This window comes from Bacteroidia bacterium, assembly GCA_037045145.1.
In the GTDB taxonomy this organism is placed as follows: domain Bacteria; phylum Bacteroidota; class Bacteroidia; order AKYH767-A; family OLB10; genus OLB10.
In genome coordinates this window covers 1-51,286 of record JBAOIA010000014.1, presented here as the reverse complement: position 1 = coordinate 51,286, position 51,286 = coordinate 1, and the positions used below count along the sequence as shown (strand labels likewise).

The window sequence follows — 51,286 nt, the reverse complement described above, 5'->3', positions numbered from 1 at the left end:
ATGCACAACCTGCACAGCAACCTGCTACACAGCCAGCAAAATAATCTTGTCAGTTAATAACTTTTAAAGGTGCCATAATGCTGAAATTATGACACCTTTATTATTTAAGCCGAGGGCATAAATTGCAAATCTGTCAGTAAAATAGTCATGGCACAGAAACTGATAATGGGCAAATTGAAATTAATTATAAAGTATAAAAGTCAAACAATTTAAATCACATTATTACTATGAGTAAAATTAATTTAACACCACTGGCAGATCGCGTTATTGTAGAAGTGGCTGCTGCAGAAGAAAAAACAGCAAGTGGAATTATTATTCCTGACACGGCAAAAGAAAAACCACAAAAAGGTAAAGTAGTAGCTGTTGGTGGCGGCAAGAAAGATGAGCCAATGACAGTAAAAGTTGGCGACAGCGTATTGTATGGAAAATATGCAGGAACAGAAATATCTGTTGAAGGCAAAGAATACCTTATCATGCGTGAATCAGACATCTTCGCAATTGTTTAAAAGCTTAAGAAAACAAAAAAATAAATAAACAACTTAAATAAAATACGTAAAATGGCAAAAGAAATCACATTTAACCTTGATGCACGCGATGCCCTGAAAAAAGGTGTTGATGCATTGGCAAATGCAGTAAAAGTAACTTTAGGACCAAAAGGCCGAAATGTTATTATTGATAAAAAATTCGGTTCACCAACAATTACCAAAGATGGTGTTACCGTGGCAAAAGAAATTGAGCTTACCAACAGTATTGAGAACATGGGTGCTCAGATGTTGAAAGAAGTAGCGTCAAAAACTGCTGACATTGCAGGTGACGGTACAACAACAGCTACAGTGCTTGCCCAATCAATTGTAAACACAGGTTTAAAAAACGTTACTGCCGGTGCAAATCCAATGGATTTAAAACGCGGTATTGATAAAGCTGTTGAAGCTGTAATTGCATCATTAAAGAAAATGAGCAAAGAAGTTGGTGACGACAATAAGAAGATTGAGCAGGTTGCTACAATTTCTGCAAACAACGACAGCGAAATCGGAAAGCTAATTGCTGAAGCAATGGCGAAAGTAAAAAGAGAAGGTGTTATTACTGTTGAAGAAGCAAAAGGAACAGAAACTACAGTTGAGATTGTTGAAGGTATGCAGTTTGACAGAGGATATATCTCTCCATATTTTGTTACCAATGCCGATAAAATGCAGGCAGTTTTAGAAAGCCCATACATTTTATTGTACGACAAAAAAGTATCTAACATGAAAGAATTACTTCCTATTTTAGAGAAAGTAGTTCAGACAGGAAAGCCATTATTGATTATTGCAGAAGATGTAGATGGCGAAGCTTTGGCTACATTGGTAGTAAATAAAATCCGTGGCTCTTTGAAAATTGTTGCTGTGAAATCTCCTGGTTTTGGCGATCGCAGAAAAGCAATGATGGAAGATATTGCAATCCTTACTGGCGGTACATTAATAGCTGAAGAGCAAGGATTCAAGTTAGAAAATGCTGACCTTTCATATTTAGGTACCTGCGAAAAAATCACAATTGACAAAGACAACACAACAATCGTTGGCGGTGCAGGAAAAAAAGCTGACATCACTGCGCGTGTTAATCAGATTAAAGCACAGATAGAAACAACTACCTCTGACTATGACAAAGAAAAACTTCAGGAGCGTTTAGCAAAATTAGCAGGTGGTGTTGCCGTTCTGTATGTTGGTGCAGCTACTGAAGTTGAAATGAAAGAAAAGAAAGACCGTGTTGACGATGCATTGCATGCCACACGTGCAGCAGTTGAAGAAGGTATTGTTGCCGGTGGTGGTGTAGCATACATTCGTGCTATTACAGCCTTAGATAAACTTAAAGGTGATAACGATGATGAAACAACTGGAATTGCCATTATCAAACGTGCGCTTGAAGAGCCATTACGTCAGATTGTGAGCAATGCCGGAATTGAAGGAAGTATTGTAGTACAAAAGGTAAAAGAAGGCAAAGACGACTTTGGTTACAATGCACGCTCAGACAAATATGAAAACATGCATACTGCCGGTGTAATAGATCCTACTAAAGTAACACGTGTTGCTCTGGAAAATGCAGCTTCTGTTGCCGGAATGTTACTCACAACAGAGTGTGTACTTGCCGACATTAAAGAAGACAAACCTGCTATGCCTGCTATGCCGGGCGGAATGGGCGGAATGGATTATTAATATCAAAATGAACTTTGAAAATTAAGAATTCAAACATTCTCTAAAAACAAAAATCCCGGTGCATGTCTGTACCGGGATTTTTGCTTTTTTATCTTATATTTGTTTCAAATTTATAAATTATGAAAAAAAGTTTACTCGGACTCCTCTCATGTTTATTTGTAAATGCAAATATTCATGCACAAAGCAACACCACCAACATTGATGAAATAAATGCTAATCTAAAAAGCACTGAAATTGTTTATACCCAAAAAAATCAGGCAATTGTTAATCAGTCAAAAATTACAAGTGCTTTACCGGGATGTGATTCTATAACAACTACCTATTCCTCTAATAATGGTCTTGCCGGAGCCATGTTTGATGTTATTGCAGACAGTAATTTAGTAATCAATGGAATCTACACCAACCTGTCTGTAGCATCGGGTGTTTTTGAAATATATTACAAATATGGTTCAAGGGTTTTCTACCTGCAAGACCCTACAGCCTGGACACTTTTAGGAAGCGCCAGTGTAGTTAGCGCAGGTATAGACATGCCTACCTTTATTCCGATTGCTATGAATATTACCATGAATGCTGGTGACACTGTTGCATTTTATGTAACCAACACCAACGGTGGTTCAAGCGGATTAAAATACACTAATGGTGTTGGCTCCGGAACCTTGTATATTGATAATGGTGCATTGAAAATATTTGAGGGTAATGGCATCACCTATCCATTCAACAGCCTGTTTGCTGACCGTGTATGGAATGGAACAATAAACTATTGTACAAACACTACAGGAATAAATAATCTGAAGAATAACAACATTACTATTTATCCAAACCCGGCAAGCGATTATTTAAAGTTTACTTTCGAGAACAATAATCTAAAAACATTAATCATTAAATCTTTGGATGGCAAAAAAATGTTTGACGCCATTAATATCAATACTTCAGATTATATTTTTAAAAGAAACGGACTTGCTAAAGGCATTTATTTTTATCAGATATATTCAAATGACATTGAGGTTGCAAAAGGCAAATTCATACTCAACTAAGATTGCCATTTAATAAGCCGGCAGAAAAAACAGTTCATTATTAACGCTGGTAATTGTTTCTTTAATATACTTTTATGAAAGTGCGCTCTAATATGGAAGGTGCAAGTAGTTCAACACTGCTAGTTTGATTTATTATTCTTTTTAGAATATCAACACGGTAGAGCTAAGCACTGAGTGCTGTAGAGCCGAATTTAGATAATTGTTGAATGATTTTTTCCTGTTGTATTGTTATTTCGTTAAAAGCAGTAAAAGCATTTTCTTGCTAGGTGATTATTTTAACAAATGGTGCCAAATCTTTGTTGAGTTGAGCAATTGTTTGTTTAATAATTTGGCATCGTTGAAAGGTTTGTTTTGAAAGTTTACATTCTCCAAAAATTATATCCGTTGACAGCTTCCGAACTTTCAAACCATCCAACATGATTTATACTTTAAGATGAAAACTTTACCTACAGGTTTTATGACAGCCATACTTTTCATACAACATAAACAAACGGTAATTCATTAATAAAAAAGTCCTGACTTTGATGGCCAGGACTTTTATCAAAATGATTCTTTATTTTGTTATTCGGCAGATACTTTCAATATTTTCTTTCCTTCAAACACATAAATGCTTTTTCCGTCTAAGGAAACGATTGATTTTGAATTTTTACGTGAGTCGAAAAATTTTGCTTTACCGGAATTGGCATCTATAGAAAAATAATCTCCTTTCTCTGTATCAAAGAAAATATTTTCTCCGAAAATTCCAGAAAACTCTCCTTTTTTAGTTTTTACGGCCCACACCTTTGCACCCGTGGCAATGTTATGAGAAGAAACTCCCTTCTCCCCTAATACAATCACATTGTCTTTACTTACATTGTCACCTAACTCTGCAGGATTAACAATTTTTTCTGCCAACCCAATATCATCATCGCCTAATGCAATTTCATAGGCCTCTTTGCCTGTTTTATAATCTAAAGAGTACAATGCCTTACCGCTTGAAACAACAATATTTTTACCGCTTGGGAAAATATTTGTAATTCCTTTTCTAAAGCGTTCAGAGTCCCATGATTTTGTACCATCATTAGTACTAAAAGCCTGCACTTCGTAAGGTTTAACATTTTGATATTTTATCGTTCTGAAATATTGTGTCCATTGTACATAGCCATTACCATAAGTTTGCTTTGATATTGCTTGCACTTCAACTGCACCTCCAATTTGTAAAATAATTTTATCATCAATTTTATATAAACCCGGAATAACTCTGGCATCTTTTATTTCGGGTGATGTCCAAATGAGTTTGCCTGAGTTGACTTCATACTTTTTTAAATATTGACTTTTTCTGCTTTTTACATCTAAAATGTAAACATACTCACCGTCATATAATGGCTGTGCAATGGCTTCATATACACCAAATCTTACAACTTGTCCATAAACTTTAGGCCTTACTAATTCTCTTGCAAAAGTTACATCGTAAGCTGCTGCCCAAATTGGACTTCCTGTTTTATATTCATAAACCTGCAAGCCATTCAATTGTAAAAACAACTTATCGCCTCTTAAAAATATTTTGGCAACCGATTCGCGGGTAACGATTTTTCTCTCTACGATTCCAACAAAAGTTTGCTCCCATAAAACATCACCGTTTTTGGCATTGATTTTTAAAATCTGATTTCTGAATCCTTTAAACATTGCCTGCCATGCGTTTCTGGGCATGCTAATGATAACAATTGCATTTTCCTGCTCATCATAAAAGTATTTTCCAACAGGTGTGCTAAATTTAACAGTTGACCATAGTTCTTCTCCGGTTCTGGCCTTTACCATCGTTAAATTTGTTTTGGTTACAATGGCATATGCATTCAATTCTGCAATGTAAATAACCTCATCCGGGTCGTCAATACCTTGATATTTATTGGTGCTCCAAAGCTTTGTTCCTGTTTCCATATCAACCACTACCATTTGGTCTTTACCTGCTTTTTTGTCAAATAAAAACACTGCGTTTGATTCGTACATTGGAATTTGCAAATCTACTTTTCCAATTTGCTCATCAATTTCTTTAAACTTTTTACTCCATTTTACTTTACCGTCAACAGTAGAGACCATGGTAAACATTTTTTCATTACTACCATGTACAATTGCCTTTTCTTCGCTTAAGCCGGTTTCAGTAAAAGGATGTGTGGCTTCTATTTCCCACGTGGTTTTCATTTCATCGTATTTTTGAGCATAGCTCATCACACTTGCTAAACCTATTGTAAGGCCAGTTAAAATTAGATTTTTCATTTTTTATTGTTTGTTTGAATTATTTAATTGGTTATATGTTATTTTCAATATTAAAGGTGTATCTGAATTTTAACCGCTGATTTGGTGAAACAACAATGTCTTTAAATTTATATTTCAACAACAAATCCTTTAGAGCATTTTGTTTTGGGATATCGGTTTTGTCATCCGATTCTGCAAAAATGGTAACTATCTGCCCTTTTTTCTGCACGGTTAAATCAAATAAGTATATTCCGGTTATGTTTAGTTTTATTATGTTTTTCGCTAAATCACTCCCCGGATTTTCTAAATCCGTATTCAACTGATTAATTGCTAATGATTGCAAGGAGTCGTTATCTTGCCCTTCAATATAATCAGTATATTCTTTTAGGGTTTCATAATTCCATTCTATAAGCTTTGTGCCATTTGATAAGTAGGCTACGGGTTTTGTTTTATTAAAAGAAAAATATATCGGAAATAGATTTGAACTTCCTCTTCGGCCTTGGTAACGGTATTGTCCAACTTTGTTTTTATGGTTGCTATTGTCTATTAATACAAGTTTACGTTTCCACCCAATAAACCCATCATTATCAGAATATCCGAAAACATTATCGTAAGTGCCAAACTTATAATCTGCATCAGGCTCTGCTGTTGCATGATAAATTTCCTTAACCAGAGAACCATTACCGGCATCTAAAACCTGTATGTTTGTTTGTCTTCGATTATCAGCAGCAGCCATTGATATGCCATTTAAAGCACCCGTTCCAATTCGTTCAGCAACCACATTGTGCGATAGTAAGTAGGTCTGTTTATCATCTTTGCTGAATTTTATGGAATAAACAACATCTATTTCTTCTTTTGAATTATAGAGTTTCTTTAAATCCGGATAGCTGTAAAAACTAATTAGTCTTTTGTTCTTTCTGGCTGTTTTTAGTTCACTTTTATTCTTTCCAATAGATTCAACTTCTTTAAAAGCAGCTTTATCGGGGTCAAAAGAAAGTGCAATTAATTTGCTATCATGGCTAATGGCAGCCATTTCACAATCTTCAACTTTTAGCTGAGCAATCACTTTGTTTGCTAAAAAATCTTTAACCACTATACCATCATTTGATGAAAGTAAAATTTGTGTGCTATTGTTTAAAAACTGCACAGAGTTTACATTGTCCCCTTCAGAAATCACTTTCCCATCTGTGCTATTCAAAATATAATATTTAACATCCTTTACTTTTCTGGATGTAATTGCTGTTTTAAGTGCAGAAGATTCTTGCAATAAAATATACTTATCGTCTTCGCTAAATTGTGGCTTACCGCCATTTTTTAATCCATTAAGATTTAAATTTTTCCAAACAGGGCTAACACTTGTTTTCGTTTCTACATCGCTTACATTAATTAAAAAAACACGTCCCTGTGATGCGGTTAATACTATTTTATCAGAGGCATGATTGGTCGCAACTCCTAAAATAGGATAATTACAATCGTTGATTGTTATAGCTCGTGTGCCGGCAGGTTGTGCAAAGGCTGTTGTTACAAAAAATAGACTTAAGAATACGTATTGTAAAGATTTCATAAGTTAAAAAATAATACTAATTTCCTTTTTGTATTGTATATAGTTGACCTCAATTTTGTCATTCACTATTACGACAAATCCTAAATTATGTTTCATAACAAAAACAAAAAACCCACGGCTCAAACACATCTGTAAGAGGTCGGATTTCAATCTTTTCACAAAAAAAATCTACACGTTATTTTGGGTCGTTGAGAAAGAATAACCTTTTAACATTAAGGCCTTCAAACTTGCCGATAGTTATTTCTGAACATAATTTTTATAAACGTCCTTTCAAGTATGGCTTGCGCAAGTGCTTGCTGATTATCCTGTTTATTTAAAACTTTCTTTAATGTCTTTTCAGGGATATCAACTCTATAAAGCCACGCATTTAAATTTGAAGACCCCGTTTTTGCCAACTGAAAAATGATTGCTTCTAACTGCATCACAATTTCCTGATAAGCAGAAAAGGTATCACCACTCCATTCTACAACTAAACCACAAGGCAATAAATCTTTGTTTAATTGCAAAACTGTTTGTTTAATTAAGTCACGTTGCTGAAAATTCTGATTTGAAAGTTGCTCCCTTTCCATCCTACTCTCCTTAAGTCAGGAGTTTAATAATGCAATCAATGCAAGACGGTAAGAATTCATTCCAAAGCCCGTAATTACACCTTGGCAATTTGCAGCAAGAAGGCTTTTATGTCTGTGCTCTTCGCGTGAATAAATATTTGAAATATGCACTTCAACCACCGGTGACGGTATTGCCGCAATTGCATCTGCAATGGCTACACTGGTATGCGTATATCCTCCGGCATTTATAATAATGCCATCAGATTTGAAACCTTCGTTATGCAAAAGGTTAATAATTTCTCCTTCAACATTGCTCTGAAATATCTCAATACTATGTTGTGGGTATTCTAGTTTCAACTTCAATACAAAGTCATCAAAGGTCTGATGTCCATAAATTTCAGGCTCACGCCTGCCAAGGAGATTCAGATTCGGGCCGTTGATGATTACAATTCTTTTTGCCATAAAATGTCTGTTAGGGTATGTTCAGATATTTATGAGTCTGCAAAGAAATTGACCATTGCGGGTTTCTTTTAACATAATCAATTATACCCGGCATCACTCTGTCGAATCTACTGTATTCAGGCTGCAAGAAGAGTTTTGCTGTATCTGAAACCTTACTTGCATTTTCTTCTGCCCATTCAAAATCGGACTCATTAAAAACCACCACCTTCAGTTCACTTGCTTTTTGCAAAACAGAATCCATCGGGGGTTTAAATTTTTTGGGTGAAACACATATCCAGTCAAAGTTCCCATATAAAGGATATGCTCCGGAAGTTTCAAGCCACACTTTGTAGCCTTTCGCAGATAATGCGTTGGTTAGCGTGGTTAAATTATATGCAGCAGGTTCTCCACCTGTAATTACAACATTTGGAGTTTTACTCTCTGCCACATCTTTCAACAGGTCATTAACAGCAATAAGATTTGATGCTGATGCCTCCCACGAATCTTTAACATCGCACCAAACACAACCAAGATCACAACCGGCAAGTCTGATAAAAAAAGCAGGCTTTCCTGTATGATATCCTTCGCCCTGAATGGTATAAAATTTTTCCATTAAAGGATAATACCCTTCCGGTATTTTGGTGAGAATATTTTTTTTAAAATTAGCAGTCACGGGTGTTTGCATTGAAAATTATCAATGATTAATTTGATTGACCACACGCTGCAAAATCTCAAAAGCATTTTCAGCCATCAGATTTTCTTTATCAAGTGTTGGATTGACTTCGCAAATTTCGAAGCAACAAACTTTTTCATTTTGCACCAACCTTACACAAAGCTTTCCTGCATCACGTTCAGAAATTCCATTGCGTACCGGAGTACCTGTGCCTTTAGAAATAGAACTATCCATGCTATCCACATCAAATGAAACATAAATATGTGTACAATGTGACAGATGCGCCAATGCATTACGCACTATTTTCTCCACTGCAATACGCTTTACTTCAGCAGCAGAAATCATCTTTACATTGTGCTTCTTCAAAAGATAAGCTTCCTGAGGTTCAATATCTCTTACAGCAATATAGACTATATCTTTATAGGTAATCTTAGGCGACATTCCTCCTATCTTCTTCATCTTTGTCCAAAGGTCAACAGTCTCTTTATCGGGTTTGTTGATTTTGTGTGCAAGATTATCTTCACCTAGATTTGCGGCCATAGGCATGCCATGAACATTTCCTGTGGGCGTTGTATAAGGAGAGTGAATATCGGCATGAGCATCAATCCAGATTACCCCCAACTTGGACTTTGGATAAGTCATTTTTATCCCGGCAACTGTGCCACCTGCAGTACTATGATCACCGGCCAAAACAATAGGAAAATCTTTATTTTTTAATGTTTCTGAAACGGCCTTTGCCACACGCTCATAAATGGCCACAATACCTTTTATTCGTTTAGCATAAGGTGTAGCTGCTGTTTCGAAAAGCATCTGGTTTTCTGTCTTGATTTCTACACTTTCTATCCTGTTGAAAAGTGAGCTGCCATAGTCTAAGGCTGCTATTTTTATTGCATCAACCCCAAGGCTTGCGCCTCTGGTACCGGCTCCAATTTCTGACTTTACTTCAATAAATTTTATTTTGCTTGCCATAATTTTTTTAACATCGTTATTTTTTATTCAGGTAATATATAAATTCGCAAGGCACAAAAATAAGCCTTTGGCATTGCTAAATGAAGAACCGATACATTGACCTGATTCAACAAAGCTACGACTTTCCACAAGAAGGTTTTGAAGTTATTGACAACTCACTCCATTTTAATGGTATAAACCTGATGGATGTGATAAAACAATATGGTACACCTTTAAAAATAACCTACCTGCCAAAAATAAGCTCACAGATACAAAAAGCCAAAAGGCTTTTTAAAGTAGCTATGGCTAAGGTTGACTATAAAGGAAGCTATTACTACTGTTATTGCACCAAAAGTTCGCATTTTCAGTTTGTGATGGAAGAAGCTTTAAAGAATGACATCCATATTGAAACCAGTTCAGCATTCGATATTCCAATTATCAGGTCACTCTACGAGTCGCAGAAAATAAACAAAGACATCTATATTCTTTGCAATGGATTTAAACGCGAAGGTTACATTCAGGGTATAGTTGATTTGATTAAAGACGGTTTTACCAATGTGATTCCGATTTTGGACAATGTAAATGAATTGCAGGAATATGAGAAGGCTATGCCGGGTAAAAAATTTAAAATAGGTATCCGTATAGCTTCAGAAGAAGAGCCCAATGCAGAGTTTTATACTTCCAGATTGGGAATCAGATCACGCGACATTATGGATTTTTACAAAAACACCATTCGTAAAAACCCCAATGTAGAGTTGAAATTACTCCATTTCTTTATCAATACAGGAATACGTGATACAGCATATTATTGGAACGAATTGCAACGAAACATCAGTTTTTATGCAGACCTAAAAAAAATATGTCCGGATTTGACGGCATTAGACATTGGTGGTGGATTTCCGATTAAAACAAAATTAGAGTTCAACTTCGACTATCAATATATGGCTGATGAGATAGTGATGCAGATAAAGTCTGCATGTGATCAACGCAAAGTTCCGGTGCCACATTTGTTTACAGAGTTTGGCAGTTTTACCGTTGGTGAGAGTGGTGCCATATTGTATTCGGTTACAGGTGTAAAACAACAGAACGATAAAGAATTGTGGTATATGATAGACAGCAGCTTTATCACCACCCTACCCGACACCTGGGGTATCAAACAAAAGTTTATCATGCTTGCCATCAATCACTGGGACAAAGAACAACAGCGTGTAAACCTGGGAGGCATTACTTGTGACGGTGAAGATTACTACATTATGGAGTCTGTCAAGAACAGGGTTTTTATGCCACAATCAACAGCTGATGACCCATTGTATCTGGGCTTTTTTCATACCGGTGCCTATCAGGATTCACTTGGTGGTTATGGTGGAATACAGCATTGCCTGTTGCCTGCACCCAAGCATGTGCTGATTGATAAAACAGAAGAAGGCGAACTGAGTATGTGGCTTTTTGCCAAAGAGCAAAGCTCCAAGTCAATGATGAAAATATTAGGGTACTAAACTCTTAACGGTAAACCTCACAAAGGTTAAATTATATTTTATTTAAACTATTTTTCTTTCTTTCGTAGTTTCACCTTGACACAGGCACGAAAAAAATAGTTGATAAATATTTTTTGTTTTTTAATTTTATTGCCTATACCTTTACCGTCAGGTAAAAAGCATTAGCCATGAAAAACAACCTTGTTACCAATTTACGAAACAGACTCATAGCAGTTTTGTTTCTTTGTTTTTACGGCACGTTATTGCATGGCCAAAACTGTAATTTTCCTGCGCCTGTTATTACCACAGACTTTACCTCGCAGTGCATATTGTATGATGATAAACACGACCCCATCCCCGACCCAAACCTTTGTTGGAAGGTTTGCGAAAATGGCCAAGTGGGTTATCATATCCAGCCTGTTACCGGTCACACCTACGTTTGGACTGTGGGGGGGGGGGGCATCCTTAGTGGGCAAGGCACAACCGATATTGAAGTACAATGGAATGTTGCCGGCAGTGGAGTAGTTCAGGTTACACAGACCGATGCTACAGGATGCAGTATCAGTGTTGAACATTGTATCACTATTATTCCTACGCCAGAAGCATTTTTTACTACTCAACCATTTAACGACAGTCAAACCAATCAGGTATTACAGGTTTGCAGTGGAACAACAGTTCATTTTTTAGGTCATGTCAAACAAGCATCAGTACAATCGCCAATAGCCAGTTGGTATTGGGATTTTGGCGACCCTGCCAGTGGAAATGATAACACCTCTACCGACCAAGACGATAATCACATTTTTACATTACCTGGGTCTTATCAGGTACAATTGACCATTACCAATCAATGTGGTTGTACGGCTACTGCTTACATGATAATAGAAGTAACACCGGATGAGGCAGTAGAAATACAATGTCCTACTCCAGTATGCGAAGGTGCTTCTGACACCTACAGTGTAAATGTACAATGCCCTCCACAGCAGGGTGGTCAGTATTTATGGACAATTTCACCACCGAGTGCCGGTGTTATTACCAGCAATACACCCTACGGCAATACTATTACCGTTCATTGGTTGGATGGCAGCAATGGTCCGGGAATCGTATCTTTTACAGGAGTAAATTGCCTCACTAATTGCAATGCAGTTGCCAGTATGATTGTACCAATTATCAGTAGCAATGCCAATATACAAGGCTCATCGCTTATATGTACTGATAATTTAGTTGCACAGTATAGTGTGCCTGCAATGCCGGGCAGTCTTTTCAGTTGGTCAATAACAGGAGGCACTTTTGTTTCGGGTCAAAACACCAATAGTGTTATTGTTAAGTGGGCCGATTGCACTACTCCGCCATGTGCAGGTAGTATTGGGGTAACCTATGTAAACTCTTTCTTCGAATGTCCGGATGGCAACAGTATCATGAATATAACTATTAAACCACCCGTGACAGTGACAGGAGATCAAACCATTTGCTCCGGTGCAGTGGCTACATACAGTATTAATGCAACTCAGCAATTTGAATGGACACTGCTTGATAATACAGGCAGTGTAATCTACGGTCCTTTAGTACAATCTGCTCCTTTTATTATTCCGGCTAATATTACCGGCACCCTATCACCCGGCAGTTATACAGTACAGGTAAATGATTTTTCAGGAAATTATTGCACGCCAACAGTAAATTATTCCATAACCGTTAACCCTACACCACCATCACCCACAGCCCTCTCTGGCGAAATGAAACCTTGTGCCGGTGCCTCCTACCTTTATACCTGCACACCATTTAACCCCACCAATGTCCTTAACTGGACGGTGACAGGCGGCACACCTGCCACCGGCAATGGTAGCACGTTATCCATATCATGGGGTACCACAATGCCCTATACAATCTCCGTTACAGAGTATGACCCCAATACCGGTTGTGTTTCGTTACCCATAAATTTATCGCCTGTAAAAAAAGTTTTTATCATGCCCGATGTCTGTGCTTTAACAGAAGATATTGCAGGAACAGCCGTACCACTGTCGCTGGACTGTACCTCCCCTACACCCGTGGGCAAATCCTGCCTCAACACCCACAAAACCTATAAAATTGCCAATTGGAGCAGTTATAACATTGACCTGTACGAAATAAGTATCCTCCCTTCGGATATTGGTTCTGTGGTGAGTGCTACAGTAAATGCTAATGATGAAATGGTTTTAGAAATACAGTGGAACAACACCCTGCAATTGAATACCATCATTAAGTTTGACACCTATACTTGTGGCGGTATTAACCCCTATTTTACCTTTAGATTAGATGTAAAAGGAGGGGCGCCATTCACTATCACAGGGCCCAACCCTGCCTGCGACAATGTGCCGGCCACTTTTAACATTACCCCACAGCCCGCAGCAGGAACCTATAACTATGCCAACTATACCTGGAACTGGGGTGATTTTGTTGGCAGTTCCGGTCAAAATTTTCCATACGACCCAGCAGGCATCATTCACGTTTACAGCATTGATGGCTCCGGCATCAGCACCTTCCCAATCACCGTAACACTCGATGTGGATGGCTGCCTTTCTTCGGCAAGTAGTGCCGTTACGGTAAACCCCGGGCCGGGAGCTTATATTGGATCTTCGTTGTTTTGCTTGAGTACGGTACCCATCACCTTAACGGCACTGCCTGCAGGGCAAAACAGCTACCAATGGTCAACAGGGGCTACTACGCCAAGCATCACTATCAATGCTGCGGCAAACTATACTGTTACCATTACCGGTGCCAATGGCTGCGTGGACATGGCATCAATAGCAGTACCCGATTGCCCTGTTGCTTGTCCTGATTTGATTGGCTACACCATACAATTTAATACTCCGGTGTTTAATACAGCCTGTGGGTCGGTTACCATTGGTGGCACTATTAGCGGAGGCCCCATTACCGGTTATGTTATAGATTGGGGCGACAACACTACACCACTTATTGTTACCACCACCAATACATCCTTCAGTAATATAACGCATACCTACGAATACCAAGGCAATTACAATATCTGTGTAACAGTGTATAATACTATCAATGGTGTGGTGCATTGCTACAGTGATTGTGTATCGTTAAACATACCGGTTAAGGCATATATTTATTCCCATATATCTTGCCCTTCGGCAGCAACACCCGGTGCCTATAATTTTACTTTCAATGCCAGTGTCTTCAGTACAAACCCCATAAACAGCTACCAATGGTTGTTTGATGGTGGCAACATAGGCAACGGCCCCATCAGCAATACTATTCCGGTAAGCCCCACCGGCAATCATACCGTTAGTGTTACCGTAACTACTTCCTCGGGCTACACCTGCACCCAAAATAACACCCTCAACCAGTTGTTGATACCCACACCTCCCGGTGCTGCCTTTACCATTGCCCCCAATCCGCCTTTTTGCGAAAAACAAACAGTGGTTAATTTTAATTTCACCGGCTCTGTTACTCAGGTACATCATGCCCTGTGGGATTTTGGTGACGGTGCCTCCTATGCTCCGCTTTTCCCGACTAGCGTGCAACACATTGATGCGCAAAGGGTGTATGATGCTTTTTCAATTCCTACATATCATGTAGAACTAAAAGTCTATGATAACTACGGTTGTTATTATACCGATGATGATTATGTTTCTGTTTATGAGAATAGATTAAATGGCTTTCCAATACCACCATTAAACAGTTTTTGTCCGGGTGCTTCTAAAACTTTAGGATATTATCCTGATGTATTGCAGGGTGGAGGTAATTCTATTATTCCTACTGATTATTTATGGAGTACCGGTGCTGTTACACCTACGCTACCGGTGCATTCTACAGGGCAGTATTACATTACCGTTTTTGATGCTGCCAGCGGCTGCAAATATGTATCACCCAGATTTGCCGATGTGTCGGTATATAATGTGCCCAACCTGATAGTCAGAGGCAAGAGTGACTATTGCCAGGGCGAAGCGGTGTTTTTTGACGGCTACAGCGGCAATGGCAGCTATGAATGGCAGCCACTGCCCGGTGGATTAATGCTTGCCCCACCCAGCACCAACCTTCAGGCCTCAGCCATTCACATAGCACCTCCGGCCACAGGCACCTACACCGTTACCCTGATGCTGACTACGGCTGACGGCTGCAGCACCTTGGTGTCTAAAACATTTAACGTACTTGACCCTCCGACTGTGCCTTTAGTAGCGGTGCAGCCCACACCCGGCTGCGAAAACAATGCCGTAACCCTTACGGCAACTAACTGGGCTGCAACCTTAGTACTGAACTGGAGTCAGGGCGGCAATACCAACCCCATAACGGTGCCTAACACCGGCAATTACAATGCAATATTTACCGACCCTGCATCTGGCTGCACCAGCCAAAGCGCCATTGTTAGGGTTAATGCCAACCCTGATATAAGCTGGCTCGTCAGCGGATGTCTGGATCGCTGCGACAATGACCAAAACCACATTGTCATACCCGGTAGCTATGGCATATCCTACGCCCGCTGGACATGGATAATTAACTCGCAATACCTGAATGCTCCTTATTCCGGTTATGCAAGCCCTGTGGGCGATCTGGACATTAACAATGCGCTGGCCGGTGGTGGCACCTTAGCACCGGGCTCCTACATTGTGCAGTTGGAATTGGTGAGCGACATGGGGTGCAAAATAACTACCGACCCTATTTATGTTACTGTTCGTACCTGCCCATGTAAGATAACCGAGGTGCGCGAAGACTGGTACCAATGCTTAGGCACAGACTTAAACGGGCAGTCGTTTTACCACTTTCAGTTTACCGTGCATTTCAACAACCTGATACCTACGGGCACTTTTACGCTGGCACCCAACCCACCGGGAGGCAATACCAACATCACCCCATGGACCTACCAGGTAAATGGCAACGATGTGATGATTGAGGGTATTTTGGGCTTTTATCAAATAGACGATATATTACCTTGCTTTACCCTTACCTACACCGACCCTGACCCATCATTGAGCTGCACCTACACCTTTTGTGTGAAGCCTCCGGACTGCCCTACCCCAAAATGCGGATGGGAGATGGAAATGGACGAAATCTACTGCATCAACCTTGATGCCAATGGCAATCAGACCTATGCCGTTAACCTTAATGTGAGTCTGCCACCGGGCAACTGGAGTGCCATGTACAGCCTTAGCAGCGGCACCCTCACAGGCTTTCCTGCAAGCATCACCGGAGGCGGCATCACTGCCTTGCAAGGAATCTTTACCGATTTGCCACCCACCAATGGACAGATGTGCCTGTATGTTAATTTCTATGATGTGATGACCGGTGACTATTGCTTTGTTTATAAATGCTTTAATTTACCTGATTGCAATGGTGGTGGCACCGGCAACACGCGCCTGACAGCAGCACTCAAGGAGCAACATGCTGATGAGCCGCAGCTTACCATCATGCCCAATCCGGCAAGTAGCCAAGCCTTGGTGCAGTTTGTTTTGCCTGCTGCATCAGGCAAAGACCTAAACAGTGTATTGACATTGACCAATGCCCGTGGTGCAGTCATCAACATCAGGCACATAATGGCAAACACCGGCTTTGTCAGGTACAATACGTCCATGCTTCCGGAAGGAATGTATTACCTTACAATAAGCACTGACGGCAAAACCGTACTGACACAAAAGTTCAGTGTTATTAAATAGTAGCTTAACTCCTTATGCCGCTGCATTAGGGCAGCGGCTAAAAGGAGTACACCAACCAATAGTGTAAAAAAAATATAATGGTCATTTTAAAAAACAATTTATCATGAAAAAAGCAATTTTATTACTCAGTATATATTTTTTTGCTACAGGGCTGCTGAATGTATCGCAGGCACAAAGTTTTCAATGGCTGACACGCATGGGCGGGCCAGACTCTGACCTCAACTTTGACCCCGATGAATGGGTACGTGATATTGAGGTAGATGCCGATGGCAACGTTTATGCCTGCGGACGCATACGCTCCATAGCCAATTTTGGCGGTGTGCCTGTTACTACTTATGGAGGCTATGATATGTTTTTATGCAAGTATGATTGTCATGGTAACCTTGTGTGGGTTAAAACTGCTGGAGGTTTAGACGAAGATGATGCTGGCGATCTAGTATTAGATAATATAGGGCATATTTACTTAACAGGAAGAATTTCATCTACACCTAACCGGCCCTGCACTTTTTTTGATACTACCTTTACTGATGTTCATATAGATATGTTTCTTGCTAAATTTGATACAAGTGGCAATTACTTATGGATTAAAGCAGCAGGTACGGCTGCCATTAGCGGTGGGTCAAGAGGTTTCAAGGTATTATTAGATAGCAATGGGCAACCGGTAGTTTCATTTGGTTCAAGCCCTGGATTATTATTCCCCGGCTGGAACACCACTGAGCCCAATACAGCACCCTATATTTCAAGGTTTGATACATCAGGCATTATGCAATCAATATTTACCTTTAGTACTAATTATTCTGTGGGCGCATATTGTGTTACTATGGATTCGCAGGACAATTATATACTCAACAGTTATTTTACCGAAGATTCGGTTTTGGTAGGTAACCAAACTATTTATAATCCCAAACCGGGCAGCTATCAAGCCCTTGTGTTTAAATTTTCAAATTCCGGTATTTTTGATTGGTCGTATATGTTTACCGATACAACCATAGGTCTTAACGGCTCACTTGCATTTGATTGTAGAATAGACGCAAACGATAATATTTTTGTAACCGGACTTGCTTACATAGGCCTTAAGTGTGGCAATTTTGTATTCACAGATCCTATTGCCCCTTCTGGTGCAAGCCCTTTCCTAATTAAACTGTCGCCCTTGGGACAACCTGTATGGGCAACACAAGTGTATGTTGGTTACTCAGGCAAAATTGATAGCGCCATGCCCGACAATTTAACCATAGCAAAAGAATATAGGGGTCTTGCTATAGTGGGAAATGATACGTTGCAGGATTCGTGGGTTGGAGCTGGTAACGATGATGCATTTATAGCCCGTTTTGATAGTAACGGAAATGCTTTAAATGCTGTGAGATTAACCAACGCAGGTGCCACCGAAATAAACGCAGCAACAAAAGATAATTTAAACAATATTTACATTGCAGGTTCATTTAGTAACATATTAACTGCAGGAACACACAGTGTGCAAAGTGCAGGAGGCCATTCCGATGGTTTTATTGCCAAGTATGGCTACAACTGCACAACGGGCATGAGTCCGGATTTAACTGCAGCAACGGTAGCAGGCATCAGTGTGTGGCCAAACCCTGTTGCCAAAGGTGAGGCAGTAACCTTTGCTACGGCAATAACCAATGGCAGTTATTCTGTCATCAATATGATGGGCTTGGAGGTAGCCATAGGTACGTTTCAAAAAGGTAAAGGCACCATAAGCACTCAAGCGCTGGCAGCAGGTGTCTATACCGTAGTGATACAAGGCCAGTCAAACACGGGCACAGCACGGTTAGTGGTGGTGGAGTAACAAAGTAAAAAAGTAATTAAAAAAAACAATTTATCATGAAAAAAGTAATCTTACTTTTACTTCTTATTTCTTCCTACGTAAGTTTATTCAATGTAACGCAGGCACAAAGTTTTCAATGGCTGGCACGCATGGGCGGGTTATGCAAATAGACACATTTAAGCAATTTATAAACGTTGGTGCTGGCAGATAGATTTTGGTTTCAAAAGCCTACCCACGGCAATGGCTGTAAACACTGCATAACCCGAACACTTATTGTTTAACGAACAGACTTTTCCTATTAAATCATTGACAGACCGCTATTAAATTGTATCTTTGCGACATGGTTTATAGCCTAACATTTACAACAAACATTTTAGAATCTCTTGGGGTTCTTTCAAGTTTCAATATCGCTGAAACTATTTGGGAGAAATATGAGAAGTTTGCCATTCCGAAGATTAAAGATTCTACAATCAAATTGCGTGGCTCTTTGTATTATCTCAAAGACTTGTCGCCAAACGAAGCATCTAAGGAGTTAAACTCAATTAGTCCCATAATTCCAGTGTTATCAAAACTCAGAACTGTCATTGAACCAATTGACAACAGAGAGTTCCGCGACTTCAAGATTGCAGCTTTGGATTTTTTTGAAACCGTTGACTTTTTATATTTTAATCTCCAAGACATAGCCGATGTTCATAGCTCTTATAACTTATCCAAGCCAGTATTAGCAACTGATTGGGGCAGCAACGAAGATGAACATTGGAACAACTATTAACAGCTATGGAATATAACCAAGGCGACATCATATTACTTCCGTATCCTTATACCGACCTTTCAATTACCAAGCAACGACCAGCGGTTATTATTTCAAAGGATTCCATTAATAAACAGAATTACATCGTTGCAAAAATCACTTCTGTAATCAGAGGAGATAAGTTTTCTTTTGCTATTGCACCAACAGACATTGACCGAGAACTGAAATATGAAAGTGAAGTTCGGACAAATGAAGTGTTTACTGTAAGCCCAACAATCATTATCAAAAAATTTGCTTCCTTCAAAAAGGAGCCCCTTAAACGCCTCACAGAGTGTGTGAAGGACAATATTTCTGTTGAGTAGCAATCTGAAAACATGATGGCAGTTATTCTGTCATCAATATGATGGGCTTGGAGGTAGCCTCGGGTAGGTTTCAAAAAGGTAAAGGCACACTAAGCACTCAAGCGCTGGCAGCAGGTGTCTATACTGTAGTGATTAGGGGCCTGTCAAACATGGGCACAGCACGGTTGGTGGTGGTGGAGTAACAAATTTGTTTAAATTAAAGTGACTTGCCGGCAAGACGCTAAAAATATTTCAAGATTACTACTTCGTAAACTCCTCAAACGTTTTTGTTTTGTAGGCATCTTTGGCAAAGTAATGCAAAAGAGGCATTAAAGTTTCAACAGACATATATCCTTGCTGTACTTTGATGGAAGCAAATTTCTCGTCCAGAAAAACATAAGACGGATAGCCCATTTGCCGGTTCAGTAAAGATATGGCCAGTTCATGGCTTTTATATTCCGGAACAAAAACAAATACCTGATCAAAGAAACGGATGGTGTCTTTACTTTCTGCATTAAACTTTACCGGATAAAAATTAGCATTGATATAGGCTGCAACAGAGTCGTCCATAAAAGTTGATGCATCCATTTTTTTGCACCACCCACACCAGTCGGTATAAACGTCAATAAAAAGTTTTTTTGGATTTTTTTGTGATGCAGCAACAGCGCTTTCAAAATCCATCCATTTAATTTTAGGTTCAATCTTTTCTTTTGAAGGCTGTGAGCAAGAAATATATCCTGTCAGTATAAATAAACTAAATACAACCCCTAATAATTTCTTTTTCATCTTAAATTGATTTAAAACTAATTATTCAATGTCTTTTTTTTCGGGTTTAATTGCAATTCGGTAAAGCACAATGGCCATAGCAATAAAAAAGACAGTTCCAAGCAATTGATAGCCGTTTTCGCCAATAACATTGGCAATATTGTGATGCATGTTTATTTTTTCGAGAGCTGCAAATATACCTTCATCAACTGAAAGAAGTGCTACTACTACTCCTGCCAAGGCTCCACCTGCAACCAAACCTGTTGCAAACAAATTTCCTTTGCCTAATTCATCATCACCTTCGGCTTTTTTATGTTTACGTTTTGCTCTCCAGTCAACAATACCTTTTACAACGCCACCTGCGTAAATGGGCAACGTGGTGCTTAAAGGAAGATAGGCGCCAACGGCAAAGGATAATGCATTGACTCCACAAAGCTCCATAGTGATAGCCACAAAAACGCCAACCAAAACAAACTGCCAGTCGAGGTTGTGGCTCAACAAACCTTTAATTAAAGTTGCCATTAAGGTAGCCTGAGGTGCAGCATACTTTTCGCCAATGGCATGTTGTATTCCCTGTGCTGTTAAATCGGCAGTAGGTGTGTCGAGATATTTTACGGTAAAGCCGATAACTACAGATGATACTATTGCCCCGATAAAAAGTGCCATTTGTTGATTGCGTGGTGTGGCACCCACAATATAACCGGTTTTTAAATCTTGCGAAGTTGCACCGGCATTGGCAGCGGCAATACAAACCAGCCCACCAACAACAAGAGCCATCGGTTCAAAAACCTTACCTGTCCAGCCGATAGCAATAAAAACTAAAGCAGTACCCATGATGGTGGCAATGGTCATTCCTGAGATAGGATTATTACTGCTACCAATGATACCGACAATGCGGCTTGAAACTGTTACAAAGAAAAAGCCAAACACAACTATTAGTAATCCGATGAGTAATTTATTGATAAAAGATTCACCGGGCACCTGTGGTAATAATGCCATAAGAATGATTAAAACAACTGAACCTACAATAACTGTTTTGAATGATAAATCATTTTCAGTCCTTGAAACTGTTTTGGCACCTTGTCCTTCTTTGAGAGAGCTCACACTTTCTTTAAAAGATGAAATAATGGTAGGTATTGTTTTGAGTAAGGTAATAAATCCACCGGCAGCCACAGCACCTGCACCTATCTGTCTTACATAGGCTCGATAAATGGCATCGGCCATATCGGTGAAAGTGTGAGTTTCAGGATTCCAACCACCGGGTCCACCTGCAGTAAGAACATCCTTTAAGTATCCTAATTTTACCAGTTGTGCAGCAATCAAATCAGTAGGAACTAAAGTTGCTAACAAAGGAATTAATCCAAGCCATGCCAACACACCACCAGCTACTAACATCCCTCCTATTCTGGGTCCGATGATATAGCCTACACCAAGATATTCCGGAGTGATTTCTCCACTTACAGTAGCAGAGGGTAAATACTTATTGGTTTGTTTGGTCACAAAGGCCGGCACTTCAGCTATGACATGAAACACCTTTTGAAAGATGGCATACAGCATGGCAAAACCTAACCCTAAATAAGCTGTTCGCGCAAAGTCTCCACCTTTCTCACCTGCTATCAAAACCTGTGCACAGGCAGTGCCTTCAGGATAAGGTAATGTGGCATGTTCTTTTACGATGAGGCTTCTTCGTAGCGGAATCATCATTAGCGTACCCAACATTCCACCTAAAACAGCTAAAGTAAAGATGGTCCAATATTCAAAATATTGCATGCCATTGCTGATTCCACTTTCGTTTACTGATAAAAACAAGAATGCAGGCAATGTAAAAACCACACCTGAGGCAATAGATTCACCGGCAGAGCCTGTGGTCTGAATAATATTATTCTCAAGAATGGTTGTCTTAAAAAACTTACGACCAATACTTATAGCGAGTACAGCAATTGGAATAGATGCAGAGACAGTCAACCCTGCTTTTAAAGCCAGATAAACTGTTGATGCACCGAATATAATTCCAAACATGGCGCCAAGAAGAATTGATTTGAGTGTAAACTCAGCCATTGAATCTGTAGCTGAGATATATGGCTTAAACTCTTTTTGTGGTTGCATAAATAAAAAGTGAGATGGCTAATGTAAAGGATATTTTAATTAGCCAAAATAAAAAAATGTTAAGGTCTTTATTGATTGGTATGAAATCCTTGTTTTTGTAAAATGGTTTCAACCTTTATGGCAAACCAAGCTAAGTATGCAAAGCAAAATACAGTAATCCAGTAGCTGGAGTGAATATCAGTTACATCAGCTAAATAACCTTGTAAAGGAGGAATTAATGCCCCTCCAAGAATCATCATAATCAGAAAAGCAGAGCCCTGTCCGGTAAACTTTCCTAGCCCTGTTATGCTTAAAGCGAAAATACAAGGCCATCCAATGCTACAACACAAACCACCACTGATGAAAGCAAACATGGCAACCTGTCCTTCGGTAAAAAGTCCGACTAACATAGCTAAAATACCTCCGGCAGAAAAAATAAACAACATGCGTGCAGGCTTTTCCTGAGCTAAGAAACTTCCGGCAATTAAAGCAGCAACACAAAGACTATAGGGCAACAGATTGGTAATTTCGTTGCCACGAAGGTAATTTGCCAAAAGAACAATGATATAAGCAACTATCGGTAAAACAATCATAAGTAGCTTTTTTGTTGATGGCTTAAAATTAAAAGCGCTTATGGCACCCGTCCAGCGACCAATCATGAGGCTGCCCCAATATAGAGAAATATAAGGCGATATTTGTGCCGTAGAAAGTCCACCGAACTGCGGCAATGCCAGAAGGGCACCCATATTACTTTGAATGGTTACTTCTACTCCAACATAAACAAATATTGCAAGCATGCCCCATCGCAGTTGAGAAAATTTTAATGCCCCTAGTCCGGGTTCAAACTTTTCTGTGCTGTGTACTTTAGGAAGTTTAGCAACAGCAAGCAACAATGCAGCCAGTAAAAAAACACCTGTCAGAATATAATAAACTGTGTCAACAGATTCTACCGTGGCGCTGGAAGCAGCTTCGGGACTAAGGTTGCCAAACAAGACTAAACTAACTAAGATTGGACCTAAAAGTGTTCCGAAAGAATTAATACCACCACCAAGGTTTAGTCTATGCGCACCGGTTTCGGCAGTGCCTAATGCTGTAACAAAAGGCTGTGCTGCGGTTTGCTGAAGAGAGAATCCTAAGGCAATGACAAAAAATGCTGATAAGATAAAACTAAAAGACCCCGAACCTACAGCAGGAATCATTAGCAAAGATCCTGCAACAGAAATCAACAATCCTGCTATGACTGCTTGTTTATATCCTAACTTGTTGAGAATATCAACCCGGAATAACTGTGAGCTAAACCACAATAATAGTGAGCCGATAAAATATGCTGCATAGAATGCTGTGTCTATTAACTGAGATTGAAATTGCGACAGGTTAAAGTGCGACTTACAAAATGGAATAAAAATACCATTTGACGCTGCCACAAAACCCCAAAAGAAAAATACTGTTATGATTGTTGCTAATGCACCTGCATTGGAAGATGATTTCATTTGATGTAGATTATTGAACCAAACATCAGCATAAAAAATTATTGCAATTTATAACAACCAGGAAGTTTTCCGCTAAAGCATGTTAACAAATGCCTCACTCCTCTTCATTGTCGTGAAGTTCAATGAGGGGTTCGCTTATTATTTCTTTGCGGCTTACCCATTTGTTGATTGAGAGTAAGAGCGAAGGCAATAAAATCAAATTAGTGATCATGGCAACTAACAAGGTGATTGAAATAAGCAATCCTAAGGCAGCAGTGCCTCCAAAATCGGAAGCAGCAAAAATACTAAACCCAAAAAACAGAATCACAGCAGTATAAATCATTGAAAAGCCTGTATCCATAATTGTAACAGAAATTGCATCACTAATGGATCTTTTATTTTGCTTTAATTCTTGCCTGTATTTTGACAGAAAATAAATGGTACCATCGCTGGATATACCAAAAGCTATACTAAAGATAAGGATTGTTGAAGGCTTAAAACGAATGTCAAAAAAGCCCATAATGCCGGCTGTAATAACCAAAGGAATCAAGCACGGCAACTTGCTGAGTAAAATAATTCCGATAGAACGAAACAATGCCATTCCAACAATAGTAATCAGCAGGATTTCAATTATCAGACTTTCATAAAGGTTGTAAAGCAGGTAGTCATTTCCTTTTAAAAACATCAGACTATGTCCCGTTAGTTTTACATGATATTGTGAACTATCAAAAATAGAATCAACCTTTGGTTGAATGTCGGCCAACAATGTTTTAATTTTCTTTGAACCTACATCTGCCATTTGCATACTGATGCGTGTGTACTGATGTGTTGAGTCAATAAATGACTTTAGTCTGTTCTCGTTTCCCTTAACTGTAGAAGTATAATCATTTAAACTTTTTAGTTCACTGATGCCGGGTAAAACATAATACTTAGGTTCTCCACCACGATAAGCCTGATAGCTGAATTTCAACGCTTCGGTTATTGATAATGCCTTGCTCAACTCAGGATAGTTTTCCAATTGCTTTTGCAAAGCTTTCATCTTATAAAGCACACGGCCATTATTATCAAAAACTCCATTTGGCTTTTTTGTGTCAATAAAAATCTCAAATGGCAATACTCCTTTAAAATTCTTTTCGAAAAAATGCATGTCGGTGTAAACAGGATTTTTTCGAGGTAAATCATCTACCACATATCCGGTGACATCAATTTTTGTCATACCGTAAATTGCTAATAGTGTTAACGATACTATTGCAACATAAATCTGTTTTCTTTTATGATGAACAATAAAATCAACCCATTCAAGAATTTTACGCATTCTTTTTCCTTCAAGATGTCGCATTTGCCTTACAGAAGGCGGTGGCAGAAAGCTCAGGATTATCGGAATAAAAATCAATGTTATAAAATAGGTTACCATAACATTGAGTGCTGCAATAGCACCAAACTGTGTAAGGAAAGAGCTATTTGTAAAAACCAACACTCCAAATCCAATAGCTGTGGTTATGTTGGCTAAAAAAAGCGAGATTCCCACAGTTGAAATCATTCGTGCTAATGCTTTAATTCTGTTGCCATGTCTTGCATATTCACTATGGTATTTGTTGATGAGGAAAATACAATTGGGCACACCGATAACCATTATCAGTGGTGGGATTAACGCAGTCAGAATGGTAATTTTATAGTTAAATAATTCAATACTTCCCATACTCCAAACCACACCAATAGCTACCACTAGAATCGAAAACACAACGGATGAGATGGTTCTGAAAAACATCCAAAGAATAAATGCAGTTATAACTACAGCCAGTATCAGGAATAACTTCAACTCATGCGAAACCTTCTCCATAACGGCAGTACGAATGTATGGCATGCCGGAATAATGCAATTTAATATTATGCAACCTACCGAAGGCATCTGCTTCTTTTTTAATTTCATTAACAATATCAATACGGTGTTTGCTGTCAAGATCCTTCTTGCGGAATGTAATTGCCATAACATTGGCATGAGTCTCATGATTCAAAATCAACCCATCATAAAACGGAAGTTGATAAATGCGATCACGAATACTGTCGATTTCTGATTGTCGTTGCGGCAAGGTTTTGACTAATCGTACAAAATCAAACTTTTGTAGCGAATCATTTCTGACAACATCATACAAATCACCAATAGAGAGCACATTTTGTATGCCATTCATTTTTCTGATTTTTTCTGACAACAGAAACCAGCTATTGAATTTTTCAATCTGAAATATAGTGCTGTCTGCAAAACCAATAACCATAACACTGCCATCTTCTCCGAACTTCTGTTTAAAATTTTCATATTCAACATAGGCCGGATCGGTTGCTGGCAAAACTCTGATAAACTCATACGACAATTTAATGTTCAATGCCTTATAGGCCATAAACACTGTAAGCAACAACAATATTACGATGAATGCAATACGGTTTCTTAAAATCTTATTCGCTAAAAATTTCCACATGAACGGAGCAAAGATAGTTAAAGCATTTTTTACAGTCTAAAGCACAATTACAACCCAATTTGAAAGCCTGCAGCAAAAATATATTCTCCTGCAAAAAAATGATGATGTGCACGGCCATCACCCACTGTCAGAACATTTGTAAAGTTGGCAAAAGCACCTTTAAGGCTTGTCTCAACAAAAAAATATTTCATCAAATCGTAGCGGAAACCTGCATCAACACCGAAAACATAGCCTGCAATATGAAATTTATTATCCAATCTATTACCAAAAATTGTCACATCCGTTCTTGGAATTACCAGTCCGCCACCGGCTTTTAAAATCAATTGTAATCTGTGATTTTTTGAAGCAGATGAAAGAAGGCAATAGCGTTTCATCAGGTTGGCCATTAAAAAATTTGCACCATTAGTATGTTCAAACATCAGAAAATCTTTACCAACCAAGGTATCCTGATCATAGTACGTGCCATTGATGTTACCTTTTAGATGTAAATTCTGATTGTTGGTCATAATGTATTTAGTATGATCAAATGCAATCTCGATTCCTAAATCATGTTTATCACCAAAAAAATATCCTGCCCGATATACATATTGTGGAATAGAAATGGCTGAACCAAAAACATATTTTAACCCGGGCTTATCATGTGCCTTTGCATCATATAAGGTAAAATCATAACCACCAAAATCATTCCCTTTCAAATGTAAGTCGCTTTTTGAATACCAATCGAGATTGTAACCCCAGGTTAAATAAAAAGTCCCTTTTCCATGTTTAAATAAGGGAGTGCAATGACAATCTTTTTCACCGGCAAAACAATTTGCAGTAATTAAAAGAGCAACACAAAAAGCAATAATCTTTTGCATATTATTATCAAATAAATGGCGCAAAGCTACGTGAAAATCAAAACCATTTTCTTTATTTTATGTTTCTTTGCATAATATTAGGATTTGAGTATGACGAGCAGTATAATTTTAAAATCAGCTGTTGATTCTGAGTTGAAAGCCATTGCACAGAAAGTAATTAATGACGAGAGAATTACCCCGGAAGAAGGAATAAAACTTTACGAAACGGGTACCCTTGGCTTTTTAGGGAGTTTGGCAACCTTGGTAAGAACCCGCAAGAATAAAAATTTCACCTACTTCAATAAGAATATTCATATTGAACCAACAAACGTTTGTGTTTTTTCATGCAAATTTTGCAGCTATAGTAAAGACTACAAACACCGTGAAGACGGCTGGGAACTTACCATTGAAGAAATGCTGGAGAAAGTAAGGTCTTATCCGCAAGGATCAATTACAGAAGTGCATGTTGTAGGTGGAGTGCATCCTAAAATGGATTTACATTATTTTGCAGGTTTACTAAAAGAAATTAAAAACATCAATCCTTTACTTCACATTAAAGCATTTACAGCTGTTGAATTGGAATACATGTTTCGCAAGGCTAAAATGACAAATTCGGAAGGGCTGCAATATCTAAAAGAGCATGGATTAGATAGTATTCCCGGTGGTGGTGCTGAAATATTTGATGAGGAAATTCGTAATAAAATCTGTGCTGATAAATGTACTGCTGATCAATGGTTGAGTATTCATCAGGCAGCACATCAATTAAACATACCTTCCAATGCAACGATGTTATATGGCCATTATGAAGACTATTCACACCGCATTGACCATATGTACAGATTAAGAAACCTTCAGGATAAGACTAATGGATTTCAGACTTTTATTCCATTAAAATTCAGAAATAAAGACAATGAAATGAGTCATTTGGAGGAAACTACTCAGATAGAAGATTTAAAAAATTATGCTGTTGCTCGTATTTTTTTAGATAATTTTCAGCATGTAAAAGCCTATTGGCCTATGATAGGCAGAGCCACGGCACAGCTATCACAAAATTTTGGTGTTGACGACATGGATGGTACAATTGATGACTCCACACGCATATACACTATGGCCGGTTCCGAAGAACAAAATCCAACTTTATCCACTCAGGAATTAGTGGATTTAATTTCGCAGAATGGTTTTGTAGCTGTTGAACGTGATACACTGTACAATCATTTGAGGGTTTATGAAAATGCTTCGGTAGCTAATTGAAAGAATTATTGTGCTGAATAAAACTGAGCCATTAAAAGACAACATAACAATAGTAGGTGCTGGTCCTGCAGGTGCAACTGCATCCATGTTTCTTTCTTCGTTTGGCATTAAACATACACTCATTGATAAAGCTGTTTTTCCGCGTGACAAAATTTGTGGCGATGCATTAAGCGGGAAAGTTTTACCTGTTTTGAAAAAGCTTAATCCCGGTTTGATTCAAGAGTTATTAGTACAAAACGAAAATTGTCTTGGAAGCAATGGAATATTATTTGGTGCACCTAATGGCAAAACTTTAGAAGTGCCATTTAAATCTGTACATTCTACCATAAATCATGCTCCCGGTTATGTGAGTAAGCGTATTGATTTCGATTACTCACTTATTAAATTATTAAACCCCGAGTATTGCAATTTCCTGCAAGGCTATGAAGTAAAGAAAATAACAAAAAGAGAAGAAGAAGTTACACTGAATGTTATAAATACACAACGAAATGAAACGTACAATGTAAGTTCCTCGTTGGTTATTGCCTGTGACGGTGCACATAGCATTTTCAATAAATTATTTCCGGATCATAAACTCGATGCCAGACATTATTGCGGAGGCGTAAGAGCATATTATTCAGGTGTAAAAGGATTTCACAAAGAGAATTTTATTGAGCTCCATTTTCTTAAAGAAATGTTACCCGGATACTTTTGGATATTCCCGCTGCCCAATGGCATGGCCAATGTTGGCGCTGGTATGCTGACACATGCTATAAGCTCAAAAAAAGTAAATCTGAAAGAAGCCATGCAGCTTGCCATTAAGAACAATCCTTCCATAAAAGATCGTTTTAAAGATGCAAACATTATCGGCAACATTGATGGTTGGGGATTGCCTTTGGGTTCTAAAAAAAGAAAATTATCCGGCAGCAGAATCATTTTATGCGGAGATGCAGCAAGTATGATTGACCCATTCAGTGGTGAGGGTATCAGCAATGCCATGTATTGTGGTATGCGTGCAGCCGAAACAGCGCGTGATGCTGTAAGCAACAGCGACTATTCTGATAGTCTATTGTCGGGCTATGATCAATTCATCTACAACAGGCTTTGGAATGAACTAAAATTGAGCCATACGCTTCAGAGGCTGTGCAACTATCCAACACTATTTAATTTTGTAGTTAATAAAGCATCGAAAAACGAAACTTTTCGTCAGACCATTAGTTGCATGTTTGATGATATTGATTTAAGAGAAAAGCTGCGTAAGCCGTCTTTTTATTTTAAAATGCTTTTTGGCTGATAGCAATTGTTTTGTTTCAAATTAATAATAAACATCAATAAAAAAGCCCCTTGCGGGGCTTTTGCTTATTTGATTCCAAAAACTTTTTTTGTTTCGTTAATTGCATTTAGCTCTTCCCATGGAAAAAGTTTTACTTTAATCTTTTTCTCGTTTGCTTGTCCTTTATTGTAAACTTTTTCAACTGTTTTAGATTCGCGACCCATGTGACCGTATGCTGCCGTCTCTAAATAAATTGGGGAACGAAGATTAAAACGTTTCTCAATAAAATATGGACGCATATCAAACTCTTTCATCTTTGAAAGTTTATTGGATATCTCACCATCAGTCATTTTTACCTTTGCAGTACCATAGGTGTTTACATACAAACCAACGGGTTGTGCTACTCCAATAGCATAAGCTACCTGCACAAGAACTTCGTCACATACACCTGCAGCTACAAGATGCTTTGCAATATGTCGTGTTGCATAAGCTGCACTGCGGTCAACTTTTGAAGGATCTTTTCCACTAAAAGCACCACCACCATGTGCACCTTTTCCGCCATAAGTATCCACAATAATTTTTCTGCCTGTAAGTCCGGTATCACCATGTGGTCCGCCAATCACAAATTTTCCTGTTGGATTAACGTGATATTTAATTTTATCATTAAACAACACCTGAACTCTCTTAGGCAGTTTTTTAAGAATACGTGGAATTAAAATATTGATAACATCTTGTTTGATTTGTTTTTGCATGGCTGCTTCTTTTGCAAAGTCATCATGCTGCGTAGAAATCACGATAGCATCAATACGTTGAGGCTTGTTATCATCACTATACTCAATAGTTACCTGAGATTTTGCATCAGGACGAAGATATTTCATTACCTTACCTTCTCTGCGAATAGCAGAAAGTTCGCGAAGTAATAAATGTGCCAGCTCAATGGCTAAAGGCATGTAGGTGTCTGTCTCGCGGCAGGCATATCCAAACATCATTCCCTGATCACCTGCACCTTGCTCTTCGGGCTTCTTGCGCTCTACTCCCTGATTGATGTCTGTACTCTGTTCGTGTATAGCAGAAAACACTCCGCAAGAGTGTGCTTCAAACATATACTCACTCTTAGTATAACCAATTTCCTTGATAACTTTTCGTGCAATATCCTGAACATCTAAATAAGCATTTGATTTTACCTCACCTGCAAGCACTACCTGACCTGTAGTTACTAAAGTTTCGCAAGCAACTTTTGAAGTTGAGTCGTATGCTAAAAAATTATCAATTAAAGCGTCTGAAATCTGATCGGCTACTTTATCAGGATGTCCTTCTGATACCGACTCTGAAGTAAATAAATATGGCATGATTGAAATTTTGATTTAAGGCTGCAAAAGTAACCATATTTATGAAATCAAAAATCAAATTGTTCAATACATTTTCAGTGTTATTAACAAAACAAAAGCGTTCCGCACCTTTTTCCTTCAATTAGAAAATCGGCTGACTATTATCATTCACTTAAATAATTGTAATGTTATGAAACCACCTTACGGCAGTTTTTTATAAAGTCCAAAATGACTATAAAATCAAACACCAAGGATTTGACGTTTCTGGACATTAAATTCTTCATCTGTAAGGTAGCCTTTCTCTTTCAGGCGCGCCAGTTTCTCTATCTGATCGAGTTTAAAATCCAAAGCATCATGCGAAGCTGACAAGATTCCTTCAGGCGATACTTTTATGACCGGTTCAGGTTTTAGTTCAACAGACATTGCAACAGGAACTTGCTGCACTACTCTGCTTTGTTCAATTTTTGCTGCTGGTTTTTCATTATCAGGAGTGTTCAACAGCATTTTTTTGGCAACGGGTTTTCTCAGTAGAAAAAACAAGGAAAGTATGAGCCCTACAGCAACTAAAGAGTTGAATACAATTAGCACAATGTTTTTCTCATTCAAAGCTTTGTTGTCAGCCATTAAAGCATCAAATCGTGCCTGTAAGGTTTTATTAGTTATAATCAGACTGTCTGATTTGTTTAAAAGCTGGCCAAAGGCGCCATCCTTAGCTTTTAAGGCATCATTGAGGTTGGATACCCTGTTTTGCGCAATAAAGAGTGCATCATAAATACTGTCGTTGGCAACTGTTACTGTTTTGCCATGAACAGTTTTTATGATAGTTTTTGGTTTCAGGTTAGCCTGTTTTTCAAGATCCTTGTTTTCATTCTGCAAAATATTCACAGTGTAGTTTGCAGATAGAATAATTTTATCATCAAGCTCAAGAAGTTTGCGTATTAAAGCCTGAAATTCTGCTGTTGCATTTTTGTTCTTAAATGCCTTGTCAGACTTGAGCATTTCATCAATTTGTTTTTGAACATTTTTGCGTTCAACAACAAAATTATTATATTCATTTTGCGAAAATGCTGTCAGGCTAAAAACAAAACACAGCCAAATTGTAAAAAAAACTTTCATGAATTTTAATCTTTTTTCTTAAAACCTTACATTTTTCGTGCCACCAATGTAAGAACCGTTTCAACGGCTACGGTTTCTCCGCGTTGATTGGTTACTTCCACATCCCATTCTACTACTCCTTGCGGCACTTGACCTTCGCGGTCTTCCTTTTTGGTTTTCGACTTACAAGTTAATCTTACCTGAATGGTATCACCTACATATACAGGCTGCGTAAAGCGTAAATTATCCAATCCATAATTTGCCAATACAGGACCTTTCTTTGGGTCAACGAACAAGCCTGCGGCTGCCGAAATAATGAAATAGCCATGGGCTACCCTTCTTTCAAAAATAGAGCCTTCGAGTGAAGTTTCATCGGTATGTGCATAAAAATTATCACCACTAATTCCGGCAAAGTTTACAATATCAGCTTCTGTAATGGTTCTTTTATGAGTGATTAATGTATCGCCAATTTTAAGGTCATCGAAATATTTTCTGAATGGGTGGATTATATCTTCTGTAATGGCTGCTCCTTTAAGGAAGGTATTGCAAATATTTGAAAGCGTTGTAGGTGAGCCTTGTAAAGCCGTTCGCTGCATAAAATGCTTCACCCCTCTTATTCCTCCCATTTCTTCTCCACCACCGGCACGACCCGGACCACCATGAATAAGTTGTGGCATAGGTGAACCATGCCCTGTACTTTCGGCTGCACTGTGACGATTGATAACTAACATTCTACCATGATATGCAGCAGTATTTAAAACAACCTGTCTGGCAATATTATCATCAGCAGTGAACAAAGAGCCTACAAGACTGCCTTTGCCCATTTTAGCTAATGTAATAGACTCCTCAGTACTATCATAAGGCATAATGGTAGTGACAGGACCAAATGCTTCAATATCATGTGGCTCGGCTGATGCCAATGGTTTTTTACAATACAAAAGCATCGAAGGCATAAAAGCTCCTTTTTCTTTATCTGCACCTGTAACTTCAAAGTTTTTAAGATCGCCAAAAGCTACCTCACACACATTCATAAGTTTGGAGACTTGAGCGGTTACATCTTTAACCTGGCTTTTGCTTGCCAATGGCCCCATACGAACCCCTTCAACAGATGGATTGCCTAAGCGAATATCTGTCAATCTCTTTTTAAGCGCATTTGCTACTTCATCAGCATATTTTGAAGGAACAATTGTTCTTCTGATAGCTGTACATTTTTGTCCTGACTTAGCAGTCATTTCGCGTGCGACTTCCTTTATAAAAAGCTTAAACTCTTCTGTATCGGGTGAGGCATCCTGACCCAAGATACTGCAATTTAATGAGTCGGCTTCCATGGTAAAACGCACTGAATTGTCAATTATGGCAGGCTTCTGACGCAGCATACGTCCGGTTTCTGCACTTCCTGTAAAAGTCACCACATCCTGACAGTTTACATGGTCTAAAATATCTCCGGCACTGCCACAAATCAATTGCAATGCACCGGCAGGCAATATGCCAGAGGCAATAATTTCTTTCACCATCAACTCTGTAAGATATGAGGTTGCGGTGGCAGGCTTGATAATGGCAGGCATGCCGGCAACAATTGTTGGAGCCAACTTTTCGAGCATTCCCCAGCAAGGGAAATTAAAAGCATTGATGTGAATGGCAACACCTTCAAGAGGCACGCAAATATGCTGACCGATAAATGTTCCATTCTTTGATAATGGCTCTATATTTCCTTCTACCAGAAAAGTTTCATCCGGCAACTCGCGCCTGCCCTTACTGGCATAGGCAAACAAGGTTCCAATACCTCCTTCAATATCAATCCAGGAGTCGGTTCGGGTAGCACCTGTAGCTGCCGATAGTTGATAAAATATTTCTTTCTTAGCCATTAGGTGCATTGCCAATGCTTTTAGCTTCCTTGACCTCTCATGAAAAGTTAAAGCACGCAGTGCTGGTCCGCCCACAGTTCTTGCATATTCTAACATAGCTTTAAAATCTAGTCCTTGGGAAGAAGCTATGGCTATTTGTTCACCTGTAACTGCATGAAACAATGGTGTTCCACTACCGGTGCCTTCAACCCACTCTCCGGCAATATAATTTTTTAATCTCATTTGCTCTGAAAAAATGTTTTTATTCGAAGGCGTGAAATTATAGAATCTAACTCAATATAACATGATTCACTACTGCTGAATATCAAAAGCAGAATGTGCATAACCCCATCATTCTATTCTTAACAACTATTGTTAATCAAACATTAATAATTCAGTAATATTCAATCATTCTTTACCTTATTTTTGCCCATTGAAAAATCAAAATATTTTTCAGCTGATTTTATGCTGATAAATTAACAATTATGCGGAAACCAAAAGTTTTAATGCTAGGATGGGAATTTCCACCGGTAATAAACGGTGGACTTGGTGTTGCCTGCCATGACCTGTGTCTGGCTATGGTAAAGCACGCAAAAGTGTCCATGGTTATCCCTAAAAGTAATCCTGATTTTGTAATTAAAGACCTTAACCTCATTGGGCTGAATACAATAGATTCAAGAACCCTTAAACAAGTTAACTATAAGGAAGAATATAAAACTTTTGAAGATGTACATTTTATTCCATCTGCCTTAAATCCATACTATACAGACAGAAAAGCAGCCTTCGAAATACCGGGTATTGATGTGGAATCGCAATACATGAAAGAGGTAAAGATTGGCAATCGCCATGCAAAAGTTTTTCATATTGACGATCTTTATGGAGGTGATGTTATAGAAAAAGTTACGGTTTTTGGCGAACTTGCTGCACGTTTAGCTCTGACATTGGATTTTGATATTATCCATGCTCACGATTGGATGACCATGTTGGCAGGAATGGAAATAAAAAAACAAAGTGGTAAACCCTTGGTGGTTCATGTACATTCTCTGGAAGTTGACCGTGGCGGTGTAAACAGTCAAGGATGGGTTTATCAGATGGAAAAAAGAGGCATGCTTGAAGCAGATGTGCTGATGCCTGTGAGTAACTTCACCGGAAATATCATCAACGAATATTATGGTATTGACTACAGAAAAATATTCCCTGTGCATAATGGCATCAGAGAGGTAAAACCATTTAGAAGTAAAAGCCCTTATAAAGAGAAAATAGTACTTTTTGTAGGACGTTTAACAAGGCAAAAAGGTCCGGAATATTTTGTAGATATTGCCGCTAAAGTTTTAGAAAAAAATCAAAATGTGCGATTTATCATGGCCGGTACAGGTGATGCACAGAGCAGAATTTTAGAAAAAGTTGCACAGAACAAAATAGGCCATCGCTTTCACCTTGCTGGATTTCTTGGATTAGACAAAGTACGCTATCTGCTTTCCATTGCTGATGCCTATTGTATGCCATCGGTGAGTGAACCATTCGGTCTTTCTGCCGTGGAAGCTGTACAGTTTGATGTACCTGTTGTCATCAGCAAACAATCAGGTGTATCTGAAGTTCTTTCCGGTGCGCTGAAATTTGATTTTTGGGACATCAATCAGGCTGCTGAATACTTGCTTGGCTTATTGGATAACGACATCCTGCACAATCAGGTTGTTAAAGATGCACAAAAAGATCTTGAAGAAATCAGTTGGGATATTGCTGCCAACAAAGTTATTGAAGGTTACAAAAAATTCAAACTGGTTTAAATTTTTAAAACTTTATTTTAAAAATTAATTTTGCAAAACAATTCAACAATAAAATAACAAATATGAACCTACCTGCTGATTTAAAATACACCAAAGAACATGAGTGGATTAAAATAGATGGCGACATGGCAACAATTGGAATTACCGACTTTGCACAAGGCGAGTTGGGCGACATTGTTTATGTTGACATCAACACCTTAAATGAATCTTTAAAAAAGGACGAAGTTTTTGGAACTGTTGAAGCCGTAAAAACTGTGTCTGATTTATTTATGCCTGTTGATGGTACCATTGTTGAAATAAATCCAAAACTTACAGATGCACCGGATAGTGTAAATAAAGACCCCTATGGTAATGGTTGGATGGTAAAAGTAAAAATAGCTGATGCCTCACAACTAAGCGTCCTTCTTACCGCTGAAGGCTATGCTGCAATTGCAGGTGCCTGATACCATTTAATGAGTCGTCATTACTTTGCACCCATAATTTGGGGTTTATTTATTTTTATTCTCTGTGCCATTCCCGGTAAAAATCTACCCCAATACTCATGGGCTGAATTATTTTCGGTGGATAAGATGGTTCATTTTACATTATTTTTCATACTCATTGTACTCTTAAAAAAAGCCTGGCTTCTTATATCTAATGGAGTGCATTCTCACAACTTGCTTGCTATAACAATTGGCGTTATTTATGGAGGAAGTTTAGAGTTGATGCAATCCTACTTTTACACGGACAGAAGTGGCAGTTGGTTTGATTTTTTAGCCAACGGTATAGGGGCAATTTGTGGAGTGTTATTCTTTGGAAAACTTATTGACGAAAAAGGTCGCTGGAAATTCAGTAAAAAAGTCCGGTAATTACTGCTTCACAAAAACTGCTTTTATTTCACTGATAATTAAATCATCCATGCTCATAATTTTGTTTTTGAAGCATTGAGGGTGTTTAATTACCAAGTCCAGAAAATATGGTGAATGCGACTCTTTGTAATAGCTGATTTTACATTTATTCTGGAAAGTCTGTTTAAACAACTTTCTGAATTGGTCAATATGCCATCGGTTTAGAGTAGCATCAATGCTGAATTTATCATTGACATACATATTTATCCAGCTATTTAGAAAATGCTTATCGAACAAAAAATGACAATAGGGTATGCCAACAAAATTATAGGCATGAGCACCATAAGGGGAATGATATAATGGGGCAAAGTGTACAAAAATTAATCCACCCGGTTTTAAGACTCGGATTGATTCCTCAAACACTTTTTGCGGGTCAGGAAAATGTTCGAAGCAGTTATATGAAAAAATAAAATCGAATGAATGGTCTTCAAACTGAAGTTCTGCAGCATCCATTTTCATCAGGTTCACCCCGGAATCGTGTGCACGCTGGTCAAAGTCATCATCTCTAAATTCAATGGCTGTAACCTGTTTGCCGCGCTCCTGTAATGAAGAACTTACCATGCCATCACCGGCACCTAACTCAAGTATTTTATTGTAGGATGTCCTGGTGTGATTATGCATTATACCAATTAAATCTTCGGCACGTTGAATTCCTCTTTCTCTGATTGAAACGGCATCATACAACACAGGGTCACCTACCGGAAACTGATTAAACAAAGGCTCAAAATGATTTTCATCAAGCACCTCAGCAGGTCCTTTAACCATGGCAATTGAGCGGGCAGCTTTAAATAACTTTTGCTCGTAATAAAAATCCGATACCATTTGTCTGGTAGCATCCGGTAAAATTCTCTTGGCAATATTGGCTAACACTGTGGCTCAGGTTTAATGCGTTCAAAAGTAAAGCAAGTGTTACTCTTAAAATTGAATTGTTAATAAGTTTTAGACGAAAAATAAACCGAAATAAAAGTTGTAGCATGTAATCGTGTTAGTTTACAAGACTTTTGACTTTTGCTGAAGGCAATTTAGATGTTTGACATCAGTTGCAGACAAATGAATTTGTTTATAAATATAGGATAGAAATCCCATTCAAATCAAAAAAACCATTGGCTCAATACCACTCTCGGGCACAAAATCACGATGTTAATAGTACAAATGGGTTGAAGAAATGACAATGCCGGCTGCATAAAAACATAACTTGATTTAACAAATGCTTTGATATTTCTTCATCAAAAATTATCTTTGCAGAAAATATCACTCCCTCCTATTTTATCAACTGAATGAACAGAGAAGAAATAATAAAAACTACAAAACGTTTTTTATCGGAAGAATTTGAAGTAGATGAAACTTTAATAGAAAATCAGAAAAATCTGAAAGATACTTTAGAATTAGACAGTCTTGATTATGTTGATCTGGTTGTTGTAATAGAAGAAAATTTTGGTTTTAAAACTTCAGGAGAAGATTTTAAAAGCATCAGCACGTTTGAAGATTTCTACAATTTTGTAGAGCGCAAACTTACCGCTATGGCCTGATACAATGGCACAATGGGACGGCCGTAGCAGAGGCACTGTTTTTGGTTATCGCATTTTTATTTCCCTTATTCAATTTGGTGGTGTTAAAGCCGCTTACTTTCTTTTGCGATTTGTTACTTACTACTATTTTTTATTCGCTTCAAAGCCTAAGAAAATTCTCATAAATTTTTATCAAAAAGCTTTAGGGGTTAATATTAATACTGCTAGAAACCTATGTAGAAGAAATTTTTATTTCCTTGGGCAGACCTTAGTTGACCGTACGGCTTTCTTACTTGGAAAAGGCAATGTTTTCAGTCATGATTTTGAAAATGAGAATTTTCTTGTTGAAATGCAAGAGCAGAAAAAAGGTGGCATACTCATCAGTGCACATATTGGCAACTGGGAAACAGCCGGAAATCTTCTCAAGTCAAGGGTTTCGTCAACAATTCACGTATTGATGGTTGATGCGGAAGCAAAAAAACTAAAACAATATCTGGATAGCAGCACCGGTGGTTCACAATTCTCAATTATTTCTGTGAAAGACGATCTTTCCCATATCGTAAAAGTAAATAATGCATTAGCCGCCAATGACCTAATTGCCATGCATGGCGACAGGTATTTGCCGGGTACAAAAACCATTGAACTGGATTTTTTGGGTGGAAAGGCAAAGTTTCCCTATGGTCCTTTTTTACTGGCATCACGCTTTAATGCACCTGTCACCTTTGTTTTTGCTCTGAAAGCTAATGACTTTCACTATGAACTTAGTGCAACAATGCCTATTACTGAAAAAAAATTGCCTGAAGAAATTGCAGCACTATATGTTAATGAATTGGAAAAAAAAGTGAAAAAATATCCTGAACAATGGTTTAATTATTACGATTTTTACAGCCAATGATTATTGAAAAAGAAAATATTAAAAGCTATATTCCACAGCGCTACCCGTTTGTCATGATTGACAATCTTATTCATGCAAATGAGTCAGGATTTTCAAGCTCTTTTCATGTAAATGGAGAAAATATTTTTAGCGAAAACGGATATTTGACAGAACCGGCTTTGATAGAAAATATTGCTCAAACCTGTGCTGCAGGTTTTGGATATATTAACCGGCAAAATAATGAAGGCTCATCTATCGGTTATATTGGTTCTATCAGCAAACTTACTGTACATCAATTACCGGAGTATGGCACAACCATAAAGACAACAATTGAAATCACTAATACGCTTGGCAATATTTTTTTAATAAAAGGAAGAAATACTTGTAATGAGAATTTATTGGTAGAATGTGAAATGAAAATAGCCCTTGCATGAAACAGCTTTTACAAGTCGAAATTCCAATTAAAGTAAGATTCAGTGATACCGATGCAATGGGCGTGGTATGGCATGGAAATTACCTGCGTTTTTTTGAAGATGCCCGCGAAGCATTTGGAATAAAATATGGTCTCTCCTATCTTGATGTTTATCATCGTGGGTTTTTCACACCCATTGTCAAATCATCGGTTGAACATAAATCACCAATAAACTATGGCGAAGAAGTTGTGGCAATTGCAAAATTTCACCCGACACCATCAGCAAAAATTATTTTTGATTTTGACATCCTGAATAAAACTACCAAAAAACTTAGTGCTAAAGGTCATACCACACAGGTTTTTCTAAGTGTAGTTGAACGCGAAATGGAATTGGTGAAACCACCATTTTATGTTGAATGGGAAAATTCTTTAGGCATTAAACATTAACCAGTGATATATATAGGTTCGGAAACCATAATTGGCCCTAATGGCAATTTAAAAGATTGTTTTAATAAGATTGCCGAAAAAAAATCAGGTGTTAGCAAGATAACAGCTAATGGTTTTAATGGTGAATCGTTCTATTGTTCTATGTTTTTAGAGGATCGTCCCGACTTTAACACATTGGCTGCACAAGTTATTGAACAGTTATTACAAAAATCGAAAGCTAAACTTCTGCCTGAAGAATCAACACTCCTTATCATCAGCACCACCAAAGGCGATCTGTCAATAGGATTTGAAAATGCAATTGTCAGTCCGGCAAAATTTCTTTATGATAAATTTAAACTCAAACATTTTCCATTCATCATTTCCAATGCTTGTGCTTCAGGTGTTATGGCCATCAATGCAGCAGCAGCTTTTATAGAAAACAATCAATATCAGAATGTAATTGTATTAGGTGTTGATATGATATCCGATTTTATTGTTTATGGTTTTCAATCACTATATGCCATTAGCGATGAACCTTGCAAACCTTTTGATAGCGAAAGAAAAGGAATAAATTTAGGTGAAGGTGCGGGTGCAGTTTTATTATCTTCAAGCAAAGATGTTTTTACATCTACACCAGTGTGTTTTTTAGGTGGGAGCTCAAGCAATGATGCCAATCATATTTCAGGACCCTCAAGGACAGGAGAGGGATTATTTCGCTGCATAAATAAAACACTTAACGCTTCAGCCATTAAGCCTTTAGATATTGATTTCATCTCTGCACATGGTACAGCCACAGTATTTAATGATGAGATGGAAGCCATAGCTTTTAACAGGTTAGATATGCAACACATTCCAATAAACAGCTTCAAAGGATTTACAGGGCATACTCTTGGGGCTGCCGGTGTGATAGAAACAGCTTTATGCATAGCATGTATGCATGAAAACACATTACTTCCTTCTGCCGGTTATCATAACCAAGGTACTACGGTTGAACTTAACCTAATAAAAGAAGTTGTTTCTACTTCATTGACTACCGTTTTAAAAACAGCATCAGGTTTTGGGGGCTGTAATGCATCATTATTATTGCAAAAAATTAGATGAAAATAACAGGCTGCTGCAGAATATACCAAAACGAAGTTTTGCTCAATGGTAAAAAATATTTTACTGGGGATAACAAGCAGCCTGGTGAGCTTTCCATGCAACTGTACCGTTTCCTGAAAAAAGAGTATCCTAAGTTTTACAAAATGGATTTACTTACAAAAATGGGGTGGCTGGCAACCGAAATGGTTTGTCAAACAACACCTGAAATATCAAAATTTGCTGATGATGAAATTGCATTAATATTTGCAAACAGTCACTCTTGTTCCGAATCAGATGAGCGGTTTAATCATTCTTATAAAGTAGAAAAAAGCCCCTCACCGGCTCAGTTTGTTTATACTCTTCCAAACATACTATTAGGTGAGTTAGCAATAAGGAATAAATGGTACGGAGAAAATTTATTTACCATACTACCTCAATTTTCTGCTGAACATTTCAGTTCTCAAGCAGGCATTTTTGTTCCGCAAAAAGCTAAAGCGATACTCTGCGGCTGGGTCAACATTTTTCCTGTAATAGATGTATTTGTTTTCTTTGCAGAAGCAAACTCAGAAACATCACAAGGAAGTTTAGATAGTAAGTTAATTGAACATTGGTATAATATAATAAAGTGAAATGGATAATTTAAAAGAAGAATTAAAGAAACATTTAATTACACAATTAAATCTGGAAAACAATACACCGGCAGACATAAAGGATGAGGCTCCTTTATTCGGTGATAGCGGCTTAGGACTTGATTCGATTGATGCATTGGAATTGATAGTGCTTTTAGACAAACACTATCACATCAAACTCACAAACCCGGAAGAAGGTAAATCTGTATTCTATTCTATCAATACTATGGCAGAATACATTGAGAAAAATAAAAAGTAAATTGCGATGAAGGTTTTTGTTACCGGCATTGGTGTAGTTTCTGCAATTGGACTTACAGTTGATGAAAACTATCGTTCTTTATTAAATAAAAAGAGCGGTATAACTACATTACAACTATCGGTAGAGCAAAAATCTATTAAAGCCGGAAGTATTGCAAAATCAAATGCTGAACTAAAACAAATGTTATCCATATCTAATGGTTATTTTTCAAGAACTTCTTTACTTGGAATAATTGCTGCTGAACAAGCTATGGGTAAAAACTTCCACGATAAAAAGCTACGTACTGGTTTTATATCATCTACTTCTGTTGGCGGTATGGATGAAACAGAAAAATATTACAGACAGGTCTTAAAGAATCTGCCTGTTGATTATAATCTGACAAGAACTCACGACAGTGGAAATACCTCTGAAAATATTGCTGCATATCTAAAATTTTCAGGTTATATAAATACACTATCCACAGCATGTTCATCGGCAGCTAATGCCATTATGCTTGCAGCACGAATGATAGAACAAGGTAAATTGGACAGGGTTTTGGTTGGTGGCACAGACCCAATAACAGATTTTACAATAAAAGGATTTCAGTCGTTGATGATTTATGATGATGAATGGTGCAAGCCATTTGATCACAACAGAAACGGACTTAACTTAGGTGAAGGTGCAGGATTTTTATTATTAGAAAGTGAGCAAAGCATAAATATTTCTGACAATGCCCCCATTTGTATTTTAACAGGATGGCACAATGCTGCCGATGCTTATCATCAGACTGCTTCATCGCCTGATGGCAAAGGTGCAACTATTGCAATGAAAAATGCTTTGAATAAAGCAAATCTTGAGCCTGATGAAATATCTTACATTAATGCACATGGCACAGGAACAAAAAATAATGATCTGAGTGAATCCATTGCCATTAAAAATGTATTTGGTAAATCTATTCCGCCATTTAGTTCAACAAAAGCTTTTACAGGGCATACATTGGCTGCAGCCGGTGCAATAGAAGCAGTATATTCTGTTCTTGCAATTAAAAATTCAATGCACTTCTCCGGATTAAACTACAATGAGCCTTTAGCGGAAACACTCATGCATCCTGTTACAGAACCTACACCGGCATTAACAAAACATGTCATGTCCAATTCTTTCGGTTTTGGCGGAAATAATTCTTCACTCATTTTTTCTGGCATTTGATTATGTATTGTATTCAGTCTGCTGCCACAATTTCACATCAACCTTCGTTTGCTAACCTAGGCTTTTCTTCTCGACTAACAAAAGAGATTGAATCATTAATCAAACCCGATTATAAAGAGTTTGTTCCTCCTGCATTAATCAGACGAATGAGTGAGATACTAAGAATGGCTGTTGCCAGCAGTAATCTTGCATTAAAAGATGCAGGTATAGAACAACCTGATGCAATCATTACAGGTACAGGTTTAGGTTGTCTTTATGACACAGAAAAATTTTTAAATAATGCAATTACCATTGAAGGTGGCCTGCTCCCCCCTACTTCATTCATTCAATCTACTCACAACACTATCGCTGGACAGATTTCGTTGGTGCTTGGCAACCATCAGTATAACATGACGCATACACAAAACAGTCTGTCGTTTGAACATGCTTTGCTCGACACCATATTAATGCTTGATGAAAAAGATGGAAATATACTTGTTGGCAGTGCAGACGAGGCTATTGCAGCGCTTCAACCCATAGCAGCACATTTTAAGTTAAACACGTTTCCTCTGACTAGCGGTGCCTCGTTTTATGTAATCTCCAAAAACAGAAACGAAAAAACTTTAGCTGTTGTTGAAGCCTGTCATACTTCTGCATTTTATTCATCGCTGGAAAATGAAATAAAAGAATTCATGAGTACGACAGGCAATAAACAAATTGATTTCATTTTAAATGATGGACGCAACAAAGATGTGATGCGCTTAATAGAAGCTGTATTTCCCAACAAGTGCATCATTAATTATTCTGAAATTTGCGGATTGTATACCACAAACTCTGCCTTTGCAATGCATCTTGCAACTGATATAATTAGCAATAAGACCAAACAAGTTCAAGGTAAAACGATAAATTGCCACAATCGAGCTTTAATATTAAACACCTTACTGCCTGAACGGGCTGGATTCATAATGATAAAAAGTAATGAAGCATAAAATTGTATCCGCCATTTTTATTCTTTGCATTGTCGCATTATTTGTATCTCTTTTTCATGACAAATCGTTTTTTTATTTATTGGTGGCACTTATTCTAATTTATCTTACAATTACCGCTTTGGGTTCTTATCAAATTAAATGGAACTATTTTATAAAATCAATAAATGTTGGTAAATCGGAAGGTATATCACTGACTTTCGATGATGGACCTGATCCAAAAATCACTAAAAAAATATTAGATGTTCTTGAGTTGGCAGGTGCGAAAGCAACTTTTTTTGTGATTGGCGAAAAAGCCGAACAACATCCTGACCTTATTAATCTTATTATCAGCAAAGGTCACACTTTAGGCAATCACTCATGGTCACATCATGCAGGGATTGGTTTGTTTTCAAAACAAAAGTTGTTGGCAGAATTTAATCAATGCAGCCAAAAAATTGAAGAACTTACCGGAGAAAAAGTAACCTATCTCCGGCCTCCTTTTGGAGTAACCAACCCCAGATATGAATATGTACTGAAAAATACCGGACTAAGGTCTATTGGCTGGAGCATTAGAAGCTATGACACTTCAGAAAAAAATGAGCAGAAGCTTTTACACCGAATAACTTCACAATTGAACCAAGGATCAATTGTACTTTTGCATGATACAAAAGAAATTACACTTGCCATATTACCCGCTTTAATTAACTATTGTAATCAAAATAACATTACAATTAAACCGTTAGCTGAATTAATCGAAAAATGAGATTAACTATTGCACTTATACTATTCATCTGGATACCTGTTTTAGTTAATGCACAACAGGAACCTTTGAACAATCCGGAAGAATTTACAGAAAAGCTCAAACAAGCCAGCATTTCAAACAATTCAATTAAAGCTGATTTTGTTGAACAACGTTTTATGTCTGCGTTAAAAGAGCCTCAAACATCATTTGGTATTTTCTACTACAAAAAAGAAAACAAATTGCGTTGGGAAAAAACAAAACCAACAAGCTATGTTTTTATCAGTGAAAATAACAAAGTACGTGTAAAGGAAAACAATCATGAAAAAGATGTCAGTTCATATAATCAAGTTGTTGGAAGGATTAAAGATTTGATGTTAACTTTAGTGAATGGCGATTTTAGCAATGGCAAACAATTCGATCCACAATACTTTCAAACTAAATCAGAATATATTGTTAAACTAAAGCCAAGAAATAAGAGAATGAGTAACGCCTTTGATTATATACAACTTTCATTCAACAAAAAGAATTTATTACTTGAGGAATTGGCATTCTACGAAAAATCAGGTGACAGAAATATTATGAAGTTCTCAAATCAAATGGTAAACACAGAACTCAGTGATTCATTATTTAAAAACTTTTGATGTGCTGAAAGATTTCTACACTATCATCCATAAAGTGTCCGGGCAAAATATTGAATACCGGATAAAACTAAATCCTTCACATGAAATTTTTGAAGGTCATTTTCCGGGGCAACCGGTTACGCCAGGTGTGGTGTTAATTCAAATAACATCAGAACTTACAAAAAATGCAATTGCGCAAAATGTGAAGCTGAAGCAAATCATTAACAGTAAATTTTTAAATGTGTTGAATCCCGAAAAGAATTCTGAAGTTACATTTAAAATCAACATTACTAAAGAAGACCAAACACACAAAGTGGTTACATCTGCTGATGATGAAGGTGTATGCTTTTTTAAAATGACAGCCATTTATCAGTGAATAAATTGGCTGACATAGCTGCTTGTGTTATTATTCCAACATATAATAACTCCAAAACGCTAAAGCAGATTATTGATGGTGTTTTAAATTTCAGCACAGGAAAGGATGTTATTGTCATCAATGATGGTTCTACTGATGACACAATAGAAATTCTTACTCAATATAAAGAACGAATTGTTTTACTCCACAACAAAACAAATTCTGGTAAAGGTTATTCATTGCGAAATGGTTTTGGCGAGGCTATTACAAGAGGATTTAAAAACGCAATTACAATTGATTCTGACGGTCAGCATTATCCTGAAGACATTGCTATAATGATTGAGTATGCCCTTAAATATCCAAAGACATTATTGATGGGTTCCAGAAATATGAATCAGAAATCTGTACCCGGAAAAAGCTCCTTTGGCAATAAGTTTTCTAACTTTTGGTTTTGGGTTGAAACAGGACAAAAATTACCTGATACACAAACAGGATTTCGCCTGTATCCTCTTGAGGCATTAAAAAAAATAAAGCTTTATACATCTAAATTTGAGACTGAAATTGAAGTAATAGTGAAACTTGCATGGAAAGATGTAAAAATTATTCCTGTAAATATCAGAGTGCTTTATGACATGAAAGAGCGGGTATCACATTTCCGCCCTTTTCGCGATTTTACAAGAATCAGTATTCTAAATACTTATTTGGTCACGCTGACACTTTTCTACTATCTTCCATTACGTTTATTCAAATACATCAGAAGGAAAGGTATTCTCACAATAATTAAAGATGAGATTTTCAGAAGTGATGAAAGCATTTTAAAAAAATCGCTTTCCGTTGGATTTGGTGTTTTTATGGGTATAGTTCCAATCTGGGGATTTCAATTGCTTGTAGGCATTCCTTTAGCAGTTTTGTTTCGACTGAATAAAGTATTATTTATTACTGCTGCCAACATCAGTATTCCACCAATGATTCCTTTAATAATTTATTTTAGTTACTATCTAGGAGGTTTCTTTGTGTCAAACGATTTAAAGTTTCAAAGTATGGCTGATATAACTTTGCAATCAGTTCATGCTAATTTTATGCAATATGCTACCGGTGCATGTGTGCTGGCTTTAATATCCGGTATTTTCTTTATGACACTTACTTACATTATGTTTATAATGCTGAAATTTAAAAACAAGATAAATCAGAAAGCATAAATCCCATATTTATGTAAAATTTTCAAATTGATTAAAATCATTTTTTGATATTGTTTTTAAAAATTATTTACTTATCTGTTTAATTATTAGGTTATTATATAGCTGAAAAGCACTCATGTAATGAAACAACATAAGACTTTCTATTTGTTCATAATTAACGGTAGTTTAATACTTGTATTTTGGAAAGAACTAAATGATGCTATACATTTGCACCTGTTATTAAGACAAATAAATCGTTATTGATTCAACTATTACGACAAACAATTTACAATATATAACAATCAAATAAATACATTAAAATGAGAAAATCAATTTTAGCATTAGCATCTGCAACACTTATGTTTGCAGCATGTAGCCAATCACAAAAAGAAACCCCAGCACAGGAAACAACAACACCTGCAGCAACAGAAGAAGCACAACCGGCAGAAGCACCACCAACTGAGCCTGCTGTATTGGAATTAACAGGAACAGATGATATGAAATTTGACAAAACAGAATTTACTGTAAAAGCAGGTCAGACAGTAAAACTCACTCTAAAACATACAGGTACAGCTACTAAAGAAGCAATGGGTCATAACTTTGTATTGTTAGCAGCAGGAACTTCATTACAAGACTTTGCAACAGCTGCTATTAAAGCAAAAGACAATGATTATATTCCTGCTGACATGGCAAGCAGTGTAATTGCACACACTAAAACAATTGGTGGTGGTGAGTCAACTGAAATTGAGTTTACTGCTCCTTCTGCAGGTACTTACGATTTCCTTTGTTCTTTTCCTGGTCACTACGGTACTATGAAAGGCCACTTTATCGTTGAATAATTTAACAGATAATATTTACCCACCAAACATTTGATTTGACTGAAATGTTTGGTGGGTATTTTTTTTCAAGTAACTCAACTTATATTGTTGCTATAACTCAAAATGTCTTATACAAATTCCAGTATAAGACCCTTACTTGATAATTGTTTCAATTTTAAAGCCCGCCTTCTGCACAGTATTAATTATTTCTTCTTCTGAAATAGTATTTGTGTCAACTGACAGAATTTTGTCTTTGTTGCTTGTATCTACTTGCCAACTATCACTACTGATTAATTTATCTAAATGAGGTTTTACTGCAGCAACACAACCACTACAGTTAATGTTGGTCTTGAATTGAAGGTGCTTCTTGTTATCCACTTTATTCGAATATTTATTTGTAATTTTTCTGTCTGCAAAGTTTGTAATTAAACTTAAGCAAATTATTATACTATTTCAACTTTTAATTTTATAGTTTACAGGTACTTTTTCCACTTTAATCTCAAGCTATTACTAACAACGCTTACACTACTCATCGCCATGGCAGCTCCCGCAATCATTGGATTTAATAAAAATCCATTTACAGGATATAGAATACCTGCAGCAATTGGAATACCAATGACATTATAAATAAATGCCCAGAACAAGTTTTGTTTAATAGTAGCTACCGTTTGTCTTGACACACGAATAGCCATTGGAATCTTACTTAAATCTGAGGAAACAATTGTCATCTTGGCAACATCCATTGCAATATCACTTCCCTTACCCATTGCAATACTAACATCAGCAGTTGCCAATGCTGTACTGTCGTTAATTCCATCTCCAACCATGGCTACCACTTTTCCTTTTTGTTGTAAATCTTTAATAAAAGCTGCTTTTTGTTGCGGCAACATACTTGCCTGAAATTTATCAATTCCAGTTTTATCAGCAATATTTTTTGCTGTAGATTCGTTATCACCGGTTAGCATATAAACCTCTATACCCATTTTATGCAGTTGCTGAATAGCTGACACAGACGTTGGCTTTATGGCATCAGTAATAGCAATAATGGACAATACCTGCATTCTATCAGCAAACCAGATAACTGTTTTAGACTCCATAGCCCATTTAGCAGCCTTTTCAAAAAATATATTATCTATAGAAATATTATGCTCTTTAATAAGGTTTTCGTTTCCAACAAAATAATTCTCATTTTGAAATGTTGCTCTAACACCTTTACCGGTAATACTTTCAAAAGATGTTAATTCCAGATCCTCAGATTTAGTAAAATACTTCACAACAGCGTCTGCTAACGGATGCTCAGATTTCTTTTCAATGCTATAGAGAATTGAGGCAGTACTTGAATTATCCTTATACCAACAAACATCAGTAACAACAGGTTTACCCTCAGTAATTGTGCCGGTTTTATCTAAAACAACCGTAGTTACTTTCTTGGCAAGCTCAAGACTCTCTGCGTCTTTAATAAGAATTCCATTTTCTGCAGCTTTGCCAACGCCAACCATAATTGCAGTAGGTGTTGCCAAACCTAGTGCACATGGACATGCTATAATCAACACTGTGACAGCTGCTAACAATCCGTGCACCAATCCATTCTCACTGCCCAAAATTTGCCAGAGAATAAATGTTAGTATTGAAATGCTTATTACAACAGGAACAAATATTCCAGCAATTTTATCAACTAGTTTTTGTACCGGAGCCCTACTGCCTTGTGCATCCTGCACTGTTTTTATAATATGGGCAAGCATGGTTTCTTTTCCGATTTTTAGTGCCTTAAACCGAAAACTACCCTTTTGATTAATTGTACCTGCATATACTTTGTCATTTATACTTTTTAAAACAGATATAGGCTCTCCTGTCAGCATACTTTCATCTACGTAAGAACTGCCGGAAATTAGTTTACCATCAACTGCAATTTTTTCGCCCGGCTTTACAAGAATGATATCATCAACAATTACATCTTCAACGAAAATTTGTCTTTCTGTCCCATCTGAATGAATAACAACAACTGTTTTAGGCTGCAATCCCATTAGCTTTTTAATAGCAGTAGATGTATTTCCCTTTGCTTTCTCTTCCAACATTTTACCTAGTAAAATGAATGCAACTATAACCGCTGCAGCTTCAAAATAAACGTGCGCATGAAGTCCTCTTTGAAGCCAGAATTGAGAAAACAATACATTGAATACACTAAATAAATAGCCAATACCTGTACTTAATGCAACAAGTGTATCCATGTTGGCAGAACGATGCTTTGCCTGTTTCCATGCATTGATAAAAAAATCTTTACCAAGCCACAACACTACAGGAGTTGAAAATAGCCACATAATTTCGTTGGCATAAGGCATATTCATAAAAAACATATCAATAACAACAACAGGAATTGACAGTACAATAGCCATCACTGTCTTCTGCTTTAACTCCTTAAACTTTTCCTCTTGTATGGTTTCAAGGCTACTTTGTTGCAAAGCATCCTCTTCTATCAACAAATCATATCCAACCGATTGTAATGCCTTTTGAAAAGCAAGTGGATTTGTCATATTGGGAAGATATTCAACCGTAAGTTCTGCTGTGGCAAAGTTTACAGAAGCCTGAATTACACCGCTGACAGATTGAATCATACTCTCGGCACTAACAGCACATGAAGCACATGACATATTTAAAACAGGAAACTTTTTCCTGATAGTTGTTACTCCATATCCAAGATCTTTAATAGTTGCAATGGCGTTTTTTAAGGATTCTTTATTTGTTACAGTAATAATAGCCCGTCTGTTATTTAATTCAACCTGATGTGATTCAACACCTATAACCTGCGACAGGCCTTTATCAACTATACGAGCGCAATGCTCGCTTTCTACATTCTCTAAAGAAAGAAAAATAGTGTCATCTGCATTCTTTTTCATATCTACATTTTTACACAACAAAGGTGCAAAGAATGAAATCAAAAAATGTTACAGTATTATAGAAATAAGTTGTAATATTTACACTTCGTCCAGCGGCTTGCGCTTATTGGCTTTTATTTGCTTAAAATGACTTGGGGTTAAACCGGTTATCTTCTTGAACTGATTACTCAAATAAGCTACACTTGAGTAATTGAGCTTATATGCAATTTCACTTAATGATAATTCATTATAGACTAAAAGCTCTTTAACGCGTTCAATCTTCTGAGCGATAAAATACTTTTCTATTGTGGTGCCCTCTACTTCTGAAAAAAGATTAGACAAATAAGTGTAATCGTGATTTAAATTGCCACTTAATATATCAGATAGATTTTTTTTTAATTCTACGTCACGGTGATGGACTAAGTCAATAATTAATGTTTTTATTTTTTCTATGATTCGGCTTTTTATATCATCTATCAATTCAAAACCCAATTCATTCAATTTATTCTGTAACTGTATCTTTTCTATTTTATCAGGTGTTGTTGCAATCGTCACTTCACCCAACTGAACATTCAAAACTGTGTGACCACAATCTTCAAGTAATTTTTGCACCACCATAATACAACGGCTGCAAACCATATTTTTTATGTAAAGTTTATGCATTGTTACTTTCCGATA

At 37.4% G+C, this 51,286-nt stretch carries 46 protein-coding genes; 28 read left to right on the top strand and 18 right to left on the bottom strand.

Features of this window, described 5'->3' with window-relative positions; translation table 11 throughout:
• The first annotated feature begins 227 nt into the window (after positions 1-227).
• From V9G42_14370 to V9G42_14360, 3 genes are all read left to right on the top strand, one after another.
• Positions 228-506 (top strand): co-chaperone GroES, encoded by a 279-nt coding sequence (locus tag V9G42_14370; protein ID MEI2760611.1) that lies wholly within the window; start codon positions 228-230, stop codon positions 504-506.
• 51 nt (positions 507-557) lie between these two features.
• Positions 558-2,189 carry a chaperonin GroEL gene (gene groL, locus V9G42_14365; GenBank protein MEI2760610.1) on the top strand — a complete coding sequence of 544 codons (1,632 nt, stop codon included), beginning with the start codon at positions 558-560 and terminating at the stop codon, positions 2,187-2,189.
• 119 nt (positions 2,190-2,308) lie between these two features.
• On the top strand, positions 2,309-3,223 hold the full coding sequence (locus V9G42_14360) for a T9SS type A sorting domain-containing protein (GenBank protein MEI2760609.1): 915 nt from the start codon (positions 2,309-2,311) through the stop codon (positions 3,221-3,223).
• 561 nt (positions 3,224-3,784) lie between these two features.
• Here the strand turns inward: V9G42_14360 and V9G42_14355 are convergent.
• The 6 genes from V9G42_14355 to V9G42_14330 form a co-directional block, all read right to left on the bottom strand.
• Entirely contained in the window at positions 3,785-5,476 is a 1,692-nt protein-coding gene (locus V9G42_14355) for a PQQ-binding-like beta-propeller repeat protein (protein MEI2760608.1), read from the bottom strand.
• A gap of 31 nt (positions 5,477-5,507) precedes the next feature.
• Positions 5,508-7,019, bottom strand: coding sequence for a hypothetical protein (locus V9G42_14350; protein ID MEI2760607.1), 1,512 nt, complete (start codon positions 7,017-7,019; stop codon positions 5,508-5,510).
• 221 nt (positions 7,020-7,240) lie between these two features.
• Entirely contained in the window at positions 7,241-7,588 is a 348-nt protein-coding gene (locus tag V9G42_14345; protein MEI2760606.1) for a hypothetical protein, read from the bottom strand.
• A 15-nt stretch (positions 7,589-7,603) separates the two neighbouring features.
• Positions 7,604-8,029, bottom strand: coding sequence for a type II 3-dehydroquinate dehydratase (aroQ, locus tag V9G42_14340; protein MEI2760605.1), 426 nt, complete (start codon positions 8,027-8,029; stop codon positions 7,604-7,606).
• A 10-nt stretch (positions 8,030-8,039) separates the two neighbouring features.
• On the bottom strand, positions 8,040-8,621 hold the full coding sequence (locus V9G42_14335) for a 7-carboxy-7-deazaguanine synthase QueE (GenBank protein ID MEI2760604.1): 582 nt from the start codon (positions 8,619-8,621) through the stop codon (positions 8,040-8,042).
• Between the two features lie 81 nt (positions 8,622-8,702).
• Complete coding sequence (locus tag V9G42_14330) at positions 8,703-9,650, bottom strand: arginase (protein ID MEI2760603.1); 948 nt, start codon at positions 9,648-9,650, stop codon at positions 8,703-8,705.
• A gap of 80 nt (positions 9,651-9,730) precedes the next feature.
• Between V9G42_14330 and V9G42_14325 the strand changes: the two genes are divergently transcribed.
• The 6 genes from V9G42_14325 (at position 9,731) to V9G42_14300 (ending at position 19,833) form a co-directional block, all read left to right on the top strand.
• Positions 9,731-11,125 carry an arginine decarboxylase gene (locus V9G42_14325; protein ID MEI2760602.1) on the top strand — a complete coding sequence of 465 codons (1,395 nt, stop codon included), beginning with the start codon at positions 9,731-9,733 and terminating at the stop codon, positions 11,123-11,125.
• Positions 11,126-11,292: 167 nt separating this feature from the next.
• Positions 11,293-16,755, top strand: coding sequence for a PKD domain-containing protein (locus tag V9G42_14320; protein ID MEI2760601.1), 5,463 nt, complete (start codon positions 11,293-11,295; stop codon positions 16,753-16,755).
• 103 nt (positions 16,756-16,858) lie between these two features.
• Entirely contained in the window at positions 16,859-18,559 is a 1,701-nt protein-coding gene (locus V9G42_14315) for a T9SS type A sorting domain-containing protein (GenBank protein ID MEI2760600.1), read from the top strand.
• Positions 18,560-18,878: 319 nt separating this feature from the next.
• Entirely contained in the window at positions 18,879-19,310 is a 432-nt protein-coding gene (locus V9G42_14310; GenBank protein MEI2760599.1) for a hypothetical protein, read from the top strand.
• Positions 19,295-19,651 (top strand): type II toxin-antitoxin system PemK/MazF family toxin, encoded by a 357-nt coding sequence (locus V9G42_14305; protein ID MEI2760598.1) that lies wholly within the window; start codon positions 19,295-19,297, stop codon positions 19,649-19,651. Before V9G42_14310 ends, V9G42_14305 begins: the two co-directional genes overlap by 16 nt.
• A gap of 38 nt (positions 19,652-19,689) precedes the next feature.
• Positions 19,690-19,833, top strand: coding sequence for a hypothetical protein (locus V9G42_14300; protein ID MEI2760597.1), 144 nt, complete (start codon positions 19,690-19,692; stop codon positions 19,831-19,833).
• Between the two features lie 58 nt (positions 19,834-19,891).
• Here V9G42_14300 and V9G42_14295 read toward each other — a convergent pair whose 3' ends face one another.
• The 5 genes from V9G42_14295 to V9G42_14275 form a co-directional block, all read right to left on the bottom strand.
• Complete coding sequence (locus tag V9G42_14295; protein MEI2760596.1) at positions 19,892-20,416, bottom strand: DUF255 domain-containing protein; 525 nt, start codon at positions 20,414-20,416, stop codon at positions 19,892-19,894.
• A gap of 21 nt (positions 20,417-20,437) precedes the next feature.
• Entirely contained in the window at positions 20,438-22,501 is a 2,064-nt protein-coding gene (locus V9G42_14290; GenBank protein MEI2760595.1) for an oligopeptide transporter, OPT family, read from the bottom strand.
• Between the two features lie 68 nt (positions 22,502-22,569).
• Complete coding sequence (locus V9G42_14285) at positions 22,570-23,970, bottom strand: MFS transporter (protein MEI2760594.1); 1,401 nt, start codon at positions 23,968-23,970, stop codon at positions 22,570-22,572.
• Positions 23,971-24,064: 94 nt separating this feature from the next.
• Complete coding sequence (locus V9G42_14280) at positions 24,065-26,422, bottom strand: MMPL family transporter (protein MEI2760593.1); 2,358 nt, start codon at positions 26,420-26,422, stop codon at positions 24,065-24,067.
• Between the two features lie 47 nt (positions 26,423-26,469).
• Positions 26,470-27,279, bottom strand: coding sequence for a hypothetical protein (locus V9G42_14275; GenBank protein MEI2760592.1), 810 nt, complete (start codon positions 27,277-27,279; stop codon positions 26,470-26,472).
• 90 nt (positions 27,280-27,369) lie between these two features.
• Here V9G42_14275 and mqnE point away from each other — a divergent pair, with 90 nt between their 5' ends.
• A complete protein-coding gene (gene mqnE / locus V9G42_14270; GenBank protein ID MEI2760591.1) occupies positions 27,370-28,509 on the top strand; it encodes an aminofutalosine synthase MqnE in 1,140 nt (379 codons plus the stop codon).
• 10 nt (positions 28,510-28,519) lie between these two features.
• A complete protein-coding gene (locus tag V9G42_14265) occupies positions 28,520-29,782 on the top strand; it encodes a geranylgeranyl reductase family protein (GenBank protein ID MEI2760590.1) in 1,263 nt (420 codons plus the stop codon).
• A 65-nt stretch (positions 29,783-29,847) separates the two neighbouring features.
• Here V9G42_14265 and metK read toward each other — a convergent pair whose 3' ends face one another.
• The 3 genes from metK to paaZ all read right to left on the bottom strand — a co-directional run bounded on the left by metK (position 29,848) and on the right by paaZ (position 34,271).
• On the bottom strand, positions 29,848-31,110 hold the full coding sequence (gene metK / locus V9G42_14260; GenBank protein ID MEI2760589.1) for a methionine adenosyltransferase: 1,263 nt from the start codon (positions 31,108-31,110) through the stop codon (positions 29,848-29,850).
• A 219-nt stretch (positions 31,111-31,329) separates the two neighbouring features.
• The gene (locus V9G42_14255) at positions 31,330-32,205 is read right to left on the bottom strand and encodes an SHOCT domain-containing protein (protein ID MEI2760588.1); all 876 of its coding nucleotides are present in this window, start codon (positions 32,203-32,205) and stop codon (positions 31,330-31,332) included.
• 26 nt (positions 32,206-32,231) lie between these two features.
• Positions 32,232-34,271 (bottom strand): phenylacetic acid degradation bifunctional protein PaaZ, encoded by a 2,040-nt coding sequence (paaZ, locus tag V9G42_14250; protein MEI2760587.1) that lies wholly within the window; start codon positions 34,269-34,271, stop codon positions 32,232-32,234.
• Between the two features lie 242 nt (positions 34,272-34,513).
• On the opposite strand from paaZ, the gene V9G42_14245 reads away from it, so the two are divergent.
• The 3 genes from V9G42_14245 (at position 34,514) to V9G42_14235 (ending at position 36,663) form a co-directional block, all read left to right on the top strand.
• Positions 34,514-35,815 carry a glycosyltransferase gene (locus V9G42_14245; protein MEI2760586.1) on the top strand — a complete coding sequence of 434 codons (1,302 nt, stop codon included), beginning with the start codon at positions 34,514-34,516 and terminating at the stop codon, positions 35,813-35,815.
• A 62-nt stretch (positions 35,816-35,877) separates the two neighbouring features.
• Complete coding sequence (gene gcvH, locus V9G42_14240; protein ID MEI2760585.1) at positions 35,878-36,258, top strand: glycine cleavage system protein GcvH; 381 nt, start codon at positions 35,878-35,880, stop codon at positions 36,256-36,258.
• A gap of 9 nt (positions 36,259-36,267) precedes the next feature.
• Entirely contained in the window at positions 36,268-36,663 is a 396-nt protein-coding gene (locus V9G42_14235) for a VanZ family protein (GenBank protein ID MEI2760584.1), read from the top strand.
• Here V9G42_14235 and V9G42_14230 read toward each other — a convergent pair whose 3' ends face one another.
• On the bottom strand, positions 36,664-37,572 hold the full coding sequence (locus tag V9G42_14230; GenBank protein ID MEI2760583.1) for a class I SAM-dependent methyltransferase: 909 nt from the start codon (positions 37,570-37,572) through the stop codon (positions 36,664-36,666). It lies immediately after the preceding gene.
• Positions 37,573-37,979: 407 nt separating this feature from the next.
• On the opposite strand from V9G42_14230, the gene V9G42_14225 reads away from it, so the two are divergent.
• From V9G42_14225 to V9G42_14160, 14 genes are all read left to right on the top strand, one after another.
• Complete coding sequence (locus V9G42_14225) at positions 37,980-38,231, top strand: phosphopantetheine-binding protein (GenBank protein MEI2760582.1); 252 nt, start codon at positions 37,980-37,982, stop codon at positions 38,229-38,231.
• 4 nt (positions 38,232-38,235) lie between these two features.
• Positions 38,236-39,105, top strand: coding sequence for a lipid A biosynthesis acyltransferase (locus tag V9G42_14220; GenBank protein ID MEI2760581.1), 870 nt, complete (start codon positions 38,236-38,238; stop codon positions 39,103-39,105).
• Complete coding sequence (locus tag V9G42_14215; protein ID MEI2760580.1) at positions 39,102-39,518, top strand: hypothetical protein; 417 nt, start codon at positions 39,102-39,104, stop codon at positions 39,516-39,518. The genes V9G42_14220 and V9G42_14215 overlap by 4 nt, the downstream gene beginning before the upstream one ends.
• A complete protein-coding gene (locus V9G42_14210) occupies positions 39,515-39,943 on the top strand; it encodes an acyl-CoA thioesterase (protein ID MEI2760579.1) in 429 nt (142 codons plus the stop codon). The genes V9G42_14215 and V9G42_14210 overlap by 4 nt, the downstream gene beginning before the upstream one ends.
• A 3-nt stretch (positions 39,944-39,946) precedes the next feature.
• A complete protein-coding gene (locus V9G42_14205; GenBank protein ID MEI2760578.1) occupies positions 39,947-41,023 on the top strand; it encodes a beta-ketoacyl synthase N-terminal-like domain-containing protein in 1,077 nt (358 codons plus the stop codon).
• Entirely contained in the window at positions 41,020-41,631 is a 612-nt protein-coding gene (locus tag V9G42_14200; GenBank protein ID MEI2760577.1) for a hypothetical protein, read from the top strand. The genes V9G42_14205 and V9G42_14200 overlap by 4 nt, the downstream gene beginning before the upstream one ends.
• Position 41,632: 1 nt before the next feature.
• Complete coding sequence (locus V9G42_14195) at positions 41,633-41,890, top strand: phosphopantetheine-binding protein (GenBank protein ID MEI2760576.1); 258 nt, start codon at positions 41,633-41,635, stop codon at positions 41,888-41,890.
• A 6-nt stretch (positions 41,891-41,896) separates the two neighbouring features.
• Complete coding sequence (locus V9G42_14190; protein ID MEI2760575.1) at positions 41,897-43,075, top strand: beta-ketoacyl-[acyl-carrier-protein] synthase family protein; 1,179 nt, start codon at positions 41,897-41,899, stop codon at positions 43,073-43,075.
• Between the two features lie 2 nt (positions 43,076-43,077).
• Positions 43,078-44,043, top strand: a complete 966-nt coding sequence (locus V9G42_14185; protein ID MEI2760574.1) for a beta-ketoacyl synthase chain length factor — start codon at positions 43,078-43,080, stop codon at positions 44,041-44,043.
• Positions 44,033-44,785, top strand: coding sequence for a polysaccharide deacetylase family protein (locus V9G42_14180; protein MEI2760573.1), 753 nt, complete (start codon positions 44,033-44,035; stop codon positions 44,783-44,785). Before V9G42_14185 ends, V9G42_14180 begins: the two co-directional genes overlap by 11 nt.
• Positions 44,782-45,405, top strand: coding sequence for an outer membrane lipoprotein carrier protein LolA (locus V9G42_14175; GenBank protein MEI2760572.1), 624 nt, complete (start codon positions 44,782-44,784; stop codon positions 45,403-45,405). Before V9G42_14180 ends, V9G42_14175 begins: the two co-directional genes overlap by 4 nt.
• A gap of 1 nt (position 45,406) precedes the next feature.
• Positions 45,407-45,760, top strand: coding sequence for a 3-hydroxyacyl-ACP dehydratase (locus V9G42_14170; GenBank protein MEI2760571.1), 354 nt, complete (start codon positions 45,407-45,409; stop codon positions 45,758-45,760).
• Positions 45,757-46,938 carry a DUF2062 domain-containing protein gene (locus V9G42_14165; protein MEI2760570.1) on the top strand — a complete coding sequence of 394 codons (1,182 nt, stop codon included), beginning with the start codon at positions 45,757-45,759 and terminating at the stop codon, positions 46,936-46,938. The genes V9G42_14170 and V9G42_14165 overlap by 4 nt, the downstream gene beginning before the upstream one ends.
• Positions 46,939-47,237: 299 nt before the next feature.
• Positions 47,238-47,756 carry an azurin gene (locus V9G42_14160; GenBank protein ID MEI2760569.1) on the top strand — a complete coding sequence of 173 codons (519 nt, stop codon included), beginning with the start codon at positions 47,238-47,240 and terminating at the stop codon, positions 47,754-47,756.
• 132 nt (positions 47,757-47,888) lie between these two features.
• Here the strand turns inward: V9G42_14160 and V9G42_14155 are convergent, their stop codons facing one another.
• From V9G42_14155 to V9G42_14145, 3 genes are all read right to left on the bottom strand, one after another.
• Complete coding sequence (locus V9G42_14155; protein ID MEI2760568.1) at positions 47,889-48,113, bottom strand: heavy-metal-associated domain-containing protein; 225 nt, start codon at positions 48,111-48,113, stop codon at positions 47,889-47,891.
• 95 nt (positions 48,114-48,208) lie between these two features.
• Positions 48,209-50,629, bottom strand: a complete 2,421-nt coding sequence (locus V9G42_14150) for a heavy metal translocating P-type ATPase (protein ID MEI2760567.1) — start codon at positions 50,627-50,629, stop codon at positions 48,209-48,211.
• Positions 50,630-50,707: 78 nt separating this feature from the next.
• Positions 50,708-51,271 (bottom strand): AraC family transcriptional regulator, encoded by a 564-nt coding sequence (locus tag V9G42_14145; GenBank protein ID MEI2760566.1) that lies wholly within the window; start codon positions 51,269-51,271, stop codon positions 50,708-50,710.
• Positions 51,272-51,286: the final 15 nt, after the last annotated feature.

Excerpts from the sequence above, each read along its gene's own strand:
- V9G42_14360 (MEI2760609.1), top strand. The coding sequence starts at position 2,309 with ATGAAAAAAAGTTTACTCGGACTCCTCTCATGTTTATTTGTAAATGCA.
- V9G42_14235 (MEI2760584.1), top strand. The coding sequence starts at position 36,268 with ATGAGTCGTCATTACTTTGCACCCATAATTTGGGGTTTATTTATTTTT.
- V9G42_14190 (MEI2760575.1), top strand. The coding sequence starts at position 41,897 with ATGAAGGTTTTTGTTACCGGCATTGGTGTAGTTTCTGCAATTGGACTT.
- V9G42_14320 (MEI2760601.1), top strand. The coding sequence starts at position 11,293 with ATGAAAAACAACCTTGTTACCAATTTACGAAACAGACTCATAGCAGTT.
- V9G42_14175 (MEI2760572.1), top strand. The coding sequence starts at position 44,782 with ATGAGATTAACTATTGCACTTATACTATTCATCTGGATACCTGTTTTA.
- V9G42_14245 (MEI2760586.1), top strand. The coding sequence starts at position 34,514 with ATGCGGAAACCAAAAGTTTTAATGCTAGGATGGGAATTTCCACCGGTA.
- mqnE (MEI2760591.1), top strand. The coding sequence starts at position 27,370 with ATGACGAGCAGTATAATTTTAAAATCAGCTGTTGATTCTGAGTTGAAA.
- gcvH (MEI2760585.1), top strand. The coding sequence starts at position 35,878 with ATGAACCTACCTGCTGATTTAAAATACACCAAAGAACATGAGTGGATT.
- V9G42_14335 (MEI2760604.1), bottom strand. The coding sequence starts at position 8,621 with ATGGAAAAATTTTATACCATTCAGGGCGAAGGATATCATACAGGAAAG.
- V9G42_14280 (MEI2760593.1), bottom strand. The coding sequence starts at position 26,422 with ATGTGGAAATTTTTAGCGAATAAGATTTTAAGAAACCGTATTGCATTC.
- metK (MEI2760589.1), bottom strand. The coding sequence starts at position 31,110 with ATGCCATATTTATTTACTTCAGAGTCGGTATCAGAAGGACATCCTGAT.
- V9G42_14220 (MEI2760581.1), top strand. The coding sequence starts at position 38,236 with ATGGCACAATGGGACGGCCGTAGCAGAGGCACTGTTTTTGGTTATCGC.
- paaZ (MEI2760587.1), bottom strand. The coding sequence starts at position 34,271 with ATGAGATTAAAAAATTATATTGCCGGAGAGTGGGTTGAAGGCACCGGT.
- V9G42_14225 (MEI2760582.1), top strand. The coding sequence starts at position 37,980 with ATGAACAGAGAAGAAATAATAAAAACTACAAAACGTTTTTTATCGGAA.
- V9G42_14310 (MEI2760599.1), top strand. The coding sequence starts at position 18,879 with ATGGTTTATAGCCTAACATTTACAACAAACATTTTAGAATCTCTTGGG.
- V9G42_14285 (MEI2760594.1), bottom strand. The coding sequence starts at position 23,970 with ATGAAATCATCTTCCAATGCAGGTGCATTAGCAACAATCATAACAGTA.
- V9G42_14255 (MEI2760588.1), bottom strand. The coding sequence starts at position 32,205 with ATGAAAGTTTTTTTTACAATTTGGCTGTGTTTTGTTTTTAGCCTGACA.
- V9G42_14185 (MEI2760574.1), top strand. The coding sequence starts at position 43,078 with ATGTATTGTATTCAGTCTGCTGCCACAATTTCACATCAACCTTCGTTT.
- V9G42_14290 (MEI2760595.1), bottom strand. The coding sequence starts at position 22,501 with ATGCAACCACAAAAAGAGTTTAAGCCATATATCTCAGCTACAGATTCA.
- V9G42_14350 (MEI2760607.1), bottom strand. The coding sequence starts at position 7,019 with ATGAAATCTTTACAATACGTATTCTTAAGTCTATTTTTTGTAACAACA.
- V9G42_14315 (MEI2760600.1), top strand. The coding sequence starts at position 16,859 with ATGAAAAAAGCAATTTTATTACTCAGTATATATTTTTTTGCTACAGGG.
- V9G42_14370 (MEI2760611.1), top strand. The coding sequence starts at position 228 with ATGAGTAAAATTAATTTAACACCACTGGCAGATCGCGTTATTGTAGAA.
- aroQ (MEI2760605.1), bottom strand. The coding sequence starts at position 8,029 with ATGGCAAAAAGAATTGTAATCATCAACGGCCCGAATCTGAATCTCCTT.
- V9G42_14330 (MEI2760603.1), bottom strand. The coding sequence starts at position 9,650 with ATGGCAAGCAAAATAAAATTTATTGAAGTAAAGTCAGAAATTGGAGCC.
- V9G42_14145 (MEI2760566.1), bottom strand. The coding sequence starts at position 51,271 with ATGCATAAACTTTACATAAAAAATATGGTTTGCAGCCGTTGTATTATG.
- V9G42_14355 (MEI2760608.1), bottom strand. The coding sequence starts at position 5,476 with ATGAAAAATCTAATTTTAACTGGCCTTACAATAGGTTTAGCAAGTGTG.
- V9G42_14345 (MEI2760606.1), bottom strand. The coding sequence starts at position 7,588 with ATGGAAAGGGAGCAACTTTCAAATCAGAATTTTCAGCAACGTGACTTA.
- V9G42_14215 (MEI2760580.1), top strand. The coding sequence starts at position 39,102 with ATGATTATTGAAAAAGAAAATATTAAAAGCTATATTCCACAGCGCTAC.
- V9G42_14300 (MEI2760597.1), top strand. The coding sequence starts at position 19,690 with ATGATGGGCTTGGAGGTAGCCTCGGGTAGGTTTCAAAAAGGTAAAGGC.
- V9G42_14275 (MEI2760592.1), bottom strand. The coding sequence starts at position 27,279 with ATGCAAAAGATTATTGCTTTTTGTGTTGCTCTTTTAATTACTGCAAAT.
- V9G42_14180 (MEI2760573.1), top strand. The coding sequence starts at position 44,033 with ATGAAGCATAAAATTGTATCCGCCATTTTTATTCTTTGCATTGTCGCA.
- V9G42_14150 (MEI2760567.1), bottom strand. The coding sequence starts at position 50,629 with ATGAAAAAGAATGCAGATGACACTATTTTTCTTTCTTTAGAGAATGTA.
- V9G42_14200 (MEI2760577.1), top strand. The coding sequence starts at position 41,020 with ATGAAAATAACAGGCTGCTGCAGAATATACCAAAACGAAGTTTTGCTC.
- V9G42_14210 (MEI2760579.1), top strand. The coding sequence starts at position 39,515 with ATGAAACAGCTTTTACAAGTCGAAATTCCAATTAAAGTAAGATTCAGT.
- V9G42_14325 (MEI2760602.1), top strand. The coding sequence starts at position 9,731 with ATGAAGAACCGATACATTGACCTGATTCAACAAAGCTACGACTTTCCA.
- V9G42_14195 (MEI2760576.1), top strand. The coding sequence starts at position 41,633 with ATGGATAATTTAAAAGAAGAATTAAAGAAACATTTAATTACACAATTA.
- V9G42_14295 (MEI2760596.1), bottom strand. The coding sequence starts at position 20,416 with ATGAAAAAGAAATTATTAGGGGTTGTATTTAGTTTATTTATACTGACA.
- groL (MEI2760610.1), top strand. The coding sequence starts at position 558 with ATGGCAAAAGAAATCACATTTAACCTTGATGCACGCGATGCCCTGAAA.
- V9G42_14160 (MEI2760569.1), top strand. The coding sequence starts at position 47,238 with ATGAGAAAATCAATTTTAGCATTAGCATCTGCAACACTTATGTTTGCA.